Origin of the sequence: Streptosporangium sp. NPDC002544, from assembly GCF_040295965.1 — a bacterium.
Lineage (GTDB): Bacteria > Actinomycetota > Actinomycetes > Streptosporangiales > Streptosporangiaceae > Streptosporangium.
On the sequence record NZ_JBEOWJ010000004.1, the window covers coordinates 59,090 to 114,167 of the forward strand.

The window sequence follows — 55,078 nt, forward strand, 5'->3', positions numbered from 1 at the left end:
TCCACCTCCACCGGAGCGGACAAGGACCCCCCACCGGACTTGGCGGGAACAGGCGAGACCGTCTTGGTGGCCCCGACCCCCGCCTCCTCCACCTCCACCGGAGCGGACAAGGACCCCCCACCGGACTTGGCGGGAACAGGCGAGACCGTCTTGGTGGCCCCGACCCCCGCCTCCTCCACCTCCGCCGGAGCGGACAGGGCTCTCTCGCCGGCCTCCGATCGATGCGGAGACGTCACGATGGCCGGGTGGGACGGCGGCGCCTCCGTCCCGTTCCGGGGCGGGGCGGACACGACCAACGGCGTCGCGAGCATCGCGAGCGCGACCCCCCACGCGGCGAATCCGTCGGCTCGCCGCTCGGAAACGCGACGTGACCGGGTATCGGTACCTATCACCAAAGCCCCTTGCTGACCCCTTGTCCACGATCCCGCCGGGGGGCTCAAGATCAACCGACTCGGGGTGGGATACCCGGGCGGCCGGGGTCTCACCGGAGTCGACGGCAAACATCTGCCCTACCCGTACCCAAGGCCGTCGCCGAGTCCGTACAGGAGGGAGCGAAGCGGTAACGGCGGATCTTCAGCACCGGTCATGACATGGCAGGTGTTTTCCCTCAGACCCCACATCCGTACTTGTCATGAGAGACCACTTTCATCCGTGTTCGCAGCGCGGACACCCTCCCAACTCGCCCGGTGATACACGTCACGCACCCTCGCCCGCCGTGGCATGATGGTCCCCCGCAAGAGTTGTAATGATTTTCATAATCAGATTGGATCGTCGTCGTGAGGGTGGCATTCGTCGGCAAGGGCGGCAGCGGCAAGACGACTCTGTCGGCGCTGTTCTCGAGATACACAGCGAGCCGGGGCGGTCCCGTCGTGGCCGTCGACGCCGACATCAACCAGCACCTGGGCATGGCGCTGGGAGTGGCCGATGGCGCGCTGCCAAGACCGATGGGCTCGCACCTGACCGAGATCAAGGAGTACCTGCGAGGTGACAACCCCCGCATCTCCTCGGCCTCGGCGATGGTCAAGACCACCCCGCCGGGGCGCGGCTCGCGACTGCTCCGCCTCGACGAGCGGAACGACCCGATCCACGGCGGATTCGCCGCCGCCGCACCCGAGGGGCCCCTGCTGATGGTCACCGGGCCGTTCAGCGAGGATGACCTGGGAGTGGCGTGCTACCACTCCAAGGTCGGCGCCGTGGAGCTGTATCTCAACCATCTGCTCGACGGCGCGGGTGAGTACGTCGTGGTCGACATGACGGCCGGGGCCGACTCATTCGCCTCGGGGTTGTTCACCCGCTTCGACATGACCTTCCTGGTGGCCGAGCCGACCCGCCAGGGGGTGAGCGTCTACCGGCAGTACCGTGACTACGCCGCCGACTACGGCGTGCCGATCGCGGTGGTGGGCAACAAGATCCACGGCCCCGGGGACGTGTCGTTCCTGCGTGAGCAGGTCGGCGACGACCTGCTCGTCTGCCTGGAGCACTCCGCGGCGATCCGCGCGATGGAGCAGGGCCGCCCCTTCACCCTCTCCGACCTTGAGGTGGCCAACTCCCGGGCTCTGGGCACGCTCCTCGACCATCTCGACGCCCAGGAGAAGGACTGGGACCGCTTCGGCCGCCAGGCCGTGCGGTTCCACCTCCGCAATGCCGAGGCCTGGGCCAACAGGGCCACGGGCGAGGATCTGGCGGCTCAGATCGACCCCGACTTCGTCTTCGGGCCCACGCGAGTGTCGCTCTCCCGCTAGATGGAGCGATCACCACGCCCGACCTAGTGTCTGATTGATCCCCTTCCGAGAGGAGAACGCAGTATGTCGCTGACCGTTTCGAACGATCTTCTCGACCAGGCCAGGACCGGTGAGGTGGACGACGCGGCTTTTGTCACCTGCGTCAGAGACTCACTGCCCTACGCCTGGTCGCTGATCAGCGACCTGGTCAAACAGCGTGAACATACCGGTGCCGAATTCGCCGACAACACCGTGCCGCCACCGGACGAGGCCGCCCGCGGCCAGCTCCTGCGCGCGCTCGCCAGCGACGCCATGCGTGGCGCCCTGGAGCGGCACTTCGGGGTGCGGCTGGCCTTCCAGAACTGCCACCGGGTCGCGGTCTTCGACCCGGCCGCCACCGGGGCTCACGCGGAGTTCATCACCGCCAGGTCTCAGATCCTCAACCAGACGCCCGAGCTCGTCGACTGCTGACGGCGGCCTCACTCCGAGGCCTTCCTTCCCCGTGCCCGCCGCACCCGGCGGGCACGGCCGGAGAGCCTGGGCAGCACCTCGGCTCCCAACCGCCTGATGTTCTCAAGGGTGCGGGCGCCCTCGCCCGCCCCCTCCACCATGAGGATCAGGTGCCGCAGGCCGGTGACCTCGGCGGTCCGCTCGATCCTCGCCACGCAGAGATCGGGCGAGCCGACCGGATGCGTCCCGCAGAGGAAGTCCACGTACTCCCCGACGTCGCGCGCCGGCCGCGCCCGCCCGTCCACCGGTACGTATCCCGCGAGACCCGGCTCCAGCCAGCGCGGCATGGCCTTCCGCATCTCCCGCACGGCCTGATCCGTCGTGTCGGCCACATAGCCCACGGCCGCCGCGACATGACCGGGCGGTGACAGCGGGCCGGCCGCCAGCGCACCGTAGTCGCGGATCATGGCAGCCTTCTCCCGATCCCCGACATGCATGCCGAGCAGCATCGGCAGCCCGCGCTCGGCTGCGATCAGCACGGTCGCGGGAGAGGTACACGCGACGATCGGCCTGATCCGGGCCGCCGGCACCATCGGCACCTGCCTGAAGTTGAAGAACTCCCCGCTCGCGGAGAGCGTGTCACGCGAGAGCGCCTCGCACAGCAGGTCGAGCGACTCGCGGAAGCCGCGCTCGAACCTCGCCAGGCCCGTGCCGAACACCTCCAGGTCCACCCACGGCCCGCCCCTGCCCACCCCCAGGGCGAACCGGCCCCCGGAGACCTGGTCGAGGATCGCCGCCTGCTCGGCCAGATCCACCGGATGCCGGGTGGACAGGACGCTCACCGCCGTCCCGACCCTGATCCTGGCGGTGCGCCCCAGCGCCACACCGGCCAGCGTCGCCGCCGACGGGCAGACGCCGTACGACATGAAGTGGTGCTCGGCGATCCACGCGTCATCGAATCCCGCCTCCTCCGCGGCCACGACCGCGTCCACGGTGTCGCGCAGCACCTCTCCCGGTTGCCGGCCGGGAAATCCCGCCGCGACCAGGAAGACTCCGATTCGCACTCTTCGATGATGTCCGATGTCCGCCGCTAGCCGAAGAGGTCGAGCTGACCCTCACCGGCCAGTGGGTTGCGGTGCCTCTTGAGGTGACGCCAGCGGGGCAGATCGTCCAGGTACGACCAGGACAGGCGGTGGTGCTCCGTCGGGCCGAGCTCGGCCAGGGCCGCCTGGTGGACCGGGGAGGGGTAGCCCGCGTTCTCGGCGAACCCGTACTCGGAGAAGCCCAGCGAGGCCATGTAGGTGTCCCTGCGGACCTTTGCGATCACGGAGGCCGCGGCCACGGAGACACAGGACAGGTCGCCCTTGACCTCGCACCGGACCGGCCAGGGCGCGCCCAGATAGTCGTGCTTGCCGTCCAGCACGACCACGTCGGGCCGGACGGGAAGCCCGGCCAGCGCCCTCCTGGCCGCCCGGCGCAGGGCCTCGGTCATCCCGAGCGCGTCGATCTCCTCGTGGGACGCCTCGCCGTACCCGATACCGGCCGCCCAGGCGGTGATCTCGGAGACCATGGCGGCGCGGCGGGCGGGGGTGAGCAGTTTGGAATCGGTGAGACCGGCGGGCGGTTCCGACAGGTCAGTGACCACGGCGCAGACCGCCACCGGGCCCGCCCAGGCTCCGCGCCCGACCTCGTCCACCCCGGCGACCAGCTTGGCACCGCCGTCGTTCAGCAATCGCTCGAGCGCGTAGGAGGGAGGCATGCGCCGACGTTACCGGCAGGGGAGCGCGACCGCCTCCCGGTGTACCCGAGGGCGTCATCTGGGCACGGGCTCGACCGCCTCCAGGTCGGCGGCGAGGAGCCTGGCGGCGACGTGGACGGCCCTGAGGGTGACGGAGACGGCAGGGCGGTGAACGCTGGAGGATCGGGCGACGGCGTGGACGGTCCGGCCGACCGGCGGGCCGGGCAGCCGGCGGACGACGATGCCCCGGACCCCCGCAGCCAGCGCCAGGGCGGGAACGGCCGCGATGCCGATGCCCTTGGCGACCAGACCGATGATCGTGCTCAGTCCCTCGAACTCCCAGGGCACCGGCCGGTGGCCACCGACGTCGGCCATCAGCCGGTCCACCGCCAGCCGGGAGGGCTCGCCATCCGGGGTGGCCATCCAGGGCTCCTCCCTCAGCTCGCGCAGGTCGACGGGGATGTCGGGGGAGGCGAGCCGGTGCGTGCGCGGCACCACGAGCACCAGCGGATCGCGCAGCAGCGGGAAGACCCGCATGGTGTCCGGTTCGCGTATGCCGCCGTACCAGTCGTCGATCAGGGCGATGTCCACCTCGCCCGACTGCACCTCGCGCATCCCGCGCCCCGAGCGCCCCTGCCCCATCCGCAGGGTGATCTCGCCGTGCCGGCGGAGCGTCCTGGTCAGCGCGGGCGCGAAGGCCACCGCGGCGGTGGGGAAGGCGGTCACGGTGACCCGTCCCGCCGGGGTGACGGCCTGGGCCGACAGGTCGGACTCGGCGCTCTCCACCATGGCCAGGATGCGCTCGGCGTGCTCGACCAGGCGGCGCCCCGCGTCGGTCAGCTCCGCGCTCCTGGCGGTTCTGTCGATCAGCGCGGTCCCGGCCTGGCGCTCCAGCGCGGCCAGTTGCTGGGAGACCGCCGAGGGGCTGTAACCCAGGGATGCCGCGGTGGCGGCGATGCTGCCCCGGCGGGCGAATTCGCAGATCAGCGCGAGTCTCCGCAAATCAAGCATCAGCTTTCCTTATGCCCACCCGCGAGAACCGAAGCTTGTCCTTACGCCCCTACCTCATCAGGGTTGGGAACGTTCCGCAACGAGGGAGGGAACCTCACGATGAACGTCACCCTTTCCGCCACCCTGGCGGCCAACGAGGACATCGAGCGAAGACGGCTCGCCGGGGAGCGCGTGCTGCACCTGGCCTTCGGAGAGGCGGGGTTGCCCGTTCATCCGGCTCTGCGCGAGCGGCTGGCCGCGGCGTCCGGGCACAACGGGTACGGACCTGTCGCCGGCGCGCCGGTGCTGCGCGAGGCGGCCTCCGGCTACTGGTCGCGGCGGGGTCTGCCCACCGACCCGGAACTGGTGGTCTGCGGCCCCGGGAGCAAGCCCCTGCTGTACGGCCTGCTGCTGGCGATCGGCGGCGACATCGTGCTGCCGATGCCGAGCTGGGTCAGCTACGCCGCCCAGGCCGACCTGGTCGGGGCTCGGTCCCTGCTCGTTCCCGCGCCCGATGGCGAGGGTGGGGTGCCCGACCCCGAGCGCGTGGCGGCGGCGGTCACGCACGCCCGCGCCCAGGGGCGCGACGTGCGTTCGCTGCTGGTCACACTGCCCGACAACCCCAGCGGCACGCTGGCCGGGGCGCCCACGATCCGGCGGATCGCCGAGGTCGCCCGCGAGCTCGACCTCACGATCATTTCCGACGAGATCTACCGCGACCTGGTCCACTCCCCGGCCACCGGCTTTCTCAGCCCCGCCGACGTGGCCCCCGAGCGGACCGTGATCACCAGCGGGCTCAGCAAGAGCCTGGCCCTGGGCGGCTGGCGGATCGGGGTGGCCCGGCTCCCGTCCGCGGGACTGCGTGACCGGCTGCTGGCGGTCGCGAGCGAGATCTGGTCCAGCCCGGCCGCACCCGTCCAGCAGGCGGCGGCGTACGCGTACACCGAGCCGCCGGAGCTCGTCGAGCGGATCGGCGAGAGCCGCAGGTTGCACGGCACGGTGGTGCGGGCGGTGCACGAGCGCCTCGTCCGCGCGGGCGTAAGGGTGGCCGCGCCGCAGGGCGGCTTCTACCTCTATCCCGACTTCACCGGGCTGGACTTCGCGTCCTCCGCCGACCTGTCGGCGTATCTGCTCGACCGGCACGGCGTCGGGGTGCTCCCCGGCCACGTCTTCGGCGACGACCCGGCGGCCCTGCGGGCGCGGGTGGCGACCAGCCTCCTGTACGGCGAGACGACGCGGCGTCGGCTGGCCGCGCTCGGTGCTCCCGACCCTCTGGAGCTGCCCTGGATCTCGGCCTCGCTGGACCAGTTGAGCGAGGCATTGGCCGGCCTGCGCGCCACCCGGCGGCCACCCCGCCCGCAGGTACGCGCCCCGCTCGCCGCGGCCCCCGCGACGGGGTGAGATCGCATCGCGGCCCCCGCGTCGGCGACGCGCGTTCCAAGGGTGGATTTAGCGCCTCTGGCCTGGTCTTTCTTACCGCGGAGCGCCCTGGGGGCGGTGCTTCTCACGATGCTCGCCAAGATGTCTCGTGTCGTTTGGCATCAGGCAGGGGAAAGAGCCCTCATTATGTGCTCATGCCCGCTTCTGTCACCCTGTCCGGGCGCCTCTTGCGCCTGGAACCGCTCAGCCTCGCGGTCGTCGACGACCTCGTCGCCGCGGCGAGTGAAGACCGTTCTACCTACGGCTTCACTCGCGTCCCCAATGGCCGGGACGAGATGGTCTCCTACGTGGAGGCCGCTCTGGCTGAGCAGGCGGAGGGCCGCACGATGCCCTTCGCCATCCGGTGGCTTCACACCGACCGCGTGGTCGGTGCCACCCGTCTCATGAACCTGGAGTACTGGCAGGGCCCCATGCCCTGGCCTCCGGGCACTCGTGGGGCGGTGGGCGATGTCCCGTCCGTGGCGGACATCGGTTACACCTGGCTCTCCGCCTCCGCGCAGGGGACCGGTGCCAACCGCGAGAGCAAGTACCTGATGCTCTCCTTCGCCTTCGAGACCTGGCAGGTCCACCGCATAACCCTCAAGGCCGACATACGGAACGTACGATCCCGGGCCGCCATCGAAGCCCTCGGCGCGCACCTCGACGGTGTGCGGCGGGCGGAGAGCCGAGGCGCCGACGACACGGTCCGAGATACCGCGTACTACTCGATCCTGAGCGACGAATGGCCGATCGTCCGAGAACGGCTGCGCGCGCGGATGGGCCTGTTCGAGGCCGCGTAAGGCGCCCCTGGACAAGGGGTAGCGCAAGGAGGATCAAATAAACCGACAAAAGCCATATAACGGTCAAAGCTCACTTTAACTACTTAATGGAACAAAAGGCCCGCCCGGGGTTCCGGGCGGGCCAGGTATCCGTCTGATGTCGTACGCGGGTCATGGGAGGCGTTCGTACGCCGCGCCACCGAGCGGGTCACGAGGTGGGATCACTCCTCGCCGTCGACCTCGTAGATGTAGCGCCACTTGCCGCACAGTGTCCGCTTGGCGTCGTGCTTGTCCCAGTAGCAGACCCTGACCTGCAGGTTTTCGACCTCTTCCCGAACGAAGTGGAAGGGGGTGTAACCCTGGGAGCCGCACTTGCGCGCCCAGTAGTAGCTCTCCTCGCCCTCGTGGTCCTCGACCTTGAACTGGACGTAGCCGCAGAGCCAGCTCGGCGAGTACTTGTCGTAGACCCTGCCCTGGACGTGGACGCTGTCGTCGTCCTCGGTCCAGACGCGACCCTTGGCGCTGGCGCGGGAGTCGTCGTAGTACTTGGAGTAGTAGGAGCCCCAGAACTCGTCGTAGTCGCTGGAGGCGGCCGGGCCGGCGGTGGAGGTGGCGGCCGAGGCCGGAGAGGCGAGGGCCGGAACACCGATCGCGATGACGGCGGTGGCGGCGGCGAGACCGAGGAGTTTGCTGATCGAGCGGCGCATGATGGTTCTCTCCTTGAGGGGGCGGCTCCCGACTTCCTCTAGGAGCCATGGCTCATTGATAGGCTCGCCCGCCTTCATCACGCTTACAGCGCCTTTATCCGCACCTGCAATCCACCGACATGTCGGGCATGGCCGCCCCCGTATGGGGCCATGCCCGACAGCCACAGCATTGTGGACATGACTCAACAGCCGATTAACGTGCGATCAACGGCTCGGCGAACGGACAACCCTCTACTTACTGAGTCAGCAGGGTACGATCTATCATTTGGCCATAAAACTTCCCATCGGGCGGAGATTCGAGAAATGGCTGTTCAGGGCAGCGGAGACGGACTGCGGTTCGCCGTACTCGGTCCTGTCCAGGCCTGGCGTGACGGATCCGAACTCGACCTGGGCACCCCACTGCAACGTTCCATCCTGGCGATGCTCCTGCTGAGGGAGAACCGGGCGGTGACGCCGACCGAGATGATCGACGCGATCTGGGGGGACGACGCCCCGCCCCGCGCGCTCGGCGCCCTGCGCACCTACGTCTCCCGGCTGCGCGCGGTACTGGAGCCGGACAGGTCCCCGCGCACCCGCCCCGAGCTGCTTACCTCCGTCGGCAGGGGGTACGCGCTGCGGCTGAACGGGATCGCCCTTGACCTGGTCCTCTTCGAGCGCGGCGTCGCCGAGGCCGAGGTCGCGCGCCGCGCGGGCGACCTGGCGAAAGCCGCGGAGAGCCTGCGCGCGAGCCTGGCGCTGTGCACCGGCGAACCGCTGGCCGGAGCCGTCGGCCCCTATGCCGAACACCAGCGCGACCGGCTCACCGAGCGCCGGATGAGCGTGCTGGAAGTCCTGATGGACCTGGACCTGGAGCTGGGCAGGCACGCCGACGTGCTGTCCGAGCTGATCGCGCTGACCGCCGACCATCCGCTGCGCGAGCGACTCCGCGCCCAGCTGATGCTGGCCTACTACCGCTGCGGGCGCAGGGCGGAGGCACTGGCCGCCTTCGCCGAGACCCGCGCCACGCTGATCGAGGAACTGGGCATCGAGCCCGGCACCGACCTGACGAGCATGCACCAGCGCATTCTCACCGACGCCCCGGCCCTCGCGCTCGCCCCTGCCGATCGACCCGCACGGCTCGCGCCCGCCGAGGCCGCACCGGCCGCTCCGGATCGGAGCCCGAAGCCGGAGCCGACGAGAACGTCGGGAACGCGGGGAACGCCGGTGGTCCCGGAACTGCCGCGCCCCGCGCAGCTTCCCGCCGCCGTGAACGACTTCACCGGGCGCCGTCAGATCATCGCGCGGCTGCGCACGCTGCTGTCGGCCCAGGAGGGCTCCGAGGGCGTGCCCGTGGCGGCCATCTCCGGCATCGGCGGCGTGGGCAAGACGGCGCTGGCGGTGCATGTCGCCCATGCCATGCACGACCTGTTCCCCGACGGCCAGCTCTACGCCGACCTGCGCGGCTACGGCGTGGAGCCGACCGCGCCCGAGTCCGTGCTGGCCGCGTTCCTGCGCGGGCTCGGCCTGCCCGCCGACGCCATCCCCGACGGCCTGGCCGAGCGTTCCGCGCTGTTCCGCTCGCTCCTGGCCGACCGGCGGATGCTCGTGCTGCTGGACAACGCCCGCGACGCCGCGCAGGTGGGCCAGCTGCTCCCCGGTTCGGCCGGGTGCGCGGCGATCGTGACCAGTCGCGGCAAACTCGCCGACCTGGCCTCGGCCCGGCTGATCGACCTGGACGTCATGGAGCCGGAGGAGGCCCTCGCGCTGTTCGGCACCGTCGCCGGCACCGAGAGGGTGGAAGCGGAACGCGCCGCCGCCATGGACGTGGTCGCCGCCTGCGGTTTCCTGCCGCTCGCGGTGCGAATCGTGGCGGCGCGCCTGGCCGCCCGGCCGTCCTGGACCGTCGCCTCCCTGGTTCCCCGGCTGGCCGACGAGCGCCGCCGCCTGGACGAGATGCGCGTGGGAGACCTCGCGGTGGAGGCGACCTTCGCCCTCGGGTACGGCCAGCTCAGTCCGGCTCAGGCCCGCGCGTTCCGGCTGCTCTCCCTGCCCGGGGGCCCGGACATCTCGATCGGGGCCGCCTCCGGGCTGCTCGCGCTGGAGGCGATGGACACCGAGGACGTCCTGGAGTCCCTGGTGGACGCCAGCCTGCTTGAGGCTCCGGCCCCTGGCCGTTACCGCTTCCACGACCTGCTCAAGCTCTTCGCCCGCCGGGTCGCGGAACGGGCCGAGAGCACGGCGGAGGGGGACGGCGGTCAGGACGGCGGGGAGCGACGCGGGTCCGGGGTGAGCGTGGCCATCGGCGGGGAGGGCGCGGTGGCGCTGGCCCGGCTGCTCGACTTCTACCTGGCGTCCGCGCGCTCGGCGCACCGTCTCGCCTACGAGGGCAGCACGATCGCCGACCAGCTGGGTGTCACCGGTACCGGCCACGCCTTCGCCTCCGCCGACGAGGCCGTGGCCTGGCTGTCGGTGGAGGCGGAGTCGCTGTTCGCGTCGATCGCCCAGGTGACCCGCGCGAACCAGGCCGAGGCACTGCTGCCGGGGGCCGACCTGCTGCTCGCCATGGAGCCGCTGCTGGAGTCGGGGAGTCACGGCCGCGAATTCGAGAGCCGGACGCGGGAGATGCTGGCCGCGGCGCGACGGCTCGGTGCCGTCTCCAGCGAGCTGCGCTGCCGCTACGTGCTGGGCCGGGTGCTGTTCGGCACCAACCGGCTGGCCGAGGCCGAGGAGGAGTTCCGTGCCTCCCTGGAGCTGTCGGCCGGGGGCGATCACATCGTTGTCGGCGAGGTACTGAACGCGTTGGCCGTCGTGGCCGGGCGCCGACGCCGCCACGTGGAGGCCCTGGCCTGGTTCAGCTCGGCGCGCGAGGCGTTCAGGGAGGTCGGAGCACGGGGCGGGGAGGCGCTGACACTCAGCTACTCCGCCCGCGACCACCTGTTCCTGGAGCAGCCGCAGGAGGCGATCGCCGCCGCCGAGCAGGGGCTGGCCCTGTTCATCGAGATGGGCTCCAGCGCCGGCACCGCCAGGGCCCGCTACCACCTGGGGATGGTCCTGTCGCGGGTCGGCCGGTTGAACGAGGCGGTCCACCACCATGCCGAGTGCCTCGCCTTCTTCCGGGCCAGCAGGCAACGGGTCTGGGAGCAGCGGGTCTGTTCCCGGCTGGCCGAGACCTTCATCCACGCGGGCCGCTTCACGGACGCGACCCGTCACGCGGAGCAGGCGCTTACCGTGAGCCGGGAGATCAGCCACCCGTACGGTGAGGCGCAGGCTCTGTGGGTGCTAGGCAAGGCGCTCAACGGCCTCGGCAGCACCGGCCGCGGGCGCGACTGCCTCGAACGCGCCCACGACCTGTTCAGCAGGCTCGGCGCGCCCGAGGCCGAGGATCTGCGCCTTCTGCTGGAGCGCGACCAGGTCGACAGCTGATCCAAGATCATCGTAAAGATCATCGTCAAGCCGCGTCATCCAAACGTGGTTGATCACTGGCATGCCCCTCGAAGTCGGTCCGCGGTCCGGAATGAGCGTGGAAGCCCGGCCGGCCGCCTGGCCCCGGGCGACGTGTAGGGGGCCCGGTCATCCGGTACGTCGCCCGCGGGCCGGCCGCCTCACTGTGGCAGCCGGCCGGACTTTGCACGGACCCTTCACCCCCCGAGTCCGTGCCCCACGCCCAGAGCTTCCCCCGCCGGGGTTGACATCCGATTGACAGGCAATAGCGGCGATATCCACAGCCCGTGGAGAATCACCCTGTGGATATGTGGAAAAACCCCTCGGCAATCAGCGGACGGAGCACGGCGGGGGCCTTGGCCCGCAGGTCATCGGGGTCCTCGCCGGTGAGTTCCGCGATCGCGTCGAGCAGCGGGGCCAGTGGATAGTCACCGTCGCAGACCCCCGCGAGGGCGGCTTCCACGGTCCCGACCCGCGTGCTGCGGCGCAGCCTCCCGGTCTGCCTCAGCACGATCCGCGCCGGGTCCTCGGCGCCGGGCGGTCCGCTCCGCTCCTCCAGCACTCCCTCGGCGACCACCAGTCTGGCGCCCAGCAACTGGGCGTCGGTCAGCCGGTGCGCCGTGGTGATCGCGCCGAGCACCTCGTCCACGTATCCGCCGACCGGCAACTCCACCGGCAGGCCGTACTCCTCCACCCGCACGACCGGGTCAAGGCTCCCGGAGTCGTGCAGCGTGATCCAGCCGAAGCCGATCCCGGTGACGCTCTCGGAATCGAACCAGCCGAGCCAGTCGTCGTAGAGCTCGCGGTAGCGCGGGGTGCCCTGCTCGGCGGCGTCCCTCAGCCACAGCTCGACGTACTCGGCGGGATCCTGCACGTCGCGCTGGACCGCCCAGCCGTCGCAGCCGGTCCCGGCGAGCCAGCCGCCCACCCGGTCACGCCAGTCCTCGCCGTCGACGTGCAGCCAGTTGGCCAGCAGGTGGCAGGTGCCGCCGGGTGCGAGGTGGCCCGGCACCCGCCGTACGAGGTCGCGGCAGAAGTCGTCGGCGGGCAGGCCCGACTCCCGGTAGGTGAACCGGCCGGCCGGGGAGATCACGAACGGCGGGTTGGAGACGACCAGGTCGAAGCGTTCGCCCTCGACGGGATCGAACATGGAACCCTGCCGCGCCTCGACCCCGGTGATCCCGGACAGCGCCCAGCTCAACCGGGCCAGCTCCAGCGCGCGCGGGTTGACGTCGGTGGCCGTTATCTCCTCGGCGCGGCCGTTCAGATGGAGCACCTGGACCCCGCATCCGGTCCCGAGATCCAGCGCACGCCCGACCGGGCGATGTGAGGCCAGCTGGGCGAGGTTCGCCGAGGCTCCCCCCGCGCCGACGACGTGGTCCGGGCGCAGGGCGGGGTCGCCCGGCCTGACCTTGCGGTCGGAGACCAGGTAACCACCGGTCTCCCAGGGCTGCAGGTGAACCGTGGAGGTGATCCGCCCGCCCTCGACGGTCACCAGTCCCGCGGCGGCCAGTTCCTTCAGCGGGAGGCCCGCCGGTGCCTCTCGCGCCTCCACGGGGGCGCCGAGCCACCACAGCCGGATCAGGGTGCCGAGCGGGTCACCCTGGCCGGTGACACGCAGGGCGGGCACCGTCTCCTCGCGGGAGAGCGCGGTGGCGGCGACGTCACCGAGTCGCTCGCGGACGCCGTCGATGGTGTAGCCGGTGTCGAGCAGGAGCTCTCTGAGCCGGTCCAGCAGATCGTTCACCGGACAATCCTCGCACCGGGCACGTCCGGTTGCCCCGAGTGATGCGACTGTTACACACCGGGGTAAGCATTCTGCAAGCGGACTTCAACCGGGAGGCGGTACTTCTTGGTAACTGCACCATCCGTTCCAAAGGATCCGTGATGCTGATCCCCTGCTTCGCCTGTGAGTCCCGTTTTCGCCCTGATGAGTATTTTCGTGCCTGCCATGACTACTGCCGAGGCAAGGATCTGGTCGCCTGGACCTGTCCGCGATGTGGCAATCAGGATGAGTTACGAGTCTTCCCCGGAGAGCTGGGGTTCGGCTACGCCAGGCGCGGCAGGTTCGACGTCTCCGACCGGGTGCGCGTGCCCGGCCTGCGGCGCCGGCGTCAGGACCTGCGACTGGACATCTCGCTCGACGAGGACGTCTGGCGGGTGTCGACGCGGATGCGCCAGTTGGCGGGCACGCGCTGAGCCCGCTCCGGCCGGGCGGGAACGGTGACGGCGGTCAGGAGCCCTGCTGCCGCAGGCTCTGCCAGGCCGCCTCACAGAGGCCACTGATCTCCTCGGAGGTGGGCTGGTGCGCCCCGGCGAACCACAGGCGGCACATCTCGTTGGCCGGTCCGAGCCAGAGCACGTAGCACATCGTCGGATGGACGGGCTGGAGCAGCCCGTTCTTCATGTGTGGGCGCCACCAGTCGGAGACCGTTCTGAAGAACGCCCTGCGCGACTCCGACACCTCGGTGCCGCCCGGCTCCTCACGCCTGGGCGGCCGCTCACTGATCAGCAGGTGGGCGCGCTCGCGATGCTCGCCACACCAGGACATGTGCAGCGCGACGATGGCCTCGATGCCCTCCCTCGCCCCCTCGTGGCGATGGAGCTCGGCGAGGAACGCGTCCTGGTACATGCGCAGGGTCTCGGCGTACAGGACGCCGAAGACATGTTCCTTGCTGGCGAAGTGGTGATAGAAGCTGCCGACGCTGACGCCGCTCTCCTCACGGAGGCTGGCCAGCGTGGTGGCCGAGACACCATCTTGGCTGAATCGTCGTAGGGCGCCCTCGACGATCCTGGTGCGGCCGTCGCGTCCGTTCTTGGCAGTCTTCACGACTCCAATGGTGCGGCACCAGAACCTTATTCCGCAAACTGTGCGGGAAACAGCTTGGACCACGCCGATCATACCGCCTTGATCGCGACACCGCGCCACCGCCCCGGAAGCCCCGCCCACATGCCCGCGTCCCGGCGCGGGGCCCCTCAGCGCAGGATTCTCGCGGTCACCTCCACCGTGCCGCAGGAGGCGCGCATGATCGCCTCAGGCCACATCTTGCGGATCATCGCCAGCACCGTGCGGTTGTCTCCGAGCACGTCCATCCCCACCGTCCCGGCTCCCCGGGCCGCCGCGCGGCGCATCAGCGTACGGACGAGCCGGGAGCCGAGCCCCACTCCCTGCCACTCGTCGCCCACCACCACGGCGATCTCGACGTCGGTCACCTCTCCCTCTCTCCGGTAGCTCATAGCGTGCCCGACGACGAGGTCCCCGTGTACCGCGAGCAGCGCGTCGCACCGTTCGTCCACCGCCAGGAGCGCCCTGACGAAGCCCGCGCCGGGACGGCTCACCCCGGTGAAGAACCGCCGTGCCTGCGTCCGGGGCGACAGCCCCCCGAGGAAGCGACGGACCCGTTCCTCGTCATCCGGCCGCGCGGGCCGGATCTCGACGGCCTCCGGCATGGCGTCCACGGGCACGGGCGGTGCCGAGGCCTGGCACGGCGACGCCAGCTGAGTTCGCATCATGGACTCAGATTCTCGCGAGAGAGCTGAGTATGTCAAGTAGACTTAGATGAGCGTTGGAGGTGGCGCCATGGCGACTTACGATTCGCACATGAGTGAGGCGGCTCCCGGCAACCTGCCCCTGCGGCCGGAGAACTGTTCCATCGAGCGTGCCCTCGGCATCGTCGGCGAGAAGTGGACGTTCCTGGTGCTGCGCGAGGCGTTCAGCGGAGTACGGCGCTTCGCCGACATGCAGGCCGCCACGGGAGCACCCAGGCAGGTGCTCAGCGCCAGGCTGGCCCGCCTCGTGGAGGAGGGGCTGCTGCGCAAGGTGCCCTACCGCGAACCCGGGCAACGGCAGCGCGACGAATACCGGCTGACCCAGATGGGTCTCGACCTCTACCCGACCCTGGTGGCCCTGATGCGGTGGGGCGACAGGTATCTCAGCGACCACGAGGGGCCGCCGACACTCCTCACCCACCGTGGCTGCGGCGCTCCGATCGAGCAGCACTTCCGCTGCGCGGAGGGGCACGAGGTGTCCGGCCCGAGAGAGGTCACCCCGCTTCCCGGCCCCGGCATGCGCCTCAGCCCTCCAGCTCCCGCGTCTCCAGCCCCCGCAGGCAGTGCCTGAGGCTGAGCACCGAGATCAGTGCCGCACCGCCGAGCAGCACCGCGACCGCCGAGGTGCGCACCAGAAGGTAGGTCTCCAGAGTCTGGCTGAGCAGCAGCCACAGGCTCAGCGCCGCGTTCAGCAGTTGCGCGCACCCCCACAGCACCGACTGCGACACGAAGAAACGGCGCATCCGCGGGTGCTCCGTCACCTGGTCGGGCAGCGGCACGAGATCGGCCACCACCCGCCGGATCAGCGGCCGCCGCAACGGCGCGGTGAGCAGGAAACCCATGCTCACGCAGAACACCCCGAGGCAGGGCTGGAGGAAGAACACGATGGGGTTGCCCGTCGCCACGGTCAGCACCACCCTGACGGTGATCGTGCCCGCCGCCAGCATGAGGGTGCCGGGCGCCTCGCTCCGCCTGACCAGTCGCCAGGCGACCCCGCCGTAGACCCAGAGCGCCGCCACCGCGAGCGCGACGTGCGAGTTGGTGAAGACCAGCGCGACGTAGAAGACGAGAACGGGAAGCATCATGCTCTCGAACACCCTGGGGGCGGCATGCCGCAGCAGAGCGCCGAGACTGGGGAGTGCGATCGGAGCCGTGGGAGCGGGCATGAGCACAGTCATCAGGGGCAGGCTCCGAGGGTGGTGGAACGTCCCGGGGGATATTTCGGCTGACCATATGCGATGTCCGAAGTGTCCATGAATTTTTCCATGACATCCGACGATCGCGCGGTTCCGGGCACCTTACTACGCCCGCAGGTACCCCCCGCCACTCCCAAACGCGCACTCGAAGGACGGGGCGGCACTCCCGGTGCCTACTCTTGAGAACGTGTACCGGTTTCTGCTGACTCCCCGATGGCTGGCTCTGCACACGGTGGTGTTGCTGGTCATCCCCGCTTTCGTGCTGCTGGGCCAGTGGCAGTTCGGGCGTTTCACGGAAAGATCCACCAGCAGTGACCAGATCACCCGCAACCTCGCCACCGCCCCCGTCTCCGTGGAAGAGCTGACCTCGCCCGGCGGCACCGTCTCCGTGCAGGACAAATACCGCCCCGTCACGGTCGGCGGCAGGTACGACGCGGACGCCCAGCTCCTGGTCAGGCGCCGCACCCAGAACAAGGTGGTCGGCTTCTACGTGCTGACCCCGCTGATCTCCCCGAACGGCACCGGTGTGCTGGTGAACCGGGGCTGGGTCAAGGCGGGTGCCACGGCCGACGCCCTCCCCGAGGTCCCCGCCCCGCCCTCGGGTGAGGTAACTGTCACCGGCAGGCTACGGCCCACCGAGACCGAGGAGACCTCGGGCATCCGGGACCGAGCGGGCCTGCCCACGGGCCAGGTCCTGCTGATCAACACCGAGGCGATCGGCAGCCGCCTGCCGTACCGGCTTCTCGGCGGGTACGTCGAGTTGACCGGGCAGTCGCCCGCGGCCACCACCGCGCCGGAACCCGTCCCGGCGCCGGACGTCGGCGGGGGAGGCGGGCTCAACCTGGCGTACGGCGTGCAGTGGTGGCTGTTCATCGGGATCGCGATCGGCGGCTGGGCGCTGCTGATCCGCAGGGAGGCCGCCGACCTCAGGGCCGCGGCCACCGCCGCGCCGGCCACGACCGGTGGTCCAGAACCCGGCGACCCCGCCGAACTCCCGGACGCCCCCGAGCGGACCGCACCGGCTGAGCGGGCCGGCACCTGACGAAGAACCCGCCTGAACACCGGCACCCGGCTGCGGGCCCGGTGGAAAGCCGCGGAGCCTAGCCGCCGGCGAGGTTCAGCAGAGTGCCTGCGCCCAACGCCAGACCCGTGGAGAGCAGGCCCACCCCGAGCGCCAGCAGGAACCCCCGTCCCCCGCCGAGCCGCTCGCGCGGCGCGGGGCGCCGCCCGGCCTCGAACCAGAGCGGGCGGGGTTCGAGGAGCAGGAACAGCAGCGCGCCGGCCTGCCCGACGGTGAAGAGCCAGAGCCAGGCCCACCGGTTGCCCAGCCTGGGCGTCGAACCGAGCATGATCAGGGAGGCGAGCACCCAGGCTCCGAGCACCCACACGCCGCCGACGGACGCAGGCACCTTTCTGACCCAGAGGGGCACGAGCTCCCATCTGTCGGAGTCGTCCGGCTCGGTCGCCCTGATCCGGCTCCGGCTCAGGTCGCCCCCGAGATCCGCCCTCGTGAAGGCGGGCCGTTCCGCCAGGAGCGCCTCCGGGCCGATCTCGCGCCAGATCAGCGGGCCCTGGGCCCAGCGGACCCGGTGGATCGCGCCGGACTGCTCGTCGTACTCGAGGAAGGAGACGCGGTCGGCCGCCGCCGCGGCGCGAAGCTCGGCCCGCGTCCCCGGCCGGGGAGTGAGGCTCAGCACGGTGACCAAGACGCCGAAGAGCAGGACGAGCAGGAGCACCGTCCGGATGGTCAGCCCGAGGAGCCGCCAGCCGCGCCGGACTTCGACCGCTTCGGGAGCCATACCTTATTTACTACCTCATGGTCATGCGTTGACCATCGCCATACCGAAAAGGAGCGCCACCGCGATCGCGAACCCTCGCGTGCCGTCGATTCTGGCCGGTGCGGGCAGCACCTCGTACGGTCCGCGCCACAGGGGATGGGGCTCCAGCAGGACGTAGAGCAGCGAGCCGCCGGTGAGGAACATCCAGAACCAGGCCCAGCGGCTGGCGTAGCGGGGGTTCGGCCGGGTCAGCATGAGCAACCAGGCCAGCACCTCCGCCGCCACCGCCACCGGGCCGAAGGGTTCCCACCAGCGCCCGTAAGCGGGCGAGCCCATCAGACCGCCGAAGCCCTCGGTGCGCACGATCTCCACGCCGGGGTCGGCTACGGCGCGTACCTGGGCCAGGAAGGCCCCCTGGCGGCGCTCAAGGGCCTCGGGGACCAGCCGGGTGGTCTCGGGGTCCCAGACGTCGTCGGGCTGGTCGAAGCGGGCCTGGCTCCAGGAGAGCGGCCCGTGCGACCACGTCAGCGTGCCGTAGGCGGGCCAGTTGCGGTCGTAGACGACCTTGGTCACCCCGCCGGCCCGCAGGTCCGAGATGAGCTCCGAGGCGGGCCGCAGGGGTGGCGCCTGGTTGAGGTGGACGACCACCGTGGAGATCGCGAGCACGAACAGCAGTGCCAGGCGCACGACGTACGGCATGTCGCCCCGTGCCGGAACCACCACTCGCATCTCTGCCCCCGTCACGCGAGATCCACCGCCAGACAGGCTAGCCGGTGGCCCTGTAGGACGCCGGTAAGAGACGTCTTGGGAGACAGAGATACCAACCGGAGACCTTGCGGCTTGAACAGTGTTATTCCAGCGTCATACGGTTGACCGTGTGACTACGCCGCTGCTCCCCGACCCCGAGCCCAGGCGGCGGGACTATGTGATCATTTCGGCCGATGACCACCTGATCGAGCCGCCCGACATGTTCGACGACCGGCTGCCGGAGAAGTACGCCGAGCTGGCTCCCAAGGTGGTCGAGACCGACTCGGGTCACCAGGTCTGGCGCTACGGCGGTGCCACCTACCCCTGCGCCGGGCTCGACGTGGGCGCCGGTCTGCCCCGCGAGCAGTGGACGCTCGACCCGGTGCGGTTCGAGCACATGCGTCCCGGCTGCCACGACATCGAGGCCCGGATCGAGGACATGGACCGCGCCGGCGTCTGGGCCGCGCTCTGCTTCCCCGGCATGCTGGCCGGGCAGTCGGGCATGGTCTTCGCCAAGACCCGCGACCAGGATCTCGGCCTGGCGGTCCTGCGCGCGTGGAACGACTGGCACGTGGACGTCTGGGCGGGCACCTATCCGGAGCGGATCATCGCCCTGCAGCTGCCCTGGCTGACCGACCCCGAGATCGCCGCCAAGGAGATCCGCGACAACGCGGCGCGCGGTTTCAAGGCGGTGCTCTTCCCCGAGTTCCCCACCCGGCTACGTCTGCCGTCCATCCACAGCGACCACTGGGACCCGTTCTTCCAGGCCTGCGAGGAGACGGGCACGGTCGTCTGCCTGAACGCCGGCGCCGGCTCCTGGGCACCCGTCCCCTCGCCGGACACCCCGATCGAGGCGATCACCACACTGATGCCGACGAGCGCCATGTTCGCCTGTGCCGACTGGCTCTGGTCGGGCATCCCGCTGCGCTTCCCCGCGCTGCGGATCCTCATCGTGGAGGGGGGAGTGGGCTGGCTGCCGATGCTCGCCGAGCGGGCCGACTACGCGCTCGACCACCCGGTGGCCGGCGAGGCCTCCTGGGAGGGTGGCCTGAAGCCCAGCGAGGTCCTGCGTAGAAACTTCTTCTTCGGCACGCTCAACGACCACGCCCTGTCCGGGGTGCGGCTCGCCGTCGGGCTGGAGCACGTGCTGCTGGAGAGCGGCTACCCCCACTCCGACTCCACCTGGCCCGACACCCAGCAGGCCATCGCGACGAACCTGGGCAGCCTGCCGCCCGCCGACATCGCCCGGGTGGCCTACGGCAACGCCGCCCGCCTGTTCGGCCACCCACTGCCCTCTCGCGCCTGGCTCAGGATGGAACAGCTCTGACCCGGTCACGCTCCCAGTCGACGTAGCGTCCGCCCTCGCCGAGCAGGGAACTCATCAGCCACAGGAAGACGCCGAAGTCGTCGGCCACTCCGATGAGAACCAGGAAGTCGGGGATGACGTCGATCGGCGAGATGATGTAGAGCACGCCAAGGCCCATCATGGCCAGCTTGCCCTTGCTCATACCGGGGTACTGCCCGCGCATGACCGCGCCGATCATCCTGGGGAGGGCGCGCAGGCGAGCGCCGAGACCGGGCGAGCCCGGCTTCGACACACTCCTGTACGTCTTCCACGCCTGTGCCGCGCGCGCCGCCTTCGCCATGGGGATTCCTCTCGGAAGCACGTTCGCCTGGTGGCGTATTACCCCACCACTTCACGATATAACGCGTGATTTTCCGATACGGTTCCCGAACGCCCGCCGCGACCGGGACGATCACACCCCCGCCGCCGCTCCCGTCCATCCGTTCCCCGACATCACCAAATATCCCGAAAAAATCGCGTCAGCGCATCGCCGGGTGCTGGAAGGGCCGCTCCTCCTCGATCTGGGCGGCCACCCGGATGAGCAGATCCTCCCGTCCTGCCGCGGCGACCAGTTGCACGCCTACCGGCAGACCGTCCGCGGTGCGGTGCAGCGGCAGGGAGATCGCGGGCTGCCCGGTGGCGTTGATCGGCGAGGTGAACGCCACCGCCTGGTTGGTCAGGCCCCGCGAGAGGCTGACGTCGTCCGCAGGCAGCCCGCCGAGGCGGAAGGGCGCCACCCCCAGGGACGGCATGAGCAGCAGGTCGTGGGATTCCCACCAGGCGGCCATCCGCCGCCGGAACCCGTCGATCCAGTCGCGCGAGGCCAGGTAGCCGACCGCACCGAGCTCGCGACCCGCCGCGCCCAGGATCCGGTTGCGCGTCTCCAACTCGTCCAGCTCCACGGGTCTGCCGCGCCAGCGCCCGATCTCCTCCAGGTCGGCGGCCACGTGGGCGGCGACGACGGTGCCGAAGTGCGTGGCGAAGCCGTCCTCGGCGAGCGCGGACGGTCCCCCCGGCTCGACGTCGTGCCCCAGCGCCGCCAGCAGCCCGGCGGCCCCGGTGACCGCGGCCACCAGGTCCGCCTCCGGCGGGACGGTCCCGTCCGGATGTTCGGTGAGGAAACCGATCCGCAGCCGCCCGGGGTCGGCTCCGACCTCCTCGGCGAGCGGGCGCCGCCAGGCGGACGCGCCGTACGGATCGCCCGGCATCGTCCCCGCGACCACGTCGAGGGTCGCCGCGCTGTCCCTGACCGTACGGCAGAGCAGGCCCGCGGCCGAGAAGCCCGCCCAGGGCTCGCCCGCCGACGGCCCCGAGCTGACCCTGCCCCTGCTGGGCTTCAGCCCGACCAGCCCGCACATGCTCGCCGGGATCCGGATCGATCCGCCGCCGTCGCTGGCCGTGGCCACCGCGACCATGCCCGCCGCCACCGCCGCCGCGGATCCCCCGCTCGACCCGCCGCTGCTGTAGCGGAGGTCGTACGGGTTGCGGGTCGGGCCGAACGCCACCGGCTCGGTGGTGATCGCGGTACCGAACTCCGGGGTGTTGGTCCGGCCCAGGATCGTGAACCCCGCCCGGCGCAGCTTGGCCACCGCGTAGCCGTCACGCTCCGCCGAGATCCCGTCGAGGGTGCGCGATCCCGCGCGGTACGGCTCACCGGCCATGCCCCAGCCCAGATCCTTCAACAGTGTCGGCACCCCCGCGAAGGGAGCGTCGAGCTCGACCTTGTCCGCCTCCTCCAGTGCCCGCTCGAACCTGCGGTGGACCACCGCGTTGATCGCGCCGTCACACGCCTCGATCCGTGCGATCGCCGCCTCGGCGAGCTCTCTCGGAGAGACCTCTCCCTTCCATACGGCCTGCGCCTGTCCGATCGCGTCCAACTTCAACAGGTCGTGCAAGAGTCACTCCTCGGCGGGGGCCAGATCTCGTACGGCCTGCGTGATCGGAACCTCGCCGCCGGGGATGGGGGCGAGAACCGGGGTGCTCAGACCGTTGCGCACATACTCCCTGATCCTGGCCCTGCACGTGGCGGCGTCGCCGTGCACGATGAGCTCGTCCACCACCTCGTCGGGGATGGCCTTGAGCGCCGCCTGCCGGTCACCGGCCGCCCATGCCTCGTGCATCGGCCGCAGCACCTCCCCGCGCCCCAGCCAGTCGTGGAAGGCCGCGTAGACCGGAACCGTCAGATAGCTCGCGAGCATCCAGCGCCCGAGCTCGCGCACCTTCTCCGCGTCCTCGCTGACGCACACGAACAGCCGGGCGATCAGCTCGGTCTCCTGCCCGACCTCGGCCCTGACCTTCAGCACGTCCTGCGGCGAGAGCCAGTTGGTGATCGCGCCGTCGGCCTCGCCGGCGGCCAGGTGCAGCATGCGGGGGCGGAGCGCGGCGAGCACGATCTTCGGCGGGATCTTGGGGGCGCGCTCCAGCTTGAACCCCTTGACCTCGAACGTCTCGTACCGCTCGGTGACCTTCTCTCCCGCGAGGGCCTTGCGCAGGAAGCGCAGGGTGTCTCTGGTCCTGGCGAACGGTTTGACGAACGCTCCGGCGTTCCAGCGCTCCACGATGGCCGGGGAGGAGGCCCCGATGCCCAGGACGAAGCGATCGGGGGCGAGGTCGGCGAGCGTCGCGGCGGACATGGCGAGCAGGCCGGGCCCCCGGGTGGAGACCGGGACGATCGCGCTGCCGAGCCGTACCCCCGGCGCCCATTCCGCGGCCATCGCCAGGGGCACGAAGCCGTCGACGCCGTTGACCTCGGCGGACCAGGCGTCGGTGTAGCCGAGCCCGGGGAGTTCGGCGATCAGATCCTTGGAGCCGGCCAGTGAGCGGTCGTAGAAGGGAACCGTCATACCCCAGCGTGGGCCCGTAACCATCGTGCCGCCTCCATGTCAGTGGTCGCCGCCCCGGGACCTTCCCCCTAGAACGACATTCTGATGTAGCTTGCCGCACCCGGCTGGGGGGTCGTCAATAGGCTGACTGTACCAACCAGACGGTATGCCCTTGATGCAATGATCTATATCGGCTCTCCACTTACCCTCTCATTACTTTCCGTATGATGTTAGAAACCTTGCGTGACGACGCATCGGTGGAGGAAAAAACGACGGGGCCTGCTCGGCGCGGCGGTCCTCGCGACCTGTATCGCGGCCCCCGCGCCGGCCGCGCCGCCCTCGCTCTCGGCGCTCTCAGCGCTCTCAGCGCTCTCAGCGCTCTCAGCGCTCTCGACGGCGGGCGGTGCCGGCCCGCCCGCCCCGCAGGTCGTCCAGCACGTCAGAAGGCCGATCTCGGCCTCCGGTCGCTCAGCGCGCCCGGAACCCGAGACGGACCACTCGACGGCAGGCCCCCAGGCGAGTTGGGAGCCCGGATATCCGGCCATGCCGCCACCCGAGATGAAGGCCGAGCCCGACTACCCGACAGCACCTCCCCGGGTGGACTGGGAGCCCGGGGATACGGTCGCGTTTCCCGCCGAGGTGAAACCCGAACCGGACCATCCGAAGGAACCGCCGGAGAAACCGGGCTACCCGGCAGACATTCCGGTCAAGCCGGAACCGGAGTCCACACCCAAGCCTGAACCCAAACCCGAACCGACACCCGAACCTGAACCGACACCCGAGCCCGAACCGGAGTCGCCTACGCCCGCCCCACCCTCGCCGCCCCGGCCCCGCCCGCCCGCCTACGTTCCCAAGGCCGCTGTCACGCCGACACCACCCCGGACCCGCCCCCCGCGGCCCGTACCGGTGACGCGTCCCAGCGTTCCTCCCCTCCTGCGGCAGCGACTGGTGCTGGACCGCTACGCCGAGCGGCGCGAGGGCACCGACCGCAGGCTCGTCCTCCTGGTGATGTTCACCGGCGTGATCTCGGTCACCGCGGTCGCCGCCCTCAACCACCGGGGCCGCAGATAGCGCGGACGGCACACGACCGGACGACGAAGCCCGCCGGGAACCACCGGCGGGCTTTTCCTATCCCGGACGCGCCGAACTACGGCTGGGCGGGAAACTGGCCGTCGATCTGGTCGTACTGCCGCTGCGCGGCCTTGAACGCGTCAGGCCCGACGGCACCCGGCCCGCTGAACGGGTGGCTGATCAGGATGATGAAACACACCCCGATGACGACCACGCCCACCCGGACCAGATCGGCGACGATCGACGGGAACGTGGGCCGCACCCTGAGCGTCCAGGGCAGCGCGATCACCAGCATCCCGGAGAGGATCATCGAGATCACGAAGATGCTCTCCAGACCGGTGCTCGCGTCGTCCCCCCTTACCGTTCGGGCGTGGGAGATCTCGGAGATCCGGTCGAGCGCGTCCTGCTGGAGGTTCTTGCTCGCGTCGCCGATCGGCTGGAGCCGGAGCACCGAGGCCCGCATGTCGGCGAGGGTCTGCCCGGGGAGCGGGGACATCTCGCTGCCGGCCATGAGCGGCCAGTCGAGGTCGATGCTCTGCGCGGTGTACTGGCGGATCTGGGTCCTGACCGGCGCCGCCTCAGGGATGGGCGCCACCGACCAGTACATCTCGGTGAGGCTCTCGGCCTCGGCCTGGACGTCGGTCTCCGTCGCCCAGAGCCCGTCCCGGCACAGGACCGCGGCGTAGGCCAGCACCAGCAGGTAGACGGCGAGGGCGAGATTGGCGGAGAAGTCGATGGACGACGAGCCGTGCCCGTCGTCATCCCGCCCCTTCCTCCTCAGCACGCGGAACGCGATCAGCAGGATCGCGACGGACAGCACCACCAGCACTGCTACCCAACCCATGGGACTCCCTTGAATCCGTCATCAAACAACCACTCAGGGTAATCAGATCGACACGATGATTCCTGGAGTTCCGCCGGTATTCACTCGCGAAGTTCGTGAACTCCCGCGATGAAGTCACGGGCGACCCCGCGCAGGCCAGGCAGGTGCGAGAGCCCCACCAGCCGGTCCACCAGCGGCACGGTGAGCTCGATGAACCGATATGTCCGTCGGCATCCCTCCGAGTCGTCGTGCACCCAGAACAGCACGACGCCCATCGACATCAGCCAGAGCAGTTCGGGCAGCTCGGCCCGCAACTCGGCGTCCATGCGGTCGGAGGATCCCTCCACGACCCGCCGGTAGATCTCGATCGACGCGTCCCTGGAGGGCGAGGACTCGGCGCTGAACGGGTTGAGCGGGTTGCTCGGCTCGGCCGCGTGCTTGAAGAACTTCACCGCGAACTCGTGGTACGGCTCGGAGACCCGCACCCACTCCCGCAGCACGCCTTCCAGCCGTGCGGCGAATCGGTGCTCGGTGGCCAGCAGCTTCTCGCACGCGGCCTCGTGCTCGGCCTGGGCCCGGTCGTAATAGGCCTGGACCAGGATCTCCTTCGAGGCGAAGTAGTAGTAGGCGTTGCCCACCGACACCCCGGCCTCGGCGGCGATGGCCCGCATCGTGGTCGCCTCGTACCCTCGCTCGCGAAAAAGCCGCAGGGCCGTCTCCACGATGACCTCACGGGTCCTGTCTGATCCACGGCTTCTCGGGGGCGGCTCGGCCATAGAGCACCTGTCACCTATCGCTTGGAGCTGGGAGAACGGGCTCGTCTGGTCTCTCTCCACTGGACGAACCCTAGATCATCCGTCCCGCGTCACCAGGGAGAAGCCCCAGTCAACGACCCTAGGCGCGCCACATTGCCCCCGCCACTCATATCGACTATTGCCACCCGGCTCTCGCCTCCGCGTGCCTCTGGCGGTAGCGACCCGATCATGCCGAGCACCGTGCGCCCCCTGTCTCAGCAGGTCATCGAGCCGCACGATGATCCCCATTACCGGGCAAAATTCACTCTTCGGGAGGGATCATCCGGGTTCGGGGGTGGGATTGATCCATTTGGCGGAAGGGCTCCCGCGACAAGGGATACACAATGGGGACACGTCCCTGTAGACAGCGGGCTGCCCGGTTCACCGCCGGAGCACTGCTCGCTCTGCAGATATCTTTCATCGCATCGGCCCGGGACGACAGTGCGACCGCGGAGAGCGGACACGCGTCGGCCACCGTCACGATCGTGAGCCGGCCGATCACGGCCGGCCCGGCGGAGGAACGCCGGTCCACGATCACCGGGACGTACGACACCGGCGCCCTGGAAACCGCCGGGCTCTACCGCCGGACCATCCACCAGGAGCCCTCCCTCCAGGGGAGGGACATCGCCACCACGGGCACACCGCCGGAACAGACGGCCCCCCTGATCCTCGAGACCACGGAACGGACGCGGGCCACCGCCCTGGCGGGCACACCACCGGAACAGGCGGCTCCCCCGATCCTCGAAGCCGCGGCGCGAACGCGGGACACCGCCACCGCGGACGCGCCATCGGAACAGACGGCCCCCCTGATCCCCCAGAGCCCCCAGGAGACCCGGGCCTTCCAGCCACGGTCCCTCCCCGAAACCTTCGCGGAGCAGGCACCCTCCGCCCCCGAGAGCCCGGCCGAGGCCCACCCCCCTCAGGCGCAGCGGGCCAAGCAGCGCCAGCCGGTGCGGCTGGCGCAGGCGGACGCCAAGCAGCGCCTCCGGGCGGCGGGCCTGACCTGGAGTTCCTCGGGTAAATGCGCGAACCGCCGCGGACGGCACTGCACCTCGCTGCAGGCGGTCCGGGCCGCCACCGTCTCCGACGTGATCGAGCTGAAGCGCCGCAGCGGTTGTCCCCTGGTCGTCACCGGCGGCACCGAGGTGGGCCATGCCCCTGGCCCCTACAGCCACTACATGGGCTACAAGCTGGACATCAAGCCCAACGAATGCATCAACCGCTACATCACAAAGAACTATCCGTCACAGGGCATACGAGGCGACGGAGCCCCCCTGTACGGCGAATCGGCGACCTCGGGCACCCTCTACGCCCGCGAGGCGGACCACTGGGACATCCTCTTCCGCTGACTCGCGAGATCCCACCTTCCAAGCGCCGGGTTCCACCGCCTCCGGTGTCCGCCGCTCACGCGAGCGCCGCGAGGGTCGTGCGGCGACATCCGATGCCGCCGCACGACCGGGGAGGTCACCCGAACTCGGCCGCGACCAGCTCGGCGATCTCCGCCGCGTTCAGGGCGGCGCCCTTGCGGAGATTGTCGCCACAGACGAACAGGTCGAGGGTGTTGGGGAAGTCGAGCGCCTGGCGGATTCGACCCACGTAGGTGGGGTCGGTTCCGACGACGTCCGCCGGGGTCGGGAAGACGCCGTTGGCCGGGTCGTCCATGACGACCACGGTCGGAGCGGCCTCCAGGATCCGATGGGCGTCGGCGACGGTGATCTCACGCTCGAAGGTCGCGTGCACGGCCAGCGAGTGAGTGGTGATCACTGGGACGCGGACGCAGGTCGCCGAGACCTTCAGGTCGTGGATCCCAAGGATCTTCCGCGACTCGTTGCGGAGCTTGATCTCCTCGGAGGCCCAGCCGCCGTCCTTGAGCGAACCCGCCCACGGCACCACGTTGAACGCCACCGGTGCCGGGAAGGGCGACTCGGCGTCCCCGAGCCTGTTCTGCAGGACCTTGCGCACGTCACCGGCGGTCTGCCCGACCGTACGGTCGCCCGCCAGGGCCTCGACCTCGTCGTAGAGGCGGGCCGAGCCCGCCACACCCGCGCCGGAGACCGCCTGGTAGGAGGCGACCACCAGCTCACGCAGGCCGTACTCCTCATGGAGGGCACCCATCGCGGCCATCATCGACAGGGTCGTGCAGTTGGGGGTGGAGATGATTCCCAGCGGCCGCTCGCGCGCGGCCTCGGGGTTGACCTCCGGCACGACCAGCGGAACCTCGGGGTTCATCCGGAAGGTGCCCGACTTGTCGATGACGACGGCACCGCGCTCGGCGGCGATCGGCACCCACGTCGCGGAGACCTCGTCCGGCACGTCGAAGATCGCGATGTCGACGCCGTCGAAGACCTCGGGAGTCAGCTCCTGGACGACGAGGTCCTCACCGCGGACCCTCAGGACCTTGCCCGCCGAGCGGGCGGACGCGACGAGCTTGATGTCTCCGTAGACGTTCTCACGGCCGGAGATGATGTCCCGCATCACGGTGCCGACGGCGCCGGTCGCGCCGATCAGGGCAAGGGTGGGCTTGCGGCTCATCGCCCGGTACCTCCATAGATCACGGCTTCAACCTGGTCGGCGTCGAGGTCGAAGGCGCGGTGCGCGGCGCTGACCGCCGTGTCCACCTCGTCCTGTCCGACGATCACCGAGATGCGGATCTCCGAGGTGGAGATCATCTCGATGTTCACCCCCGCGTCGGCGAGAGCGGCGAAGAACGTCGCGGTGACGCCGGGGTGCGAGCGCATGCCCGCTCCGATCAGCGAGACCTTGCCGATCTGGTCGTCGAAGAGCAGCGACTCGAAGCCGATGCGCTCCTGGATCTTCTTCAGCGCGGTGAGCGCCACGGAGGCGTCACTCGTGGGCAGCGTGAAGGAGATGTCAGTCCGGCCGGTCGTCGCCGCCGACACGTTCTGCACGATCATGTCGATGTTGACCTCGGCGTCGGCGAGTGTTTTGAAGATCGTCGCAGCCTCGCCGACCTTGTCGGGCACCCCGACAACGGTGATCTTGGCCTCGCTCCGGTCGTGCGCGACGCCGGAGATGATCGGCTGCTCCATCTCTGTTCCTTCGCTGTCGGGGTCGGAGACGACCCACGTGCCTTCCTTGGTGCTGAACGAGCTTCTGACGTGGATCGGCAGGCCGAAACGGCGAGCGTACTCAACGCAGCGCAGGTGCAGGATCTTCGCACCGCAGGCCGCCATCTCCATCATCTCGTCGTACGAGATCTTGGGAATCTTACGGGCGGTCGGGACGATGCGGGGGTCGGCGGTGAAGACGCCGTCCACATCGGTGTAGATCTCACACACGTCGGCGTTCAGGGCGGCGGCGAGCGCGACCGCCGTGGTGTCCGAGCCTCCCCTGCCGAGCGTGGTGATGTCCTTGGTGTCCTGGGAGACGCCCTGGAACCCGGCCACGATCGCGACCTGGCCGTTGTCCAGCGCCCCGCGTATCCGGCCGGGCGTCACGTCGATGATGCGCGCGCGGCCGTGCGAGGAGTCAGTGATCACGCCGGCCTGGGAGCCGGTGAACGAACGCGCCTCCTGACCGAGGTTGGCGATCGCCATCGCCAGCAGCGCCATCGAGATGCGCTCACCCGAGGTGAGCAGCATGTCAAGCTCCCGGCCAGGCGGGAGCGGCGAGACCTGCTGGGCGAGGTCGAGTAGTTCGTCCGTCGTGTCACCCATGGCGGAAACGATCACCACGACGTCGTTGCCGGCTTTTTTCGTCGTGACGATCCGCTGAGCGACCCGCTTGATGCAGGACGCGTCGGCGACGGACGAACCACCATACTTCTGAACAACGAGCGCCACGAGATGTCTCCGAAGCAATCTAGGGCTGTGGAGTTCACAGTCTACTGGCGCCCTAGCTGGGACCTTCTGATGTGGCTCAGTATGTGGACGATCACACGGTTGTGCGCTCCTCGGCGACATCAAGCCGGGTATGGGCGACAAGTGCCTGAAGTGCCCGCATCGCCGCTCCGGCGTGGTTTCCCCAGGTGTTGAAATAGGAGTACTGCCACCACCAGAGAGCCTCCAGCGGGCGACCCGCACTGTGGTGCCGCAGACCGTGCAGGAGGTCGGCGGCCACCGCCGTCAGGTCGTCGGAGAGGCGGTACGGAGTGACCCCGGTGTCCTTGTAGGGGTCGAAGACCTCGGCGTAGTCGTCGACCGGCCCCAGCCGCTCGGCCAGCGCCGTTCGGACGGCGTCGACGTCCGGGTCCTCGCCCAGATGCGGTTCCCAGTTGCCCGACAGGATCACGTCCTGGCTCGCGCCGAGCTGCGCGCCGGCCGAGCTGACCTGCGCGACCTCCACCAGCAGCAGGGGCAGGATGGCGTCGCCGCCCTCGCCGCCCGCCAGGCGGGTCAGGCCGTCGATGTAGTTCTTCGCGTGCTCCGCGATCCGCTCCGCGAGAGCACTCCACGCGTCATCAGACATCAAGGAGCCTCCTTCCCTCGAACGCGCGGCCCAAGGTGACCTCGTCCGCGTACTCGAGGTCACCGCCCACCGGCAGACCGCTGGCCAGTCGTGTCACTTTCAGTCCCATCGGCTTGACCAGACGGGCGAGATAGGTCGCCGTCGCCTCCCCCTCAAGGTTGGGGTCGGTGGCGAGGATCAGCTCGGTGACCTGGCCGTCCGCCAGGCGGGTCATGAGCTCTCTGATGCGCAGGTCGTCGGGGCCGACACCGTCGATCGGGCTGATCGCCCCGCCCAGCACGTGGTAGCGGCCTCGGAACTCGCGGGTCTTCTCGATGGCCACGACGTCCTTCGACTCCTCGACGACGCAGATCACGTGGGGATCGCGCCTGGCGTCACGGCAGATCCGGCACTCCTCCTCCGCGGCGACGTTGCCACAGACCCGGCAGAAGCGGACCTTCTCCTTGACCTCCAGCAGCGCGTGCGCGAGCCGTTTCACGTCGGCCGGCTCCGCGGCCAGCAGGTGGAACGCGATGCGTTGCGCGCTCTTGGGACCGACGCCGGGGAGCATCCCCAACTCGTCGATCAGGTTCTGGACGACCCCTTCGTACATGACCTAGAACCCGGGAAGCTGGCCGAGCCCGCCCCCGCCCCCCAGCCCCTGTGCGAGCGGACCGAGCTTCTCCTGCTGCAGGTCGGCCGCGGCACGCACGGCGTCGCGGATGGCCGCGATGACCAGGTCGGCGACGGTGTCCGCCGTCTCCTGGGGGTCACCGGGGTCGATGGCCTCGGCGCTGATCTCTAGTTCGAGCAGCTCGCCCCCGCCGTTGACCGTGGCCACGACCAGGCCGCCGCCCGCGGAGCCCTGAACCTCCGCGTCGTTCAGCTCCTGCTGGGCGCTCACAAGCTGCTGCTGCATGAGCTGAGCCTGCTCCAGCAGCTGCTGCAGGTTGACATCCCCTGGGTTCACCGTCGTTGTGCTCCTCATTCGTGACATCGGTCGTCACGAGCCTACGGGTTCTGAGCCGGGTGTTGTACTGAAGCGAGCACGGGTTCCCTGCTGACGGGGATTAAACCTTCGTCGGGCCCCGGGCCCCCTCCAGACGTCCGAGACCCGACATGACACGCCCCGGAGCGGCCGCACACGGCGGCGTGTGATCGAAAGGTAACCGTCCGAAGGTTGCACACACGTTGCGATCGTCCGCTCACTCTTCGCGTGCCCTCTTTGATCGAACGGGTTGCGTGCGGGGTTCTGAGCCCCGATGCTTCCGCCATCGGCTCTGTTCCGGGGGGATATGTGTCCGACAGCCAGATGAGAGCCGTCCAGACAGCCGATCTCGACTCCTACGCGTCACGGCTGCGGCGCCTGCACGAGGCCCTGAGCGACGGTGAGCAGCCGGTGGCCGAGGGACCCAGAAGCGTGATCTCCTCGTCGTGGCGGCGGTCGCTGGACGCCGGAATCGACCTCGAGACCAGGTCGGCCCCGCCGGCCTTCGAGGGCCAGGACGTCCGGGAGGTCCGTTCGGCCCACCCGATGAGCGGGCTGCTGCCGATCATCACCGGCACCCTGCTGGGCGCCGCCGCCGAGGGCGACCAGATCCTGCTCATCGCCGACGCCGAGGGCAGGGTGCTCTGGCGGGACGGCGACCACCGGACGATGGAACGCGCCGACGAGGTGGGACTGGCCGCCGGCTTCGACTGGAGCGAGCGGGCGATCGGGACCAACGGCCTGGGCACCGCGCTCGCGACCCGGCGGCCCCTCCACGTCTTCTCCTCCGAACACCTGGTCAGGGCACTCCACATCTGGTCCTGCTCCGCCGCGCCGGTCATCGATCCCGACAGCGGCGGCCTGCTGGGCTGCGTCGACGTCAGCGGCACGACGCGCGCCATGCACCCGGCGAGCGTCGCCCTCGTCGAGGCCGCCGCACGGCTGGCCGAGAGCCACCTCACGCTGCGCATGCTCGAACATGACGAGCGGCTCAGACGCCGCCACGAGAGACAGGTGAGCGCGCTGCGCGGCGAGCCTGGCGCCCTGGTCACCGCGACCGGGCGGATCATCGCCGGTGACGACGCACCGCAGTGGGGTCACCGCATCCGCCTGCCCGAGGTGGGCCACCGTCTGGTCCTGCCCGACGGGCGGAGTGCCTTCCTTGAACCGCTCGGCGACGAGGGCTTCCTGCTCCGCCTCGCGGGTCCGGCGCGTGACCCCGTGCTGACCCTGTCCCTCCTCGGCACCGAGCACCCCTCGGCGTGCCTGGAGGGGGTCCGCCTGCCGCTCTCCCTGCGCCACGCCGAGATCCTCGCGATGCTCGCCCTCAACCCCCGGGGAATGACGGCCGCCCAACTCTCCTTCCATCTGTACGGCGACGCGGGAAATCCGGTGACCATCCGTGCCGAGGTCCACCGGCTCCGCATCCACCTCGGCCACACCATCGCCGCCAGGCCGTACCGCCTCACCTGCACGGTCGAGGCCGACTTCCTGGAACTCAAGCGGCTGCTCGCGGCCGGCGAGACCGCGCCGGTCGCCCGCGCCTACCGCGGCCCCCTGCTGCCCCGCTCCGAGGCGCCCGCCCTGCGCCGCGAGCGGGAGGAACTGGAGGGCCAGGTACGGGCCCGCCTCCTGCGGCGGGGCGACCCCGACGACCTCTGGGCCTACACCGAGACCGAGCACGGCAGGAACGACATCCAGATCCTCGAACGCCTCGCCGCCACGCTGCCCCGCCACGACCATCGCGCGGTGGCGGCCCGGATCCGCCTCAGCGGCGTCGACCTGCCCTGAGGTCCTCGCCATCTGGAAGGCGGGGATTCCCGTGACCGCTTTCAGGGCGGACGCGCGCCGTCGACCGGTCTGAGACCTCCGGGACACGGGTGGGAGCGCGGCGTGCAGCCCGTCAGGTGTGGTCGATCTCACCGATGATCTGGCCACCCAGCTCGCGCTGGATGAGGGCCATCCCGGTGAGCGCGTCGACGTCGGCGTCCGCGTCGTTCAGCGGGTCGACCTCGTCGGCGTCGGGGGCGGCGCCGCGGTTACCCCGGGCGGGCACCGCGTCGGGCCAGGCCGCCTTGGCGCCGGTCTTGGCCACGGCCCTTGGACCGGCCTGGGCGGCGGCCCTGGCGGCCGAGCGGGCGGCGGCCAGACCGGGACCGGGGCCGGAGATCGGCGGGGGAGGCGAACCCGGGTCCTCCGGCATGGGGGCGTCCGGCCAGGACTCGTCCGTCGCGGGCGGGGTCTGACGCGCCGGGGCCGCCCGCTCCGCCTGCGGCGCGGGCGGAGCGACGGGGGCCTGCGCCTGACGGACGGGCGCCTGTGCCTGCGGCTGGGATGGCTGGGGGGTGGGCTGCTGGGGGGCCGGGGGCTGTCTCGGTGCCGGCGCACGACCCCCGCCCGACGGAGCGGGCCCGTTGCCGACAACGGCCTCGACCTTCCAGGTCCCGCCCAGAACCTCCTGCAGCACCGCCGCGACGACCGCGTCCTTGCCGCCCCCGGTGAAGTTCTTCATCGCGCCGACCTGCGCGAACCCCAGGGTTACGATCTTGCCCTCGACCCCGACGACCTGGGCGTTGGTGTTGACGTTGGCCCACACGACGATGCTGCGCCGCTTGAGCGCGGCGAGCACCTGGGGCCACGCCTGCTGCACGGCCCCGCCCCCGGAACCGGGCGCGGCCGCCGTGTCGACCGGCGCGGGCGCGCCGGGAGCCTGCTGAACGGGCGCCTGGGCCTGCTGCCCCGTAGCCGGTGCGCCGGGCCTGACCGCCACCGGCCAGTCATCGCCCTGGGCACCGGGCTGCTCGACGGGTGCCTTGACGGGTGCCTTGACGACAGGCGGTTCGGGCCGCTCCGCCTGTGGCGGGGGCGCCGCGTGGACCACCGGTGCCGGTACCGGAGCCGCGGCCTGCGGAGCGGCGTGCACGACGACCCCGCCCCGTTCCAGCCGCTCCAGCCGTGCCAGCAGCGCCGCCTCGCCCTGCGCCGCGCCGGGAAGCAGGATCCTGGCGCACATCAGCTCAAGGAGCAGACGGGGCGAGGCCGCACCGCGCATCTCGATCAGGCCCGCGTTGAGGATCTCCGCGGCGCGGGTCAGCTCGGCCGGGCCCATCGAGGCCGCCTGGACCTGAAGCCGCTCCAGCTCGTCGCCTGGCCGGTCGAGCAGCCCGCTGGTGGCCGCCTCCGGCACGTTGGCCAGGATCACCAGGTCACGGAAGCGCTCCAGCAGGTCCATCGCGAACCGCCGGGGGTCGTGGCCGCCCTCGATCACCCGGTTCACCACCTGGAACACCAGCGCACCGTCGCGGCCGGCGAAGGCCGCGACCACGTCGTCGAGCAGGTCACCGTCGGTGTAGCCGAGCAGGGAGACAGCGCGCGCGTACGTGATGCCCGCCTCGTCCGACCCGGCGAACAGCTGGTCGAGGATGGAGAGCGAGTCGCGGGCCGAACCCGCGCCCGCCCGGACCACCAGCGGGAGCGCGGCGGGCTCGAACGGGACGTTCTCGGAGGTGAGGATCTCCTCCATGAGCGTGCGCAGCGCGGCCGGCGGGATCAGCCGGAACGGGTAGTGGTGGGTCCTGGACTTGATCGTCCCGATGACCTTCTCCGGCTCGGTGGTCGCGAAGACGAACTTCAGGTGAGGGGGAGGCTCCTCGACGAGCTTGAGCAGCGCGTTGAAACCCTCGCGGGTCACCATGTGCGCCTCGTCGATGATGTAGATCTTGAAGCGCGACGACACCGGCGCGAAGAAGGCCCGCTCACGCAGGTCACGGGCGTCGTCCACGCCACCGTGCGAGGCGGCGTCGATCTCGATGACATCGAGGTGGCCGGGGCCGGTGGGCGCCAGCGCCACACAGGACTCGCACTCCCCGCACGGGTCGGGGGTCGGGCCCTTCTCACAGTTCAGGGAGCGGGCGAGGATGCGCGCGCTGGACGTCTTGCCACATCCCCTGGGCCCGCTGAACAGGTAGGCGTGGTTGATGCGCCCGCTGCGCAGCGCCTGGCGGAGCGGATCGGTGACGTGCTCCTGACCCTTGACCTCGGCGAAGGTTCCGGGCCGGTACTTGCGGTACAGCGCAAGACTCATGCGACGATCCCACCTGCGAGGGGTCCTGAAACGAAAGACCCCTCGCACACCCGCCAGAGCCCGCTTATCCTTGCTGCCTTCCGGCCCTGGGGAGGTTCACAGGATGACGCCGCGCGAGGGGTCGACCCTCAGTCTAGCCTCAGATCCGAGTGCTCGGGGTCGGAAATCCATGGTCCGCGCACCTCGAAAGTTGGGTAAGCTTCTCCACGGAGGATTCGCCTAGTTGGCCTAGGGCGCACGCTTGGAAAGCGTGTTGGGGGCAACCCCTCAGGAGTTCGAATCTCCTATCCTCCGCCTTCTCGGAAGGGGCGGCCCGCGTCGGCGGGCCGCCCCTTCCGGCGTTCGGGTCTCGGTTGGCCTTTTCCGGGGGTTCTTCCCCCCACCCGCCGACGCGGTGTCCACGTCCCGGGGAGGTCATCGGCTGCCGGGGCCGCCCCGGACCGGAATGCGGCCGGCGCTCCACGGCGGCGCGGAACCGGTCATGCCGAAAGTGCATGCCGGCAGCGAGACCGGAGCCGCCACGGTGGCCCATCGGCGGTGACGGCGGCGATGCGCGGGGCCACGCCCAACTCGCCGTAGATGTGCATCAGGTGGGTCTTGACCGTCGCCTCGGTGATGAAGAACCGCCTGGCGACCTCCCGGTCGCCCGTGCCGAACGCGCAAAGCGCCGTTAAAGGCGGCCATGCTAGCGTGATCACGCCCATATTTGCTTGTTTGGGATGATTGATAACCATCTCCTGAGCAGTCAGGCGAGAGCCCATGAAGATCACTCGTTGGGTCGCGGGTGGCATGACCTTGGCCGCTACGGCCGCCCTCACCCTGGTGTCCGCCGGTCCCGCGCAGGCCTTTCCCCAGGGCTCCTGTGGACATTCGTACCGCAAGGTAGCCAGCTATCCCATTGCAAAAGGGACAAAAGACGGGAAGGCATACGGCACCGTCACGCTGTACCACAGCAGCACCGCGCACAGGAAATGCGCCATTGCCCGGGTGGCGGGCTCCTACGTCGGACAGACGAGTTATCTGTACGTTGCGCTCTTCGTGGACAGGAACGGGAACAAGAAGTACGACGGCCCTGACACGGGGGTCGCCGATGGCAGCGCGCGCTACAAGTGGTTCGCGGGCCCGGTGTACACCTCCGCCGACCGCCTGTGCGTCCAGTTCACCGGGGCGATCAGGATCGGTTCCAAGCCCGTCGTCCACGGGGGCACACCAGAAGGCAAGTGGATGCACTGCGGTTAGACACGGCTCACCGCCTCTGACCCGGTGACGGGGAATCCTCGACGTGGAACGGCCACCGCGTGGTGCAGGGGACAGCGCGTCAAGTGGTTCACCACCGGCTACCGGAGCGGCGATCCCGGCGGGTGCGACACCTTCTCCGGCGACATCTGAGAACTCCGGCGGCGCCTGCCCAGGACGCATCCGAAAGACGGCCTCCGAGCTGCGGCGATGAAGATCGGACAGGCGAGAGGCCGGATTCTCTCCTAAACTACGTACTGTGATCTTCAAGCTGGTCGGCGATGGACGGCCCTACCCCGAGCACGGTCTCTCGCATCGCGAGTGGGCGCAGATACCGCCGCGACAGGTCCGGCTCGACACGCTGATCACCACGAAAGCGGTGCTGGACCTGCACTCCCTGCTCGCCAAGGACTCCACGTTCTACGGCGACCTGTTCCCGCATGTGGTCCAGTGGCGCGGCGACCTCTATCTGGAGGACGGCCTGCACCGGGCCCTGCGCTCGGCCCTGCACCAGCGCTCGGTGCTGCACGCCCGGGTCCTGGAACTGCCCGCGGAGAACTGAGGCCCCGGGCGGGATTTGCCGGGCTCGCGCAAGGGATGAAGCGGCGGGGAAAGACGGCAGAACGCGAAAAGGGGCTCCCGCGACTGCGGGAGCCCCTTCTGTGTGGCGGTGGAGGTGGGATTTGAACCCACGGATAGGTTGCCCCATCACACGCTTTCGAGGCGTGCGCCCTCGGCCACTAGGCGACTCCACCGCGGAGCAGCCTACCGGATAACCGCTATTGCTCGCGCATCCGGCGAGCAGTGAAGAACTCGGTGAGAACCGCCGCGCAGTCATCGGCCAGGACACCTCGCAGCACCTCGGGCCGATGGTTGAGGCGGCGGTCCCTGAGCACGTCCCAGAGCGACCCCGCCGCTCCGCCCTTGGGATCGACGGCGCCGTAGACGACGCGATCGACCCGGGCGAGCACGGCGGCTCCCGCGCACATGGTGCAGGGCTCCAGGGTGACCACCAACGTGCAGCCGGTCAGCCGCCACCGCCCACACGCCTTCGCCGCCTGCCTCAGGGCGAGCATCTCGGCGTGTGCGGTGGGGTCGGCCGAGGCCTCCCTGTCGTTTCCCGCACGCCCCAGCACGGAGCCGTCCGGGCCGACGACCACCGCACCGACGGGCACCTCGCCGCGGGCTCCGGCTTCGGCGGCCTGCGCCAGGGCGAGCCTCATCTCCCCGACGTAGTCCGTCAACGCAACCGGTCGAGCTCGTCGGCGAAGGCCAGCCGCTCGGCGATCACCGAGAGCGTGTCCCCGGGGAGCGCGCCCTCCTCCATGCTGAGCTCGACGAGCTCGTCGGAACTCAGCCCGAGGTCGTCCAGCAACTCGAAGTCGCCCGCCGGCCGCACGCCCAAGTCGGGTGTGTCCTTGTCGACCGCCACCCCGGCAAGCTCGGTGAAGAGCTCACCGAGGCCGTCGGAGAGCCCCGCGTGGGCGTCGGACAGGAAGGTGCGTGGCTCCAGGTCGCCCTGGTATCGGACGATCGCGAACCATTCGTCCTCCACCTCCACACACAGAAGAGCAAGCTCGTCGCCGTTGAGCCCCAGATGCTCCTGAACGGCGTCGCCGAGATCGTCGACGATCTCGGCCTCACTGAGGTCGACCTCCGCGCCTTTCCAACCGTCCGGCGTACGGACGAAGGCCGCGGAGAAAACACTGTTACGGGGTGGTCTGGAGGGCATGGCCGATCTCCCGAGGTCAGCCGAACACAGAGTCGATGGCGCGTTCGAACGGCTCGGAGAATCCCAGCCGCGCGGCGATGCTGGACAGGACGTCCTCCGGCAGGAGGTCGATGTCGCCAGAAAGGATGCCGAGCTCCATCTCGTCGAGCCCCAGGTCCGCGAAGATCGACAGGTCCCCCGCGGGGAGCGCCGTCTCCTCGTCCTGAAGAATCGCGTCGAGTTCGTCCTCGTCGGGAACCGGCACGTCCAGGTATTCCAGCGCCTGCCGGGCGAGCGGGAAATCCCAGGACGCGGCGATGTCGGACAGGAAGACCTCGACCCTCTCGCCGAACACCCGTAGCGCCACGAAGAACTCATCCCCAACGGCGACCAGGCCAATCGTGCCGTTCATGCTCGGCTGCTGGCGCAGGGCGTGGATGAGGCCGTCGAGGTCGGAGGTGAGTGCCACGGGGAGCGTCTCCGCCTCCCAGCCGTCGTCCTCACGGTAGATCACGATGGCAAAGTCCAGCGAGTCTTCGTCTGACATGGCCATCCCCACCGAATGCTTTCTCTACGGAGGTCAATGCTTTCAGAAGCGAGACACGGAGGTGGGCCTCTCCGACCAAATTGTGATCAAATCCGAGTGAGCGGGTGATGTCGAACAGGTGCCGCCCGCCCTCCCCCGGCTTATCGCCTGCCGAGTGTCCAGGATATCTTTGGCCACCATGGAAACCCTGGTCGTCGACCATCCCCTGGTGGCCCACAAGCTGACCGTGCTGCGGGACGCCGGCACGGACTCCCCCACTTTCCGGCGTCTCGCCGACGAGTTGGTGACCCTGCTGGCCTACGAGGCGACCAGGCACGTCCGCGTCACCGAGTGGTCGGTGCAGACGCCCGTGGCTCTCGCCAAGGGCGTGCGGCTGGCACAGCCCTGCCCGCTGGTGGTCCCGATCCTGCGCGCGGGACTGGGGATGCTGGAGGGCATGACCCGGCTACTGCCCACGGCCGAGGTCGGTTTCCTCGGGATGATCCGCAACGAGTCCACGCTCCAGGCGGAGACCTATGCCACCCGGCTGCCCGACGACCTCTCCGGCCGTCAGGTCTACGTGGTGGACCCGATGCTGGCCACCGGCGGCACCCTCGCCGCCGCGATCCAGTTCCTCTTCGACCGGGGCGCCGACGACGTGACCGCGCTCTGCCTGCTGGCCGCCCCCGAGGGCATCGCCCACATGGACGAGGTCTTCAACGGCAGCGGCAAGCCGATCCGCCTGGTGACCGCGGCCCTGGACGAGCGTCTGAACGAGCAGGGCTACATCGTCCCCGGGCTGGGCGACGCCGGAGACCGCCTCTACGGCGTCGTCTGAGCACTCTCCCCGGCATCGCCGCCGGCCCGAAGGTTCCGGGATTTCAGAGCCATCCTTTTCCCTTGAAGGATGGTTCTTCTACTCATCGACCGTTACACAACGCGGTCGAGCGGGTACGAAGAGTCGCGAAGACATCTCTTCTGTGTCCCCGGTCCGCCGAGGCCGCGGGCGCACACCAGGGAGAACCATGAGCGAGCGAATCATCCCGGACACCGAACCCGACCCTTACGCGGACTTCAGCGCCGCGCTCAGGGACGAGTTCTCCGAGATCCATCCGGCGACCACGGTGACCCGCTGCATAGAGGCGGCTCACTACGGAGCGCTGGAGGTCGTCGGCCACGCCCATCCGACGCTGGTCGAGCGGATCGCCCGCAAGCACCTCGAGGTCCTCGCACTGGTCGCGAGCGAACGCGGGTGACGGGTCATGAGGGGCGCGGATGTCCGGGGGGTGTGCCCCACGGGGCCCTCGCGCAGGATCCTCGCGACGCGTACGAGACCGAATGAGCCGATGCGCTTTACCGCGGCATGGCCCTGGGTAATGTATATGGCGGGTGCAGTGGGTGAGTGGTAGTGGGAGGCCAACGTGCAGGTCAAGAAAGTCCTATCGTATAGCGCTGTCGGTTTTGTGGCGTTTTTCCTGTTCACCCGACCAGGTGACGCAGCCAACGCCGTAAGGGGTGCCATGGACACGGTTTACACGGCGGCCGATTCTCTGGCCCAATTCGTCTCACATCTGTCATGAGGCTCGTGACCCACGGGGACTCCGCCCCCTCGTCGGTCAACCGCTACCTACTCCCCCACGAACACCAGGTCATCATGGTGCGGCGCCACCCGGCCGTGCTGCTTCGCGCGGTCGCCGAGGTTTTCGGCGGCCTGATCCTCGCCGGACTGCTGAGCAAGTGGTTCGGCGACCAGGGCGGCGGTGGCGTGCTCGTCATCGTCTGGTGGGCCTGGCTGCTGTTGTTGATCCGCTTCGTCTGGAAGGTCGCGGAGTGGTCGGTCGACTACTTCGTCGTCACCTCCAAGCGCATGCTGCTCACCACCGGCTTGATCACCCGCAAGGTCGACATGATGCCGCTCGGCAAAGTGACCGACATGAGCTTCCAGCGCTCGATCCTCGGCCGCATGCTGGGCTACGGCGAGTTCGTTCTGGAGTCGGCCGGTCAGGACCAGGCCCTGTCGAGGGTCAATTACATTCCATACCCGGAGACCCTCTACCTGGAGGTCTGCCAGATGCTCTTCCCAGGGGGCAATGATTCGGATGATTAGCGCCTTATGTCCATATTGACAGCAATGACATAGTGGCTGCCCACACTCCCCGGTGAGGATTTTTCACGCGGGGTTACCCGATTCGACTGCTTCATGCAATCATGGCGGGAACATTGACCATCCCCCGCCCTGAGAGATCAGATGCCGAGTCAGGGAACCATCGGTGACCGCGTCCGCGGACTGCGACTGAGTAGGCGCATGTCCCAGGCCCAGCTGGCAGGGCCCGACCTTTCCGACAGCTACGTCTCCCTCATCGAGTCCGGCAAGCGGACGCCGACCCCCGTGGTCGCCCGCCTGCTGGCCGAGCGACTGGGGTGCACCACCGAGTTCCTGCTGCACGGGATCGAGCCGCGCCAGCGCATCGACACCGAGCTTGGCCTGCGCCACGCGGAGTTGGAGCTTCTGCACGGCGACCCGTCCGTCGCGGCGGACCGTTTCGGTGAGATCGTCAAGGTCGCCGGCGAGGAGAACGCGATGCTGGCCGCGCACGCGCGACTCGGCCGCGCACGCGCACTGGAGGCCCAGGGCAGGGTCGGTCCGGCCTTGGAGGCGTTCGAGCGACTCCGCCGTGAGGCGGCCGCCCACCCCGAGCGCCTGGCCGACCTGCCGCTGACGGTGGCGCTGAGCCGCTGCTACCAGCGTGCCGGAGACACCCCTCGCTCGCGCGACCTGGCCGCCCACGCGCTCAGCGAGGTCAACCGGCTCCCCCTGTCGCAGGGCGAGATCGCCGTCGAACTGGCCGCCTCCCTGATGGAGACCGAAACCCCCCGCGGGCCCGGCTCGCAGGGCATGTCCTACGTCCGGCACGTCCTGTCGACCAATGGCGTCCCCACCGCGGTCAACCGCACCGCGGAGATCCACGCCCTCTGGCGAGCGAGTGTCGCGGCCTCCGGCAGAGAGGACTCGGCGCTGGCCGTCCGCCTCGCCGACGACGCGATCGCGACCGGGCGCCCGGCGCGGATGGCGTCGCAGCTCGCCCTCATCGCGATGGACTGGGCACGTCTCGCCGCCTCCACGGGCGGCGAGTCACTCGACGAGGCCCACAAGCTCGCGACCAGCGCCGGCAAGGTCTTCGCGGCGTTCCCCGAGCGCATCCACGAGCACATCAGGAGCATCGTCGTGCTCGCCCAGGTCCGGCTGGCGACCGGCGACGCTCAGGGCGCGGCGGATCTGGCCGGAACCGCCCTCGACATGCCGGGCGGCCAGGCGGGCGCCATCGGGGCGACCGCGCAGCTGGTTCTCGCCCGGACCGCGCTGGCCCGCGGCCGGAGCGACGTCACGGCCGCCCTGGACACCGCCAAGCGGCTGCTGAACGGCGTCCGGTACGAGCTCTCCGGCCCTGACCGGGGGACCGCGCGGGTCTGGCGTGACCTCGGAGACCTGTACGGCCAGGTCGGTGCGCGTGACGACCAGGCCAGCGCGTATCGTAGGGCTCTCGAAACCGCTGGGGTGCGCGACGCGCTGGTGGGCGTGACCGTCGACTCGGCTCTGGTCCGGTAAGACCGGTTTCGCTAAGGGAGTTCCAGATTTGTTTTCGCACCTCTGGAATAACTAGGGTCTACCAGTCATTGATTCATAGGATGATTGGTTTCTCCGGAGGAGGCGGACGGTGAGTCTGCGTACGGCGCAGCGAGCATCCCTCGTCGACCAAGTGATCGATCAACTCAAGGAGCAGATCACTTCTAACTCCTGGCAGATGCACGCGAAGATTCCTACCGAGACCGTACTCGCCGAACAACTCGGGGTCGGTCGCAACACCGTGCGCGAGGCGGTGCGGGCGCTCACACACGCCGGCCTGCTGGAGTGTCGCCAGGGTGACGGGACGTACGTTCGCGCCACGAGCGAGCTCTCCGGGGCCATGCTGCGGCGGCTACGCTCCGCCGAACAGCTTGAGATCCTGGAGGTGCGGCGTGCGCTGGAGGTGGAGGCCGCCAGGCTCGCCGCGACCAGGCGCACCGATGCCGACATCGCCGCGATCGAGGCGGCGCTGACCGAGCGGGACAACGCCTGGGAACTGGGCGAGCCCAACGCGTTCGTCGAGGCCGACCTGGCCTTCCACATCGCGGTGGTCCGTGCCACCCACAACCTGGTGCTGACCGAGCTTTACGAGGACTTCTCAGCGGCGCTGCGCGCCAGCATCACCGCCGCGGGCACCTCGCTGAGCAGCACCCTGAACACCACCTACATCCCGCACGACGCCATCGCCCGCGCCATCGCGGCCGGTGACGCCGCCGCCGCCGAACACGCGGGACACGCGTGCATGGAGCACATCCTGATCGCCCTGACCGAGGAACAGGAACTCTCCGCCTGACCCCTCCTTCCCATGACCTCTCACAGTGCGGGGCCGCACTGTGAGAGGACCCCTGGGCAGCGAGACGGCCGACGCGGGAAACGTCCCGGCTCCGTGCCCAGGGCCCCGGTGCGCCGGGCATGGAGGCGTTCAGGTCAGGCGCAGGGACATCACCAGGTAGCGGAAGGCGGGGTCGGCATCGCCGGGAACCTCGGTGATGAGGGCCGGGCGGCTCGGCGACTCCATGTTGAGCCGGACGAACTCGGTCTCGACACCGTTCAGGCCGTCGAGCAGGAAGTGGGACTGGAAGGCGATCTGGATGTCGTCACCGGACAACTCGGCGTCGACGACCTCGGTGCCGCGGCCGATGTCACCGCCACCCGCCTGGATGAGAACCTGCCCCTGGCCGAAGGAGAGCCGGATCGGGGTGTTGCGCTCGGCGACCAGCGCGACCCGCTTGATCGCGTCGACGAACGGGGCCACCCGCAGGTCGGCCCGGATCGACCAGTCGTCGGTCAGCCGCGCGCGGTAGTCGATGAACTGCTCGTCGAGCAGGCGGACGGTGGTGGCCCTGCCCACGCTCTCGAAACCGGCGATGCCCTCACCCAGCGCCACGGAGACCTCGCCGCCGCGCAACGATCTGGCCACCTCGACGAGCACCCGCGCGGGCACCATGGCGGCGGCCGCGGTGCCCGGCCGCTCGGGGCGCCAGCCGAACTCCCTGGCCGCGATGCGGTAGCGATCGGTGGCGGCCAGGGTCACGTCGTCGCCGGAGATGTCGACCCGGATGCCGGTCAACATGGGGAGGGTCTCGTCGCGGCTGGCCGCCGGAGCCACCTGGCCGACCGCGGTCGCGAAGATCCCGCCGCCCACGGCGCCGATCTTGGGGGGCATCTCGGGGAGGGAGGGGAAATCCTCAACCGGCATGGTCAACAGGCCGAACTCCGCGCTGCCGCAGGTCAGAACCGCCTCGGAACCGCTGCCGGCGACCTCCACCACGTCGCCGGGCAGGCTGCGGGTGATCTCCGCGAGAATCCGGCCCGGAATCAGTGCCCTGCCGGGCTCCGCCACGACAGCCTCGATCGAGACGCGGGCGGAGACGTCGTAGTCGAAGACCGACAGCACGAGATCGTCCCCGTCGGCCTCCAGAAGCAGCCCGGAGAGCACGGGAATGGCCGGTCGGTTCGGCAGCACCCGGGCCACCCAGGCCACCGCGTCGGCCAGGACATCACGGTTAACCCGGAACTTCACCTGATCATCCCTTCGTCCTGAACAGCACCGCCACGTGCGGAAACCGTCCTTCAGCACGTTATCCGCTAGGACCGACAGAACAGGGTCCGGGCCTGGGAAAGTCAGCCCCGGGCCGCGTTGAGATAGGTCAGGACGGCGAGCACGCGGCGGTTGTCGTCATCGGAGGGGACAAGGTCGAGCTTGGCGAAGATACTGGCCGTGTGCTTGCCCACCGCGCTCTCGCTGAGGAACAGGCGCTGGGAGATGGCCGCGTTGGAGCGGCCCTCGGCCATCAGCTCCAGCACCTCGCGCTCGCGCGGGGTCAGCGCGCCGAGCGGCTGGTGACGGACGGTGCTGGCCAGCAGCTTGGCGATCACCTCCGGGTCCATCGCGGTGCCTCCCGCGGCGACCCGGCGGACCCCGTCGACGAACTGTTCGGCGTTGAAGACCCGGTCCTTGAGGAGGTAACCGACCGCCCCCGAGCCGTCGGCCAGCAGTTCGCGCGCGTACAGCTGCTCGACGTGCTGGGACAGGACGAGCACCGGCAGGCCGGGGACGGCCCTGCGCGCTGCCAGCGCCGCCTGGAGCCCCTCGTCGGTGAACGTGGGCGGGAGGCGCACGTCGACCACCGCCACGTCGGGCCGGAGCTCGATCAGCGCCTTCAGCAGCTCGGGTCCGGATTCCACCGCCGCCACGACCTCGAAGTCGTGCGCCTGGAGCAGATGGACCAGACCGTCCCGCAGGAGGTAGAGGTCCTCGGCGATGACGACTCTAAGGCTCATCGGCCCAACCATAGGCGGGCCGGCACGACCTCCGCCAGCCGGCGCCGGCTGGAGTGCATGGCGGGGATGATCATGCCCGCGGCGTACATGGAGAGGCCCAGGGCGATGTTGAAGACGATCAGCGGCCACTGCAGGGGCTCGGGCAGGTAGAGCGCGAGGAACCAGCTGAGGTGCTCGGTGTCGATGATCTTCATGACCATCGTCACCAGCCCCTGCGGGAAGAGCGGTAGCCAGCCGAGTCCCCAGCAGATCCCGACGATGACGGCCTTCCCCCGAGGGAGCGGCGTGCTGTCCCGGCGCTTCTCGGCGAGCGCGTTGGGCAGGTCGAACGTGGCGGTCGTCGGGCCACCGCGCGGACTGCTGACCGCGAGCACCCCGTCGAAGGCCGCCAGCCTGCGCTCGATGCCTCGCAGGCCACTGCCCAGCGACGGGTCGGCGCCTCCCGCGCCGTCGTCGGTGACCACGACGCGCAGCGCGTGGTCATGGCTGCTGATGTCGATCGACACCCGCTCGGCGCCACCGTGGCGGGCCGCGTTGGTGAGGAGCTCGCTGATCGAGAAGTAGGCGGCCGACTCGACGGGCGAGTCCGGGCGGGCGTCCAGGTCCACGGTGACCGTGACCTTCAGTGGACTGTCCAGCGCCAGGGCGCGCACCGCGTCACCGAGGCCGCGCTCGGCCAGGACCGGCGGATGGATGCCCCTGACCAGGTCACGCAACTCGACGAGCGCCGTGGAGGAGGCCTCCCTGACCTTGCCGAGCAGGGCCTTGGCGGCCGCCGGGTCCTTGTCCATCAGTTCCTCGACCGCGCCCAGCGTCATGCCCATCGCGACAAGCCTCGCCTGCGCACCGTCATGCAGGTCGCGCTCGATCCGCCGCAGCTCGGACGCCTGGGAGTCGACCGTCGCCAGGCGCGCCTGGTCGAGCCGCTGGACCCGCCCCGCGAGCACGGACTTGGCCGTGGGGGAGAGCAACAGGTGGTTCCACCAGGCGTACCCCCGCAGCAGGTGGGGCAGCGCGATCAGCGCGACCACGGCGGCGCCCCCCAGGAGCGAGGGCACGACCGCCGGCACCGCGGACCGCGACGCCAGGACGGCGCCTGTGGCCAGGGTGAGGGGGAGCAGCAACAGAGCGGCCGCGACCACCGGGTTGAGGAACAGCCAGAGCCCGTCCCGCCAGGTGGCCGGGTCGCCGAACATCCACTTCCAGCGGTTGTTCCAGTCGGGCCAGCGTGGCGTCTTGTAGAGCTGGCGCTCGTGGCGGTACCACCCGTCGGGCTGGGGTCGCGTCGGCAGCGGCGGCGGCAGGTAGGGAACCGGCACCGCGGTCCCGAGCCACGTGCCGGTCAACCTCCTGGCGAACGCCGTACGGTACCTGATCAGCCGGGCCGTCGGAGGGAACACAAAGATCATTCCCAACCCGAACGTCAGCAGGAACGCGAACAGGGTCAGTGCCACCAGGGCGATGTCCACCAGTGCCATCGCCCCCAGGGCCAGTGCCTTGCCGACCGCCACCGCGTACGTCTTCATGTGTCAAGTCTCGATGATGTCTCCGGATGTGCCCAGTGGTGGCGGACGCCGACCGGGGGTGGAGGTAGCCACACCCCTGCCGGGTGCCTGGCCCGCCCCCACCTGGGGGCCAGGTGGATTCTCCCCGCGCGGCGCGACTCCTAGCGTCGGTTGGCATGAAGGTCATCGAGGTCAGCAACCTCCGCAAGCAGTACCGAGACCAACTGGTGGTGGACGACGTCTCGTTCACCGTCGAAGAGGGCGAGATCTTCGGCGTTCTCGGCCCCAACGGTGCCGGCAAGACGACCACCGTGGAGTGCGTCGCCGGCCTGCGCGTCCCCGACTCCGGGACCGTCAGCGTGCTCGGCGGCCTCACCGGCACCGAGCTCAGGGAACAGCTGGGCGTCCAGCTGCAGAGTTCCACGCTGCCGGGGAAGCTCAAAGTGTGGGAGGCGCTCGACCTGTACGCGTCCTTCTACCGGACCCCCGCAGACTGGGTCGAGCTGCTGGAACGGGTCGGGCTCGCCGACAAGCACGACACTCCCTACGGGAAGCTCTCCGGCGGCCAGCAGCAGCGGCTCTCGATCGCGCTGGCCCTGGTCGGCAACCCGCGCGTGGCGATCCTGGACGAGCTGACCACGGGCCTGGACCCGCAGGCCCGCAGGGACACCTGGGAGCTCATCGAGCGGGTGCGCGACGACGGTGTGACGATCCTGCTGGTCACCCACTTCATGGAGGAGGCCGAGCGGCTCTGCGACCGGCTCGCGCTGATCGACTCCGGTCGGCTGGTCGCGCTGGACAGCCCGTCGGGCCTGATCGCCAAGGTCGGCGGGCAGCAGACCGTCAGGTTCCGGCCCTCCCAGCCGTTCGACGACTCGGTGCTCAAGGCACTGCCCGAGGTCACCGAGATGAGGCGGAGCGGCGGGCAGATCACGGTCACCGGTACCGGTGACCTGCTGCTCGCGATCACGACCGCCCTGTCCGCCGCCCATGTCGTACCTGCCGACCTGCGCGTGGAGCAGGCCAATCTCGACGACGCCTTCCTGGGCCTCACCGGAAAGAAGCTTTCCTGATGAACAAGATGATCCTGACCGAGCTCAAGCTCTTCCTGCGGGACCCCGCCGGCCCGATCTTCGCGATACTGCTCCCCCTCGTGCTCCTGCTCGGGCTGGGCAGCACCGCCGGACTTCAGGAGACCCCTCCCGAGATGGGCGGGGAGCGGATCATCGACACTCACTTTCCCACCATGATGGTGATCCTGGCCGTGGTGACGATGGCACTGACCACCCTGCCGGCGGCACTGGTGAGCTACCGGGAGAGCGGCGTGCTGCGCCGGATGTCCACCACCCCGGTCAACCCGGTCCGGTTGCTGGTCGCCCAGGTCGTGAACAACCTCGCGGTGGCGATCATCGCCACCGTCCTCCTGATCGGCCTCGGTGGCCTCGTCCTCGGCCTGACCCCGCCCAGGAACCTCCTGGCCTTCGCCGGGGTGTTCGTGCTCGGCACGGCCTCGATGTTCGGCCTGGGGCTGCTGATCTCCGCCTTGGCGCCCAGCGCGAAGTCCGCGCCGGGCATCGGCTCGCTGCTGATGTTCCCGCTGCTGTTCATGTCCGGGATGTGGGTTCCCAGGGAGTTCATGCCGGACCTGGTGCGGCAGATCGGCGACTTCCTGCCGATGGCGCCGTTCGCCACGGCGCTCCGCGACACGTGGGCGGGGCACGCGCCACAGCCGCTGCACCTGGTGGTGGTGGCGGTGACCCTGCTGGTCACGGGTGGACTGGCCACCCGACTGTTCCGGTGGGAGTAGCGGACAGGGTGTGATCACGATCCGCCGTAGCCCGTCCCTCGCGTGGGGCAGGGACGGGCCACGGCTTGTTTCCGTCTTCTTTCCCGGGAAGAGTTCGACGTACTGGGCGGCGGGAGGCTGATATGTCACCCTTGAGTGATGCTGATCCTGGCGCACGTAAGTGACGTCCACATCGACGGTTCCCCCCGCAGCATCGACAGGACCCGATCCGTCATGCGGCACCTGGAGAACCTTTCCGGCCCGCTGGACGCGGTCGTGGTGACCGGCGACATCGCCGACAACGGCCTGATCCAGGAGTACGAGATCGCGCGCGAGCTGCTGACCACGCGCCATCCGACGATCATCTGCCCAGGCAACCACGATGCCCGTTCGGCGTTCCGCAAGGTCATGCTCGACGAGGACGGCGACGGGCCGGTCAACCAGGTTCTCCGGCTCGACGGGCTCACCGTCGCGCTGTGCGACTCCAGCGTCCCCGGCCGGCCGGAGGGTTTCCTGGAGGACGAGACGACCACCTGGCTGCGGGACGTACTCGCCGAGAGCCCGGACACCCCGGCCATCATCGGTATGCACCACCCGCCGGTGTCGCTGGGTATCCCGTACGTGGACGCGATCCGGCTACGGAACCCGGAGCGGCTGGAGGAGATCGTGCGGCAGTACCCGCAGGTGGCGGCCGTCATCGTCGGCCACGCCCACACCGCGGCGAGCACCACCTTCGCCGGCCTGCCGCTCTCGGTCGCTCCCGGCGTCGTCTCGACGCTGCTGCTCAACCAGGAACTCGACATCCCGGTCCCGGTCGACTACGACCTGCCGCCACAGATCGCCATCCACGTCTTCGACGACGGCCGCCTCGTCACCCACGTCCGCCCGGTCCTCTGACCTCGCCTCGGCCCGAGTTCCAGGAGAGGGCCGGCATCGCCATGGCCACCGCACCGTTCTCCGCGGCGCTTGCCCCGGTCACCCGGGACACGGCCGCGACCATGGCGGACGCCTACTTCGCGGCCCCCCTGTTACCGCTCGGTTCCGCCCGTACGGGCCTGGGTTCCTCACCCGTGCGGAGGTCGTAGGCGTCGCGGGCGGCCATGATCTCGGGCACGTGCTCCTCGGACCAGCTCTTGATGCCCTCCATCAGCGTGACCACGCTGTGGCCCAGCGCGCTGAGCTCGTACTCCACCCGGGGCGGGATCGTCGGGTAGACAGTGCGGATCACCATCCCGTCGCGTTCCATGTTCCGCAACGACTGGGTGAGGCTCTTCTGGGTGATCCCGTCGAGCCTGCGGCGCAGCACACCGAACCGGACCGGGCCGTCCCGCAGGGCGTCCACCAGCAGGCAGGTCCACTTGTTGGCAATCGCCTCCAGCACCTTCCGCGAGCCGCACTCCCGGAGGTAGGCGTCGACGGCGCCACGTTCTCGCAGGCCAGAAATAGTTTCCACAAGGTACCTATATATCTCAAAGGTGCCTTCTTACCAAGGGATACCGGCATCGCGGACGATTGATCTCGACGAACTTCCCCGCAGAGGAGATCACGATGCGTGCCATCACCCAGTCCGCCTTCGGTGACCCGTCCGTACTCGGCACCGCCCAGGTCGACCGGCCTGAACCGGATCACGGGCAGGTCCTGATCAGGGTCGGGGCCGCCGGGGTCAATCCGGTCGACGGGGCCGTCCGCTCCGGCGCCTACCCGCTGCTCGGCTCGCCGCCCTTCGTTCTCGGCTGGGACGTCGCGGGCACCGTCGAGTCCACCGGACCCGGCGTGTCCGCGTTCGCCCCCGGTGACGAGGTGCTCGGCCTGCTCGCCTTCCCCGGCGCCGGCAACGCCTACGCCGACTACGTGCTCGCCTCGCCCAACGAGATCGTCCACAGACCGGCCACCCTGTCCGTGGAGGAGGCGGGCGGACTCCCGCTGGCCGGCCTGACCGCCTGGCAGGCACTGGTCGGCATCGCCCGCCTCGGTGAGGGGGAGCGGGTGCTCGTCCACGCCGCCGCCGGAGGGGTCGGCCATCTCGCCGTCCAGATCGCCGCGTCCCGGGGGGCGCACGTCACCGGTACCGCTCGGACCGCCAAGCACGACTTCCTGCGCGAGCTCGGCGCGGACACGCTGATCGACCACACCGTCGCCGACTTCGTCACCGAGACCGAGCCGGTGGATGTGGTGTTCGACCTGGTGGGCGGCGATTACGGAGAGCGTTCCGCCGCCGTGCTCAAGCCCGGCGGCGTGCTCGTCGGCGCGGTCGGGGGCAACCTGGGCATCACCGGGGAACGCGCGGCCGAGCTGGGGGTGCGGCTCGCGGTGGTGAACGTGCGTCCCTCGGCGGCCGACCTGTCGCGGCTGGTGGCCCTGGCGGAGTCGGGCTGGCTCAGGGTCCACGTGGACCAGGCGCTGCCGCTGACCGAGGTGGCCAAGGCGCACGAGCTCCTGTCGACCCGCCGCACCACCGGAAAGATCGTCCTGATCCCCTGATCCCCGTGACGGTCCGGTCATGGGCACCGGGCCGAGGTCGCCAAGACGGTGTGTCGGCCTTTTCCCGAAAGGGATGCCGCAACGATGCGTTCGCTGCCTTTTCCTCCTGTACCGGCGAGTTCGTGGAGGTAGTTGGATAGTGGCCATGACGCCGCACCCGGATCTTCTGCGAGCGCTCGGCGAGGTGCGCGTGCTCCTCGCCCAGCCCGACAACGACTTCGCCTGGTCCTCCTGGGAGAACGCGGACGCGGCTCTGGCGGAGATCGACGCCGCGATCGCCCGGATCGGTGTGGACGGCCGGCTCCCGCCCGAGCTCGTGACACTGTTCGCACCGACCGGGCAGATCCAGGAGGTCGCGAACTCCAGCGGCTGGGACGACGCGTTTCTCGTGCTGGCCGACCGCTTCGATGCCGCGCTGGAGTAGGGCGTCGACACGGCCGGCTCCTGCGGACTCGGTACCGTCCTTGCCGCGGACATGGGGCCGGGCGACGGGGGTGAGGTCCTTTCACGGCTTGACGGCGATCGCCTCCGCACCGTGCCGGATCCGGACACGCCCGTCGCAGTTCCTCGGCACAAGCCGCTGACCTGTGCTTTCTCCCGTTTGTGGCCGGTAACGGGTTTCCTGGCGACGCCCCGAGTGGTTCTTCGAAAGCGGGCGGTCGTCTCCCGGGCACGGGGAGTTCGTGGCTACGCCGAGGAGATCGAGGTCAGGTAGAGGGTCACGATCGTCTGACCCCCCTCGGCGTCGAAGACGTCGAACGCTCGCACCGTGCCCTGCTGCAGGGTGTCGGTCAGGATCCTCTGCGGGTGGTCGACGGCATGGCGCAGCACCACCGGATAGCGCCCGTCACGGCCACCCACTCCGATCGAGAACTGATCGTCCTTGGGGTCGTACTCCAGGTAGGCCAGCGGTAGCTTCTCGGCCCCCAGCAGGTCCCCGAAGTCCTTGCTCATCACTTCGATCGTCACCTCGGCGCCCTCGTAGTTGCGCGTCATGGTGTCGAAGAACTCACGCCACTCTTCACGCACGAGTTCCGACCGCTGCTGGTTCATGTGATGGCTCCCTCCCGCTCAAAGCCCGTAGGCCGCGTGGTCTCCATCCTTGGCGATCCCGAGACCATGCCACATCACCCGATCGAGTAGGAATCCCCCTGTCGGGGCAGCAGCATCCCGAACGCCATACGGCCGCGGCTCCCGGCCTTGACCGTGCCGCCGTACCGGGTGACACCGGTCTTGACGGCACCCCGTAGCAGCGCCGGCGGCCACGGTGCCGCTCACACGCTCTCATCTGTGAGACTCCCGAACTTGACTGTCTTGCCCCTGTTCGCCTGGGGCGTGGAGGGCTGCAGGAGAATGGCGGGCGTGAGGTTCGGCGCCGTTGTGAGGCCGCTGGTGAGCGGGGCGACCTATCGGCAGGGGGTCCACCTGCTGCTCGGCGGGGTGCTGCTGCTGCCGTACGTCCTGGTGGCGGTCCTGTTCGTGCGGATGTTCACCGTGCCGGACGCGCCTTACGGGCTGCTGCTGCTCGTGCTCGCCCTCGCGGTCGTGATCGGCGTGGTGCCGCCGTTCCTGCGTGGCACGAGGGCACTGGAGATCGCGGCCGCGCGTGCCCTGCTCGGCGTCGCGCTTCCGGATCCGACCGGGACGGCGGAGTCCGGACGGGAGGCGTGGGAGACCCGCCTGCGGGCGGCCCTGTGGTTCGCCGTTCACCTGGTCGCGGGCGGGGTCGTCGCGCTGCTGATCCTCATTCCCCTGGTGATGGGCGTGACGTTCGTCGTCCAGTGGTTCGGCATCACGGGAGGCGCGCTGGACGGGCTGCGAATCGGGCCGCTGGACGAGCACGACACCGGGTGGCTGTCGCTGCTCGGCGTGGCCACGCTCGCCGGGGTCCTGTACGCCGTGGCGGGGCTCGGGGCGCTGGCGGCCGTCATGGCGCCGGTGCTGCTCGGCCCCTCGCCGGCCGAACGCATCGCGGCGCTGGAGGCGCGGGCGGCCCGCCTCGCCGAACGCAACCGGCTGGCCCGCGAGCTGCACGACTCCATCGGGCACGCGCTGACCGTGACGATGCTGCAGGCGTCCGCCACGCTGCACCTCCTGGACACCGACCTGGAGTTCGCCCGCGGCGCGCTCCAGGCGATCGAGGAGACCGGGCGAGCCGCGACGGAAGACCTCGACCGGGTGCTCGGCATGCTGCGCGAAGACGAGCGGGCCGACGAGCTGGGCCTGCGGCGAGCCGCTCAGGGGGCCGACGAGCGAGCCGGTGCGCGGGTCGGCGGGGCGCCGCGGCACGGGCTGGGTGACCTGGACAGGCTGGTGGCGCATTCGCGCGGAACCGGCGTCGAGGTGGACACCGAGATCGAGGGCTCGGTGGACGACCTGCCCGCCTTGGTGTCCCGGGAGGGATACCGCATCATCCAGGAGAGCCTGACGAACGTGCTCCGGCACGCGGGACCGGTTCCGGTCGCGCTGCGCGTCGCCGTGACCGGGCCTACGCTGACGATCGAGGTGTCCAACCCCGTAGCCGCCTCCCGTCCACGGCGCGAGGGCGGACGCGGGCTGGAGGGCATACGCGAACGCGTCACGCTGCTCGGCGGCACGATGACGGCAGGCCCCGACGGCGCCCACTGGCGCGTCTCGGTTCGACTGCCGGCACTGGAGGGAGAGGCATCGTGACGCCCCCAGCGGGGGGAGGCGCGTATCGTGACGGCGGTCCGGATATGGTCACTGCTTGCGGAGAGGGAGGGGCCGTGACGATTCGGGTGGCGATCGTCGACGACGAGGAGCTGATCCGGGTGGGGCTCCGGGTGATCATCGACGCGCAGTCCGATCTGGAGGTCGTCGGGGAGGCCGCCGACGGTGCCGAGGTGCTGGCGATGGTGGCCCGCACCCGGCCCGACGTGCTCCTCATGGACGTGCGGATGCCCGCGATCGACGGCATCGAGGCGACGAGCCGGCTGCTCGGCGCGTCGAGCGAGCCGCCACGCGTGCTGGTGATCACGACCTTCGAGAACGACGACCACGTGTACGAGGCGCTGCGCGCGGGCGCCGCCGGGTTCATCCTCAAGCGCACCCGGCCGCCGGAGGTCGTGGAGGCGGTGCGGGTGGTGGCACGCGGGGAGTCCCTGGTGTTCCCGGCGGCGATCCGGCGCCTGGCCGGCGCGCACGGCCTCGGCGGGATCGACGGGCCGGCCGCCGACCGGCTCCGCCGTGCCCGCCTGACCGAGCGCGAGGAGGAGGTCCTGCGCCTGATGGCCACCGGCCTGTCCAACGCCGAGATCGCCGCGCGGCTGGTGGTGGGGGCCGAGACGGTCAAGACCCACGTCGGCAACGTGCTTGCCAAGCTCGGAGCCCGCGACCGGACCCAGGCCGTGATCGCCGCCTACGAGTCCGGTTTCGTCAGCCCGGTCGGCTGACCGTCACTCCGGACCTTCCCGCCCTCCGGAACCTGCCCACTGTCCCGGGACGTGCCTGCCACTTCGTGCTTCCGGGAGTGCTCCTGGGCGCCCGGCCCCGTGGGGTGCCCAGGAGCAGGACGGTGGCGACCGGCCCGGCGTCAGGCGGGGATGGACCGCATGGTCGGCATGGCCCGCTCAGCCCTGCCTTCCGCAGGTGCCGCAGGCGCCGCGCCGCCGCACCCGGTACCCGTAGGTGGCGACCGCGAGCGCGACACCCCATAGCGGCCACAGCGCGTGCGTGGCGGCCAGGACCGGGCTGTAGCCCGTGAGATGCCCGCTCTCGGGGGAGAAGATCATCCCGAGGCCCCCGGAGATCACGATGGGGACCACGTACGCCGCCGGGATCACCGCGAGCCTGATCGGGACGCGGCGGCCGGCCAGGCCGATCATCCAACGGGGGAAGACCTCGCCCCAGCGCTGGATGAGCCCGAGGGTGAGGATCGCGCCGGCGACCGCGAACGTCCCAAGACCGGCGCCGGCCCACACAGCGCCGCTGTCCCACAGGTCGCGCAGCATCTCGTCGCTGATGCCGAGCGGTACGCCCGCCAGCCAGGCGTAGCGGCTCACGGAGTAGAGCAGGGGGATGACGACGGCGACTATGGCGGCCCGGCGGCCCCACGCGACGATCCGCAAGCGGTCGGCGCCCGAGAAGTCGCGGCCGCGGCCACAGCGGGCGCAAGCGCCCCGGCTACGGCGCTGCCAGGAGAGCACGGTGCAGGCGGCGAGGAATCCACCCAGCATGCACCACACCTGGTTGCCCAGCGACCAGGTGAACACGGTCCCGTAGTCGATCCCCCGCGGCCAGCCGAAGGGGGCGCCGAGAATGAGCATGGGCGCGTACCCGGTGAGGGCCAGGACGTTCACGGTCGGTACGAGGACCAGCAGGGCGGCGGCGACGGTCCAGCCGAAGCCGAGCAGAAGGGCCCGGCCCGCCCGCGACGGCCGCACCGCGTGCGGACCGGCCATGGCGAGGCAGGCGACCGCGGTGGCGAGCAGGACCACCGCGAAGAGGGGCGCGCCGACCTCGGGCGGCAGGTCCCGCAGTGGCCCCGCCCGGCCTTGCGGGTCGTTGCGCCCGAACGGGAATCCGTTGCCGGTGATGGTCCAGATGAGCGCGACGACACCGTAGACGGCGGCCCAG

Annotated in this window: 58 protein-coding genes, 2 tRNA genes and 1 other RNA gene (1 of these 61 only partly in view); 27 read left to right on the forward strand and 34 right to left on the reverse strand. The window is 70.0% G+C overall.

Annotation, left to right across the window (positions count from 1 at the left end):
• On the reverse strand, positions 1–392 hold a 392-nt coding region (locus tag ABT061_RS06880), incomplete at its 3' end, for a hypothetical protein (protein WP_350913551.1).
• Between the two features lie 384 nt (positions 393–776).
• On the opposite strand from ABT061_RS06880, the gene ABT061_RS06885 reads away from it, so the two are divergent.
• Positions 777–1,742, forward strand: a complete 966-nt coding sequence (locus tag ABT061_RS06885; protein WP_350913553.1) for an ATP-binding protein — start codon at positions 777–779, stop codon at positions 1,740–1,742.
• Positions 1,743–1,805: 63 nt separating this feature from the next.
• Positions 1,806–2,192, forward strand: coding sequence for an SCO5389 family protein (locus ABT061_RS06890; RefSeq protein ID WP_343971632.1), 387 nt, complete (start codon positions 1,806–1,808; stop codon positions 2,190–2,192).
• Between the two features lie 8 nt (positions 2,193–2,200).
• On the opposite strand, the gene ABT061_RS06895 is transcribed toward ABT061_RS06890, so the two are convergent.
• Genes ABT061_RS06895 through ABT061_RS06905 form a run of 3 tightly spaced genes read right to left on the reverse strand, consistent with a single transcriptional unit; the run spans position 2,201 to position 4,920 of the window.
• Entirely contained in the window at positions 2,201–3,235 is a 1,035-nt protein-coding gene (locus tag ABT061_RS06895) for an LLM class flavin-dependent oxidoreductase (RefSeq protein ID WP_350913555.1), read from the reverse strand.
• A 26-nt stretch (positions 3,236–3,261) separates the two neighbouring features.
• Positions 3,262–3,930 carry a ribonuclease HII gene (gene rnhB / locus ABT061_RS06900; RefSeq protein ID WP_350913557.1) on the reverse strand — a complete coding sequence of 223 codons (669 nt, stop codon included), beginning with the start codon at positions 3,928–3,930 and terminating at the stop codon, positions 3,262–3,264.
• Positions 3,931–3,984: 54 nt separating this feature from the next.
• Positions 3,985–4,920, reverse strand: coding sequence for a LysR family transcriptional regulator (locus tag ABT061_RS06905; RefSeq protein WP_350913559.1), 936 nt, complete (start codon positions 4,918–4,920; stop codon positions 3,985–3,987).
• Between the two features lie 99 nt (positions 4,921–5,019).
• On the opposite strand from ABT061_RS06905, the gene ABT061_RS06910 reads away from it, so the two are divergent.
• Both ABT061_RS06910 and ABT061_RS06915 read left to right on the forward strand, forming a co-directional pair.
• Entirely contained in the window at positions 5,020–6,300 is a 1,281-nt protein-coding gene (locus ABT061_RS06910; RefSeq protein ID WP_350913562.1) for a pyridoxal phosphate-dependent aminotransferase, read from the forward strand.
• Positions 6,301–6,473: 173 nt separating this feature from the next.
• Positions 6,474–7,118, forward strand: coding sequence for a GNAT family N-acetyltransferase (locus tag ABT061_RS06915; RefSeq protein ID WP_350913564.1), 645 nt, complete (start codon positions 6,474–6,476; stop codon positions 7,116–7,118).
• Between the two features lie 200 nt (positions 7,119–7,318).
• Here the strand turns inward: ABT061_RS06915 and ABT061_RS06920 are convergent, their stop codons facing one another.
• The gene (locus ABT061_RS06920) at positions 7,319–7,804 is read right to left on the reverse strand and encodes a hypothetical protein (protein ID WP_350913567.1); all 486 of its coding nucleotides are present in this window, start codon (positions 7,802–7,804) and stop codon (positions 7,319–7,321) included.
• Between the two features lie 303 nt (positions 7,805–8,107).
• Between ABT061_RS06920 and ABT061_RS06925 the strand changes: the two genes are divergently transcribed.
• Complete coding sequence (locus ABT061_RS06925; protein ID WP_350913569.1) at positions 8,108–11,206, forward strand: AfsR/SARP family transcriptional regulator; 3,099 nt, start codon at positions 8,108–8,110, stop codon at positions 11,204–11,206.
• Between the two features lie 313 nt (positions 11,207–11,519).
• Here the strand turns inward: ABT061_RS06925 and ABT061_RS06930 are convergent, their stop codons facing one another.
• Positions 11,520–12,971 (reverse strand): DUF7059 domain-containing protein, encoded by a 1,452-nt coding sequence (locus ABT061_RS06930; protein WP_350913572.1) that lies wholly within the window; start codon positions 12,969–12,971, stop codon positions 11,520–11,522.
• A gap of 140 nt (positions 12,972–13,111) precedes the next feature.
• Here ABT061_RS06930 and ABT061_RS06935 point away from each other — a divergent pair, with 140 nt between their 5' ends.
• A complete protein-coding gene (locus ABT061_RS06935; protein WP_350913574.1) occupies positions 13,112–13,423 on the forward strand; it encodes a hypothetical protein in 312 nt (103 codons plus the stop codon).
• Between the two features lie 34 nt (positions 13,424–13,457).
• Here ABT061_RS06935 and ABT061_RS06940 read toward each other — a convergent pair whose 3' ends face one another.
• Positions 13,458–14,054: a TetR/AcrR family transcriptional regulator gene (locus ABT061_RS06940; RefSeq protein ID WP_350913576.1), complete on the reverse strand. Its 597-nt coding sequence runs from the start codon at positions 14,052–14,054 to the stop codon at positions 13,458–13,460.
• A gap of 146 nt (positions 14,055–14,200) precedes the next feature.
• Positions 14,201–14,737 (reverse strand): GNAT family N-acetyltransferase, encoded by a 537-nt coding sequence (locus tag ABT061_RS06945; protein WP_350913578.1) that lies wholly within the window; start codon positions 14,735–14,737, stop codon positions 14,201–14,203.
• Between the two features lie 67 nt (positions 14,738–14,804).
• Between ABT061_RS06945 and ABT061_RS06950 the strand changes: the two genes are divergently transcribed.
• On the forward strand, positions 14,805–15,344 hold the full coding sequence (locus ABT061_RS06950) for a winged helix-turn-helix transcriptional regulator (protein ID WP_350913580.1): 540 nt from the start codon (positions 14,805–14,807) through the stop codon (positions 15,342–15,344).
• Here the strand turns inward: ABT061_RS06950 and ABT061_RS06955 are convergent.
• Positions 15,298–15,951, reverse strand: coding sequence for a VC0807 family protein (locus tag ABT061_RS06955; protein ID WP_350913583.1), 654 nt, complete (start codon positions 15,949–15,951; stop codon positions 15,298–15,300). The two genes, ABT061_RS06950 and ABT061_RS06955, sit on opposite strands and share 47 nt — an antisense overlap.
• Before the next feature lie 205 nt (positions 15,952–16,156).
• On the opposite strand from ABT061_RS06955, the gene ABT061_RS06960 reads away from it, so the two are divergent.
• Entirely contained in the window at positions 16,157–17,011 is an 855-nt protein-coding gene (locus ABT061_RS06960) for an SURF1 family cytochrome oxidase biogenesis protein (RefSeq protein WP_350913585.1), read from the forward strand.
• A 58-nt stretch (positions 17,012–17,069) separates the two neighbouring features.
• On the opposite strand, the gene ABT061_RS06965 is transcribed toward ABT061_RS06960, so the two are convergent.
• Positions 17,070–17,768 carry a hypothetical protein gene (locus ABT061_RS06965; RefSeq protein WP_350913587.1) on the reverse strand — a complete coding sequence of 233 codons (699 nt, stop codon included), beginning with the start codon at positions 17,766–17,768 and terminating at the stop codon, positions 17,070–17,072.
• 21 nt (positions 17,769–17,789) lie between these two features.
• Positions 17,790–18,491 (reverse strand): hypothetical protein, encoded by a 702-nt coding sequence (locus tag ABT061_RS06970; protein WP_350913589.1) that lies wholly within the window; start codon positions 18,489–18,491, stop codon positions 17,790–17,792.
• Between the two features lie 133 nt (positions 18,492–18,624).
• On the opposite strand from ABT061_RS06970, the gene ABT061_RS06975 reads away from it, so the two are divergent.
• Complete coding sequence (locus tag ABT061_RS06975; RefSeq protein ID WP_350913591.1) at positions 18,625–19,821, forward strand: amidohydrolase family protein; 1,197 nt, start codon at positions 18,625–18,627, stop codon at positions 19,819–19,821.
• Here ABT061_RS06975 and ABT061_RS06980 read toward each other — a convergent pair.
• The 3 genes from ABT061_RS06980 to ABT061_RS06990 all read right to left on the reverse strand — a co-directional run bounded on the left by ABT061_RS06980 (position 19,802) and on the right by ABT061_RS06990 (position 22,706).
• On the reverse strand, positions 19,802–20,140 hold the full coding sequence (locus tag ABT061_RS06980; protein ID WP_350913593.1) for a YkvA family protein: 339 nt from the start codon (positions 20,138–20,140) through the stop codon (positions 19,802–19,804). The two genes, ABT061_RS06975 and ABT061_RS06980, sit on opposite strands and share 20 nt — an antisense overlap.
• Before the next feature lie 178 nt (positions 20,141–20,318).
• Positions 20,319–21,734: an amidase gene (locus tag ABT061_RS06985; RefSeq protein WP_350913595.1), complete on the reverse strand. Its 1,416-nt coding sequence runs from the start codon at positions 21,732–21,734 to the stop codon at positions 20,319–20,321.
• A 3-nt stretch (positions 21,735–21,737) separates the two neighbouring features.
• The gene (locus tag ABT061_RS06990) at positions 21,738–22,706 is read right to left on the reverse strand and encodes an LLM class F420-dependent oxidoreductase (protein ID WP_350913597.1); all 969 of its coding nucleotides are present in this window, start codon (positions 22,704–22,706) and stop codon (positions 21,738–21,740) included.
• Positions 22,707–23,567: 861 nt separating this feature from the next.
• Here ABT061_RS06990 and ABT061_RS06995 point away from each other — a divergent pair.
• A complete protein-coding gene (locus tag ABT061_RS06995) occupies positions 23,568–23,732 on the forward strand; it encodes a hypothetical protein (protein ID WP_350913599.1) in 165 nt (54 codons plus the stop codon).
• A gap of 76 nt (positions 23,733–23,808) precedes the next feature.
• Here ABT061_RS06995 and ABT061_RS07000 read toward each other — a convergent pair whose 3' ends face one another.
• The gene (locus ABT061_RS07000) at positions 23,809–24,576 is read right to left on the reverse strand and encodes a bestrophin-like domain (RefSeq protein ID WP_350913600.1); all 768 of its coding nucleotides are present in this window, start codon (positions 24,574–24,576) and stop codon (positions 23,809–23,811) included.
• A gap of 80 nt (positions 24,577–24,656) precedes the next feature.
• Positions 24,657–25,277, reverse strand: coding sequence for a TetR family transcriptional regulator (locus tag ABT061_RS07005; RefSeq protein WP_350913602.1), 621 nt, complete (start codon positions 25,275–25,277; stop codon positions 24,657–24,659).
• 557 nt (positions 25,278–25,834) lie between these two features.
• Here ABT061_RS07005 and ABT061_RS07010 point away from each other — a divergent pair.
• Positions 25,835–26,698 carry a hypothetical protein gene (locus ABT061_RS07010; protein WP_350913604.1) on the forward strand — a complete coding sequence of 288 codons (864 nt, stop codon included), beginning with the start codon at positions 25,835–25,837 and terminating at the stop codon, positions 26,696–26,698.
• A 115-nt stretch (positions 26,699–26,813) separates the two neighbouring features.
• On the opposite strand, the gene ABT061_RS07015 is transcribed toward ABT061_RS07010, so the two are convergent.
• The 5 genes from ABT061_RS07015 to ABT061_RS07035 all read right to left on the reverse strand — a co-directional run bounded on the left by ABT061_RS07015 (position 26,814) and on the right by ABT061_RS07035 (position 30,726).
• Positions 26,814–27,881, reverse strand: coding sequence for an aspartate-semialdehyde dehydrogenase (locus ABT061_RS07015; RefSeq protein ID WP_350913606.1), 1,068 nt, complete (start codon positions 27,879–27,881; stop codon positions 26,814–26,816).
• Positions 27,878–29,152 (reverse strand): aspartate kinase, encoded by a 1,275-nt coding sequence (locus ABT061_RS07020; protein WP_350913608.1) that lies wholly within the window; start codon positions 29,150–29,152, stop codon positions 27,878–27,880. Before ABT061_RS07020 ends, ABT061_RS07015 begins: the two co-directional genes overlap by 4 nt.
• 91 nt (positions 29,153–29,243) lie before the next feature.
• The gene (locus tag ABT061_RS07025; protein WP_350913610.1) at positions 29,244–29,777 is read right to left on the reverse strand and encodes a DUF5063 domain-containing protein; all 534 of its coding nucleotides are present in this window, start codon (positions 29,775–29,777) and stop codon (positions 29,244–29,246) included.
• Complete coding sequence (recR, locus tag ABT061_RS07030; protein WP_030919803.1) at positions 29,770–30,369, reverse strand: recombination mediator RecR; 600 nt, start codon at positions 30,367–30,369, stop codon at positions 29,770–29,772. Before recR ends, ABT061_RS07025 begins: the two co-directional genes overlap by 8 nt.
• Positions 30,370–30,372: 3 nt before the next feature.
• Positions 30,373–30,726, reverse strand: a complete 354-nt coding sequence (locus ABT061_RS07035) for a YbaB/EbfC family nucleoid-associated protein (protein ID WP_343971709.1) — start codon at positions 30,724–30,726, stop codon at positions 30,373–30,375.
• A 342-nt stretch (positions 30,727–31,068) separates the two neighbouring features.
• Between ABT061_RS07035 and ABT061_RS07040 the strand changes: the two genes are divergently transcribed.
• Positions 31,069–32,535: a GAF domain-containing protein gene (locus tag ABT061_RS07040; protein WP_350913612.1), complete on the forward strand. Its 1,467-nt coding sequence runs from the start codon at positions 31,069–31,071 to the stop codon at positions 32,533–32,535.
• A gap of 112 nt (positions 32,536–32,647) precedes the next feature.
• Here ABT061_RS07040 and ABT061_RS07045 read toward each other — a convergent pair whose 3' ends face one another.
• The gene (locus ABT061_RS07045; RefSeq protein ID WP_350913614.1) at positions 32,648–34,828 is read right to left on the reverse strand and encodes a DNA polymerase III subunit gamma and tau; all 2,181 of its coding nucleotides are present in this window, start codon (positions 34,826–34,828) and stop codon (positions 32,648–32,650) included.
• Positions 34,829–34,858: 30 nt separating this feature from the next.
• Positions 34,859–34,954: signal recognition particle sRNA small type (gene ffs, locus ABT061_RS07050), an RNA gene on the reverse strand.
• Positions 34,955–35,036: 82 nt separating this feature from the next.
• Here ffs and ABT061_RS07055 point away from each other — a divergent pair.
• Positions 35,037–35,122, forward strand: a tRNA-Ser gene (locus ABT061_RS07055).
• A 185-nt stretch (positions 35,123–35,307) separates the two neighbouring features.
• Here the strand turns inward: ABT061_RS07055 and ABT061_RS07060 are convergent.
• Positions 35,308–35,589: a LuxR C-terminal-related transcriptional regulator gene (locus tag ABT061_RS07060; protein ID WP_350913616.1), complete on the reverse strand. Its 282-nt coding sequence runs from the start codon at positions 35,587–35,589 to the stop codon at positions 35,308–35,310.
• On the opposite strand from ABT061_RS07060, the gene ABT061_RS07065 reads away from it, so the two are divergent.
• Positions 35,588–36,067 carry a hypothetical protein gene (locus ABT061_RS07065; protein ID WP_350913618.1) on the forward strand — a complete coding sequence of 160 codons (480 nt, stop codon included), beginning with the start codon at positions 35,588–35,590 and terminating at the stop codon, positions 36,065–36,067. The genes ABT061_RS07060 and ABT061_RS07065 overlap by 2 nt on opposite strands.
• Positions 36,068–36,323: 256 nt before the next feature.
• Entirely contained in the window at positions 36,324–36,626 is a 303-nt protein-coding gene (locus ABT061_RS07070; protein ID WP_350913620.1) for a type II toxin-antitoxin system VapB family antitoxin, read from the forward strand.
• Between the two features lie 103 nt (positions 36,627–36,729).
• Here ABT061_RS07070 and ABT061_RS07075 read toward each other — a convergent pair.
• The 4 genes from ABT061_RS07075 to ABT061_RS07090 all read right to left on the reverse strand — a co-directional run bounded on the left by ABT061_RS07075 (position 36,730) and on the right by ABT061_RS07090 (position 38,322).
• Positions 36,730–36,819: transfer RNA gene (locus ABT061_RS07075), tRNA-Ser, on the reverse strand.
• A gap of 24 nt (positions 36,820–36,843) precedes the next feature.
• Positions 36,844–37,287 carry a tRNA adenosine(34) deaminase TadA gene (gene tadA / locus ABT061_RS07080; protein WP_350914202.1) on the reverse strand — a complete coding sequence of 148 codons (444 nt, stop codon included), beginning with the start codon at positions 37,285–37,287 and terminating at the stop codon, positions 36,844–36,846.
• Between the two features lie 17 nt (positions 37,288–37,304).
• Positions 37,305–37,796, reverse strand: coding sequence for a tRNA adenosine deaminase-associated protein (locus ABT061_RS07085; protein ID WP_350913622.1), 492 nt, complete (start codon positions 37,794–37,796; stop codon positions 37,305–37,307).
• 16 nt (positions 37,797–37,812) lie between these two features.
• Positions 37,813–38,322, reverse strand: a complete 510-nt coding sequence (locus ABT061_RS07090; RefSeq protein WP_350913624.1) for a tRNA adenosine deaminase-associated protein — start codon at positions 38,320–38,322, stop codon at positions 37,813–37,815.
• Between the two features lie 178 nt (positions 38,323–38,500).
• Here ABT061_RS07090 and upp point away from each other — a divergent pair, with 178 nt between their 5' ends.
• The 5 genes from upp to ABT061_RS07115 all read left to right on the forward strand — a co-directional run bounded on the left by upp (position 38,501) and on the right by ABT061_RS07115 (position 42,719).
• Entirely contained in the window at positions 38,501–39,139 is a 639-nt protein-coding gene (gene upp / locus ABT061_RS07095; RefSeq protein ID WP_350913626.1) for a uracil phosphoribosyltransferase, read from the forward strand.
• 187 nt (positions 39,140–39,326) lie between these two features.
• Complete coding sequence (locus ABT061_RS07100) at positions 39,327–39,557, forward strand: hypothetical protein (protein ID WP_350913628.1); 231 nt, start codon at positions 39,327–39,329, stop codon at positions 39,555–39,557.
• A gap of 320 nt (positions 39,558–39,877) precedes the next feature.
• On the forward strand, positions 39,878–40,408 hold the full coding sequence (locus tag ABT061_RS07105; RefSeq protein ID WP_030919774.1) for a PH domain-containing protein: 531 nt from the start codon (positions 39,878–39,880) through the stop codon (positions 40,406–40,408).
• Positions 40,409–40,549: 141 nt separating this feature from the next.
• Positions 40,550–41,908 (forward strand): helix-turn-helix domain-containing protein, encoded by a 1,359-nt coding sequence (locus tag ABT061_RS07110; protein ID WP_350913630.1) that lies wholly within the window; start codon positions 40,550–40,552, stop codon positions 41,906–41,908.
• A 109-nt stretch (positions 41,909–42,017) separates the two neighbouring features.
• Entirely contained in the window at positions 42,018–42,719 is a 702-nt protein-coding gene (locus ABT061_RS07115) for a FadR/GntR family transcriptional regulator (RefSeq protein ID WP_350913632.1), read from the forward strand.
• 129 nt (positions 42,720–42,848) lie between these two features.
• Here ABT061_RS07115 and dnaN read toward each other — a convergent pair whose 3' ends face one another.
• The 3 genes from dnaN to ABT061_RS07130 all read right to left on the reverse strand — a co-directional run bounded on the left by dnaN (position 42,849) and on the right by ABT061_RS07130 (position 46,236).
• Positions 42,849–43,949 carry a DNA polymerase III subunit beta gene (gene dnaN / locus ABT061_RS07120; RefSeq protein ID WP_350913634.1) on the reverse strand — a complete coding sequence of 367 codons (1,101 nt, stop codon included), beginning with the start codon at positions 43,947–43,949 and terminating at the stop codon, positions 42,849–42,851.
• A gap of 101 nt (positions 43,950–44,050) precedes the next feature.
• Positions 44,051–44,710: a response regulator gene (locus tag ABT061_RS07125; protein ID WP_350913636.1), complete on the reverse strand. Its 660-nt coding sequence runs from the start codon at positions 44,708–44,710 to the stop codon at positions 44,051–44,053.
• Positions 44,707–46,236, reverse strand: a complete 1,530-nt coding sequence (locus ABT061_RS07130) for a sensor histidine kinase (RefSeq protein ID WP_350913638.1) — start codon at positions 46,234–46,236, stop codon at positions 44,707–44,709. The genes ABT061_RS07125 and ABT061_RS07130 overlap by 4 nt, the downstream gene beginning before the upstream one ends.
• Before the next feature lie 155 nt (positions 46,237–46,391).
• Here ABT061_RS07130 and ABT061_RS07135 point away from each other — a divergent pair, with 155 nt between their 5' ends.
• From ABT061_RS07135 to ABT061_RS07145, 3 genes are all read left to right on the forward strand, one after another.
• Positions 46,392–47,288 carry an ABC transporter ATP-binding protein gene (locus tag ABT061_RS07135; RefSeq protein WP_350913639.1) on the forward strand — a complete coding sequence of 299 codons (897 nt, stop codon included), beginning with the start codon at positions 46,392–46,394 and terminating at the stop codon, positions 47,286–47,288.
• Positions 47,288–48,022: an ABC transporter permease gene (locus ABT061_RS07140; protein WP_350913641.1), complete on the forward strand. Its 735-nt coding sequence runs from the start codon at positions 47,288–47,290 to the stop codon at positions 48,020–48,022. The genes ABT061_RS07135 and ABT061_RS07140 overlap by 1 nt, the downstream gene beginning before the upstream one ends.
• A gap of 138 nt (positions 48,023–48,160) precedes the next feature.
• Positions 48,161–48,898, forward strand: a complete 738-nt coding sequence (locus tag ABT061_RS07145; protein WP_350913643.1) for a metallophosphoesterase — start codon at positions 48,161–48,163, stop codon at positions 48,896–48,898.
• Between the two features lie 112 nt (positions 48,899–49,010).
• On the opposite strand, the gene ABT061_RS07150 is transcribed toward ABT061_RS07145, so the two are convergent.
• On the reverse strand, positions 49,011–49,454 hold the full coding sequence (locus ABT061_RS07150; protein ID WP_350913645.1) for a winged helix-turn-helix transcriptional regulator: 444 nt from the start codon (positions 49,452–49,454) through the stop codon (positions 49,011–49,013).
• 95 nt (positions 49,455–49,549) lie between these two features.
• Here ABT061_RS07150 and ABT061_RS07155 point away from each other — a divergent pair, with 95 nt between their 5' ends.
• Positions 49,550–50,482: an NADP-dependent oxidoreductase gene (locus ABT061_RS07155; protein WP_350913647.1), complete on the forward strand. Its 933-nt coding sequence runs from the start codon at positions 49,550–49,552 to the stop codon at positions 50,480–50,482.
• Positions 50,483–50,627: 145 nt separating this feature from the next.
• Positions 50,628–50,906 (forward strand): hypothetical protein, encoded by a 279-nt coding sequence (locus tag ABT061_RS07160; RefSeq protein ID WP_350913649.1) that lies wholly within the window; start codon positions 50,628–50,630, stop codon positions 50,904–50,906.
• A gap of 263 nt (positions 50,907–51,169) precedes the next feature.
• Here the strand turns inward: ABT061_RS07160 and ABT061_RS07165 are convergent, their stop codons facing one another.
• Complete coding sequence (locus ABT061_RS07165; protein ID WP_350913651.1) at positions 51,170–51,535, reverse strand: DUF5335 family protein; 366 nt, start codon at positions 51,533–51,535, stop codon at positions 51,170–51,172.
• Positions 51,536–51,787: 252 nt separating this feature from the next.
• Between ABT061_RS07165 and ABT061_RS07170 the strand changes: the two genes are divergently transcribed.
• Positions 51,788–53,155 (forward strand): sensor histidine kinase, encoded by a 1,368-nt coding sequence (locus ABT061_RS07170; protein ID WP_350913653.1) that lies wholly within the window; start codon positions 51,788–51,790, stop codon positions 53,153–53,155.
• Between the two features lie 74 nt (positions 53,156–53,229).
• Complete coding sequence (locus ABT061_RS07175; RefSeq protein ID WP_350913655.1) at positions 53,230–53,895, forward strand: response regulator; 666 nt, start codon at positions 53,230–53,232, stop codon at positions 53,893–53,895.
• A gap of 177 nt (positions 53,896–54,072) precedes the next feature.
• On the opposite strand, the gene ABT061_RS07180 is transcribed toward ABT061_RS07175, so the two are convergent.
• Positions 54,073–55,078: the 3' portion of a hypothetical protein gene (locus ABT061_RS07180; RefSeq protein ID WP_350913657.1), read on the reverse strand. 161 nt of this gene lie beyond the right edge of the window; only the last 1,006 of its 1,167 coding nucleotides appear in the window; the start codon falls outside the window, past its right edge — the gene reads right to left on this strand; it ends in the stop codon at positions 54,073–54,075.

What these genes read in the sequence shown, in the direction of transcription:
- ABT061_RS06915 (WP_350913564.1), top strand. Translation starts at nt 6,474, where the DNA reads ATGCCCGCTTCTGTCACCCTGTCCGGGCGCCTCTTGCGCCTGGAACCG.
- upp (WP_350913626.1), top strand. Translation starts at nt 38,501, where the DNA reads ATGGAAACCCTGGTCGTCGACCATCCCCTGGTGGCCCACAAGCTGACC.
- ABT061_RS06920 (WP_350913567.1), bottom strand. Translation starts at nt 7,804, where the DNA reads ATGCGCCGCTCGATCAGCAAACTCCTCGGTCTCGCCGCCGCCACCGCC.
- ABT061_RS07130 (WP_350913638.1), bottom strand. Translation starts at nt 46,236, where the DNA reads ATGAAGACGTACGCGGTGGCGGTCGGCAAGGCACTGGCCCTGGGGGCG.
- ABT061_RS06980 (WP_350913593.1), bottom strand. Translation starts at nt 20,140, where the DNA reads ATGGCGAAGGCGGCGCGCGCGGCACAGGCGTGGAAGACGTACAGGAGT.
- tadA (WP_350914202.1), bottom strand. Translation starts at nt 37,287, where the DNA reads ATGAGGCTCGCCCTGGCGCAGGCCGCCGAAGCCGGAGCCCGCGGCGAG.
- ABT061_RS07015 (WP_350913606.1), bottom strand. Translation starts at nt 27,881, where the DNA reads ATGAGCCGCAAGCCCACCCTTGCCCTGATCGGCGCGACCGGCGCCGTC.
- ABT061_RS07135 (WP_350913639.1), top strand. Translation starts at nt 46,392, where the DNA reads ATGAAGGTCATCGAGGTCAGCAACCTCCGCAAGCAGTACCGAGACCAA.
- ABT061_RS07025 (WP_350913610.1), bottom strand. Translation starts at nt 29,777, where the DNA reads ATGTCTGATGACGCGTGGAGTGCTCTCGCGGAGCGGATCGCGGAGCAC.
- ABT061_RS07155 (WP_350913647.1), top strand. Translation starts at nt 49,550, where the DNA reads ATGCGTGCCATCACCCAGTCCGCCTTCGGTGACCCGTCCGTACTCGGC.
- ABT061_RS07105 (WP_030919774.1), top strand. Translation starts at nt 39,878, where the DNA reads ATGAGGCTCGTGACCCACGGGGACTCCGCCCCCTCGTCGGTCAACCGC.
- ABT061_RS06950 (WP_350913580.1), top strand. Translation starts at nt 14,805, where the DNA reads ATGGCGACTTACGATTCGCACATGAGTGAGGCGGCTCCCGGCAACCTG.
- ABT061_RS07140 (WP_350913641.1), top strand. Translation starts at nt 47,288, where the DNA reads ATGAACAAGATGATCCTGACCGAGCTCAAGCTCTTCCTGCGGGACCCC.
- ABT061_RS07065 (WP_350913618.1), top strand. Translation starts at nt 35,588, where the DNA reads ATGAAGATCACTCGTTGGGTCGCGGGTGGCATGACCTTGGCCGCTACG.
- ABT061_RS06890 (WP_343971632.1), top strand. Translation starts at nt 1,806, where the DNA reads ATGTCGCTGACCGTTTCGAACGATCTTCTCGACCAGGCCAGGACCGGT.
- ABT061_RS06905 (WP_350913559.1), bottom strand. Translation starts at nt 4,920, where the DNA reads ATGCTTGATTTGCGGAGACTCGCGCTGATCTGCGAATTCGCCCGCCGG.
- ABT061_RS06945 (WP_350913578.1), bottom strand. Translation starts at nt 14,737, where the DNA reads ATGATGCGAACTCAGCTGGCGTCGCCGTGCCAGGCCTCGGCACCGCCC.
- rnhB (WP_350913557.1), bottom strand. Translation starts at nt 3,930, where the DNA reads ATGCCTCCCTCCTACGCGCTCGAGCGATTGCTGAACGACGGCGGTGCC.
- ABT061_RS06910 (WP_350913562.1), top strand. Translation starts at nt 5,020, where the DNA reads ATGAACGTCACCCTTTCCGCCACCCTGGCGGCCAACGAGGACATCGAG.
- ABT061_RS07160 (WP_350913649.1), top strand. Translation starts at nt 50,628, where the DNA reads ATGACGCCGCACCCGGATCTTCTGCGAGCGCTCGGCGAGGTGCGCGTG.
- ABT061_RS06990 (WP_350913597.1), bottom strand. Translation starts at nt 22,706, where the DNA reads ATGGTTACGGGCCCACGCTGGGGTATGACGGTTCCCTTCTACGACCGC.
- ABT061_RS07040 (WP_350913612.1), top strand. Translation starts at nt 31,069, where the DNA reads ATGAGAGCCGTCCAGACAGCCGATCTCGACTCCTACGCGTCACGGCTG.
- ABT061_RS07125 (WP_350913636.1), bottom strand. Translation starts at nt 44,710, where the DNA reads ATGAGCCTTAGAGTCGTCATCGCCGAGGACCTCTACCTCCTGCGGGAC.
- ABT061_RS06935 (WP_350913574.1), top strand. Translation starts at nt 13,112, where the DNA reads ATGCTGATCCCCTGCTTCGCCTGTGAGTCCCGTTTTCGCCCTGATGAG.
- ABT061_RS07090 (WP_350913624.1), bottom strand. Translation starts at nt 38,322, where the DNA reads ATGTCAGACGAAGACTCGCTGGACTTTGCCATCGTGATCTACCGTGAG.
- ABT061_RS07110 (WP_350913630.1), top strand. Translation starts at nt 40,550, where the DNA reads ATGCCGAGTCAGGGAACCATCGGTGACCGCGTCCGCGGACTGCGACTG.
- ABT061_RS07085 (WP_350913622.1), bottom strand. Translation starts at nt 37,796, where the DNA reads ATGCCCTCCAGACCACCCCGTAACAGTGTTTTCTCCGCGGCCTTCGTC.
- ABT061_RS06925 (WP_350913569.1), top strand. Translation starts at nt 8,108, where the DNA reads ATGGCTGTTCAGGGCAGCGGAGACGGACTGCGGTTCGCCGTACTCGGT.
- ABT061_RS07000 (WP_350913600.1), bottom strand. Translation starts at nt 24,576, where the DNA reads ATGGGTTGGGTAGCAGTGCTGGTGGTGCTGTCCGTCGCGATCCTGCTG.
- ABT061_RS07045 (WP_350913614.1), bottom strand. Translation starts at nt 34,828, where the DNA reads ATGAGTCTTGCGCTGTACCGCAAGTACCGGCCCGGAACCTTCGCCGAG.
- ABT061_RS07145 (WP_350913643.1), top strand. Translation starts at nt 48,161, where the DNA reads ATGCTGATCCTGGCGCACGTAAGTGACGTCCACATCGACGGTTCCCCC.
- ABT061_RS07100 (WP_350913628.1), top strand. Translation starts at nt 39,327, where the DNA reads ATGAGCGAGCGAATCATCCCGGACACCGAACCCGACCCTTACGCGGAC.
- ABT061_RS07165 (WP_350913651.1), bottom strand. Translation starts at nt 51,535, where the DNA reads ATGAACCAGCAGCGGTCGGAACTCGTGCGTGAAGAGTGGCGTGAGTTC.
- ABT061_RS06965 (WP_350913587.1), bottom strand. Translation starts at nt 17,768, where the DNA reads ATGGCTCCCGAAGCGGTCGAAGTCCGGCGCGGCTGGCGGCTCCTCGGG.
- ABT061_RS06955 (WP_350913583.1), bottom strand. Translation starts at nt 15,951, where the DNA reads ATGACTGTGCTCATGCCCGCTCCCACGGCTCCGATCGCACTCCCCAGT.
- ABT061_RS07060 (WP_350913616.1), bottom strand. Translation starts at nt 35,589, where the DNA reads ATGGGCTCTCGCCTGACTGCTCAGGAGATGGTTATCAATCATCCCAAA.
- recR (WP_030919803.1), bottom strand. Translation starts at nt 30,369, where the DNA reads ATGTACGAAGGGGTCGTCCAGAACCTGATCGACGAGTTGGGGATGCTC.